A 57,671-nucleotide genomic window follows, 5' to 3' on the forward strand; every position below is an offset into this window, starting at 1 on the left:
AACGGTATTTCCTTTACGCCTTCTTTTTTGTTTATGTAAACAGCTAAAAGAAATAAGACATTTGCTAGTAGGTGTGTGTAATCCATTAATAACGTCGGCACGTCTCTTTCTAAGCGAACAAAGTGAAGTGCCCGAACAGACTTCTTCGCTTCACTTCTTGCAATGTGAAGCGCACTTGCCGCTTGTGATCCTTGCGGTAGTAAAAACTGTTGAATCTCTTCTCGAACCTCTATCTCATATTGATCATATACATCACTTAACCACCGCAACGCTTCTTCCCCAATGGCTTGATCGCCACGAACAGATCCATTTAAATGATACGCATATTCAGTTAATTGAAGTAAGAGCTCTTTTACGTTAGGGTACGAATCGACTAGTCCCGCTGCTTGTCCAATTCGTACAGCCAGCGAATCAGTGCGAATTTCAAAATCAACTAAACTTCCTTTTTCACGCATGTACGGGTAGCATAAAAACCGCATATCTTTTTTGGTCACCGTTTTTCCTCCTCTTCCCCCTGCTAATCATACAAACAAATAGGAGGCTAAAGCAATTAAAAAAAGCCCCCATGAGAAATTGTCATGAGGACTTTACTTTGTTATTCAGCAGGAATAACTGCTCCATTATATGTTTCTTCAATAAATGACTTGATGTCATCTGATCTTAAAACATCAACAAGGGCTTGAATTGCTTCATCGTTCTCATTTCCACTTTGAACAACAATTAAGTTTACATACGGATTATCTTCGCCTTCAATGGCAATAGAATCTTCTGTTGGCGAAATATCAGCGCCTAAAGCATAGTTTGAATTAATTGCCACCACTTCTGCTTCATTTGTTTGGTATGCTTGAGGCAAGAATTCTGCATCTGGACTCATGTCAAACACTAGATTTTTCGGATTTTCCACAATGTCTGCTTCAGTTGCATCAACAGAAACGCCTTCTTCAAGTGTGAGTAACCCATTTTCTTGAAGCAACGAAAGGATTCTCCCTTGATCGGCAACAGAATTACTCATCATCACCGTCGCGCCATCTGGAATGTCATTTAAGTTATCGTAGTCTTGCGAATAAAGCCCGATTGGCTCAACATGGATTGCACCAGCTTCGGCGAAATCAAAATTTTCATTTTCTGCCATTTGATCTTCTAAATAAGGACGGTGTTGAAAGTAATTCGCATCAAATTCGCCATCTGCTAACCCCATATTCGGTAAAATATAATCTTGAGCAACTTGAATATCAAGAATGATACCTTGCTCTTCTAAGATTGGCGCTGCTTCTTCTAAAATTTCTGCATGAGGAATATTTGAAGCACTAATACGAATCGTTGTTTCTTCTTCGTCTCCACCATTCTCTCCTGTGTTCGTGTTCTCTTCATCACCTGATCCACAAGCGACTAAAGCAAACGATACGCTTGCAATCCCTACTGTTTTCAAAAATGTCTTCATTCTAAACCTCTCCTTTTTTGTTTATCTTTTATCTAAACGATTGACCAAGAAATCGCCGATCATTTGAAATATAAATACAATCGCTAAGATGACGATCGTCGCCATAATCATGACATCCGTATTTGTCCGTTGAAAGCCTTGTTGGAACGCTAAGGTACCAAGACCCCCTGCACCAATTGTACCAGCCATTGCGGTATACCCAATTAAAGCCACCGTTGTGACAGTGATACCTGAGATTAAAGCAGGCATGGATTCTGGCAACAACACTTTAAAGATAATATGTCCATTCGAAGAACCCATTGCTTGTGATGCTTCCACAACCCCTTTATCAACTTCACGAAGCGCAATTTCTACCATTCGTGCATAAAAGGGCGCAGCACCAATAATAAGAGCTGGTAAAGCGGCACTTGGACCAAACATGGTTCCCACTACAGCACGAGTAAATGGAATAAGCAGGATAATTAAGATAATGAATGGAATCGAGCGGGAGATATTCACAACAGCACCTACAAAGGTATAAAAGAAACGGTTTTCCCAAGGATTTCCTTTTGCAGTCAAATAAAGAAATAAACCAAGTATAATGCCTAGAAAGAATGTGGCAATAGCTGCAATGACAGTCATATAAACCGTTTCATAGGTGGCTAACCAAAGATTTTCCCAGACAACATTTGGAAAGAGTCGATCAAGCATGCTTCAACACCTCCACTTCCACTTGCTTACTGCGTATCCATTCTAGTGCCTTCACGATTGTTTCCTGTTCTCCTGCAACTCGTAAATATAGCTTTCCGTACGAGCCTTGCTGTAACTTTGATATATTTCCTTGTAATATTGAAATGTCGATCGGAAAAGAGCGAATTAGCTCCGTCACAAGTTGATCTTCTGCTGGATTCCCAATAAACGTTAGTGCAAAGATTTGCTCACCTTCTTGAAGGGTAACATCATCTAGCATTAGCTCATCCGATTGAACATGGGCAACTTGCTTAACGAATTCCTTCGTCATTGCTTCTTTTGGACGACGAAACACATCAATAACTGGTCCTTGCTCGACAATTTTCCCATCACTCATTACAGCCACTTCATGACAGATCTTTTGAATCACGTGCATTTCATGGGTGATGAGCACAATGGTTAAGTTGAGCTTCTTATTTATATCTGTTAACAAATCTAAGATGGATTCCGTTGTTTTTGGGTCAAGGGCAGACGTTGCCTCATCACACAACAACACTTTTGGATTGTTGGCTAAAGCCCGAGCAATTCCAACACGTTGCTTCTGACCACCACTTAGTTGTGCTGGATAATTATCTTCTCGTCCACGTAGCCCAACAAGATCAATTAATTCTTCAATTCGCTTTTTCCGCTCAGCTGCTGGTACTTTCGCAACTTCTAACGGAAACGAAATGTTTTCTTTCACTGTTCGAGACCATAGTAAATTAAAATGTTGAAAGATCATGCCTATCTTTTGACGTTCTTCACGTAACGCTTGTTTTCCAAGGGTAGCTAAATTAACTCCGTCTAACAGAACCTCTCCAGTAGTCGGTCTTTCTAGTAAGTTTAACAATCGTACGAGCGTACTTTTTCCTGCACCACTATAGCCAATAATACCAAACACATTCCCTTTGCTAATATGCAGATCTACTTGATCGACAGCATGGACAGTCGTTGTTTTTGTCGCATATGTTTTACTGATTCCCGTTAACGAAATCAAGTCATTCCCTCCAATTATAAAAAAACCTTCCTGTAAGATGTCAGGAAGGTTTACCTATGATCATCTCATCTTTCAAAGCTTATGGCTTTGCAGGATTTAGCACCTTCAAACGTTACGTTTGCGGTTGCCGGGTTTCAACGGGCCAGTCCCTCCACCACTCTGGATAAGAATTATTCTTTTAATATAATAAGGGCATCATAGCACGATGGGTTCCAGCCGTCAATCCCTTTGTCTATCGTTATAAGTCCAGTTGCTTTTTCGTATCCAGCGTATTCAATTGTTCATATTCTGCTACCTGTTTTTGAAAAACAAGGAAAAAATAAATGGAACCAATCACATAAAGCGCTGCAGTAATACAGAATACAATAGCATAACCTGTGTAAGCACCATATACTGCCACAATTCCCATTGAAACTGGACCCATTAGTGCCCAACCTAGTTGAAACACCATTTGTGTGACTGAGTTCGCAGTCCCCCTCATCTGAGGATGAATTAATCTCATTACAAGTGCCGCTTGAATGGGATTACCTGCATTCATTAACGCTTGCCTAAAGAGGAAACCGATGATGGCGAACCAAATGACATTTGTAAATGCTGTCATGAGTAAAAAAGGAATAGAGCCCATTTGTAGTAAAAATACTGCACGAACTTCCCCTACACGGTCAACGACTTTTGGTCCAATTAACATGGCAATAACTGTCATGGCCTGGCCTAGCGATAACACAAGACCGATTGTCGAGTAGTTTAAATGGAACCGATCGTTAAAATAAAGATTCAAGTATGGAATAACTAGTCCTGAACCAAATCCAATTAACAAACTAGAGAAGGCGAATAAACCAATGAGCTTCCATTCTCTTCTTTTCGGTATGTACGATTTCGCAACAGCTAGTTCTTGTACGCTGTTTACTTTTTGTGATTCTTTTACCTTTAATAAGGGAAAAAATGCGACACACGCTAACACACAAGCACTAAACAGAGTCACTTGAATCGCTTGAAGCATCGTTAATTATGTCCATGCAAACAATCCATCTGTCATCAAGCCGCCAAATAAATGGCCAAAAACATTTGCTGCCATCATTAAGGCAGCATGGAGGGAGAATAACTTTACTCGCTGTTTTTCTTTTGAGTGCTCTGCTAATAAAGGAATAGCAGACACTTGTAAGAAAGCGAAGAAAAATCCAGTTACACCTGCTCCTACTACTAACAACCATTCAGCGGTTCCTACTGATCGAATAAAAAAACTGACCGCTAACATACTTGCGCCAATTAACAACATGTTCTTACGTCCAAAGCGGTCACCAATTATGCCAGCCGGTAATAGCGCTATTGCTGTTGCAGCTGCTTGACAGGCTATAATCGAGCCATTTAGTTGATCATCATAACCTAATTCCCGAACAAAAAATGGGTACATGACGATAAAAATCCCCATAGCTGTATTGAAGCAAAGCGACGAAAGAAAAAAAGAACGAACAGTCTGATTATAAGGATGAAACAACTTAGTTATTACTTTCATATCAACGTCCCCATTTAGCGGTTATTTCGTCTCTCTAAGTAATTATACGAAATCCCCGCTAATAAGGGTAGCGTTTAATGCCAACTATCCTCAATAAACGAAGTTACTTCATTCCAACCTTCATTCTGCGCTTGAAAGATTTGCTCATTATCAAAGATATAGCCAGAATTCATATGATGTTGAAGGCCTTGACTTGTCTCAATGACTTCCCCGATCATTGCACCATCGACATAAAGCTTTAGTCGACCTCCGTCATACTTTGCGACAACTTTTTGAGTGATATTTACGTTTTCCATAAATTCCTCCTTGGGCCTCTCCGCCTACCATTATCGTATGTGCGAGAGCATGCTCCTATCCGAGGGAAGATCAGCCAAATAAAAAAAAGCCTGTTAAACAGGCTTTTACTCTTCTTCATTAATCATGCTACTATATTCACTTGGAGACATGAGCTTGTCCAGTTCACTTGAATCTGTTGGCTCTACAACGATCATCCATGCTTTTTCATACGGTGACTCATTGACAAACTCTGGTGAGTCATCTAAGTCTTCGTTCACTTCAACGACTTTTCCGCTTACTGGCGCATACAATTCTGACACAGTTTTCACTGACTCTACACTACCAAACGGTTCATTTGCTTCAATTTCATCCCCAACTTCAGGTAATTCAACAAAAACAATATCGCCTAATTCAGATTGCGCAAAGTCCGTAATCCCAATTCGTACGTTTCCATCTTCCGTTTTTACCCATTCGTGTTCTTCAGAATACTTTAGCTCTTGTGGTAATTTACTCATGTCGTCCCCTCCATCGTTACGGTCTCACCATCATCATACATGAAAATGACTGTTCCGAAAAGAAGAACTTATTTGAACGTATCCTTAAGCCCAGTTCGTTTCAAATTGTTCTTCTTTAAAGCCCAAGGTAACCTTCGTGCCATCCGTTACAATTGGTCGCTTAATCAACATTCCGTCGGACGCCAACAATTCATATTGCTCTTGCTCTGACATATGTGCTCGCTTATTTTTCAAGTCTAGTTCACGATATTTTTTTCCACTTGTATTAAAAAATGCCTTGAGCTCTAAACCACTTTTTTGATGTAGCTCTTTTAACTCCTCGGCACTAGGTGGGTTTTCCACAATATGAATGGCTTCATATGAAACACTTTGTGCATCCAACCACTTCTTCGCATTACGGCATGTACCACATTTCGGGTATTCATATAGTGTTACACTCATTTTTTGTCCTCCTCCTGTATCGTTTCGTACCTCACGGACATTTTACCATAATTGAAAAGGAAACAGCGAATCGCTGTTTCCTTTCTGAGGAGAACACTCCTTGCGAGAGGAGCATTTATTTTTTTTTGAGGAATTACCCTCAAAAGTGTTACTCTTTTTACACTACGAATTTCTTTTCAGCAATGACTGCTTTGGCAATCTCTCGCTTCTTTCCTACAACGTTAATCGGTGTATGTCTTGTTAATTTCTTTAACATTGACAGCATAGTGCGAAGTGTATCACCCTCTTCAACGTGAACGAGTGCTTTTTTCGCATTTGCTTCAATACGATTAATGGCTTCTTGTGCAAATACTTGTGTCATTAATAATTTTTGATTTTGTGCGTCGACTGAAGACTTCTGAATGGCCTTCTCAGTGCGCAAAATGACAGACTCTAATGAATAAATATCGTTCACAATATCAGCAACAACCGCTAGAATTTCTTGTTCCTTGTCGAGTTCAGGGCCATATTTTTGCGCACCAGTTCCAGCAATCATCAAGAATATTTTCTTTGCCATTCCTAATAAATACTTTTCTTGTTCAAGAGGCTCATCACCTACTTCTTGCGGCATTAACATCATTAATTCTTCTTGAAGCGCTGTTGCCTTTTCAAGAAACGGTAGCTCCCCTTTCATCGCTTTACGCAAGAGAGTACCAGGAACAAGCATACGGTTAATTTCATTTGTACCTTCGAAGATTCGATTAATACGAGAATCACGGTAAATACGCTCTACTTGATATTCAGCCATAAACCCATAACCACCATGAATTTGAACCGCTTCGTCAGCGACGAAATCCAGGGTTTCAGAGCCATCAAATTTATTTAAGGAACATTCAATTGCATATTCCGCTATGGCATTCGCTACCGCACGACCATCTTTTTGTTCTTCTTCAGAAAGACTTGCAAATCGATCTTCAATTAAGCCACCTGTTCGATATATGGCACTCTCTGACGCGAAAATTTCTGTCGCCATCGACGCGAGCTTCTCTTGGATTAAACGGAAGGAAGCAATAGGTGTTTTAAATTGTTTACGCTCGGTTGCATAAGTTGCTGCAAGTTCTAGTGCAACTTTTGCTCCACCAATGCACCCTACACCTAACTTATAACGTCCAATATTTAAAATGTTAAACGCGATAATATGGCCTCGACCAATTTCACCTAGTACATTTTCTACAGGAACGTTTGCATCCTCTAATACTAGTGTACGTGTCGATGATCCTTTAATACCCATTTTCTTTTCTTCAGGGCCAGTAGATACGCCATTAAATTCTTTTTCCACAATAAAAGCTGTAAATTTCTCACCATCAATTTTTGCATAAACAACAAATACATCTGCAAAAGCAGAGTTTGTAATCCACTGCTTTTCTCCATTTAGTACATAATGTGTTCCTTCTTCGTTTAAAACAGCAGTTGTTTTAGCTCCTAAAGCATCTGAGCCTGAGCTTGGCTCCGTTAGGGCATAGGCAGCAAATTTTTCACCTGTCGCAAGAGCCGGTAAATATTTTTTCTTCTGTTCATGCGAACCAAAGAACACAATTGGCAGCGTACCAATTCCCACGTGAGCGCCATGACTTAAACCAAATGCTCCGACTCGACTAAAGCGCTCTGATATAAGAGATGAGCTAATCTTATCTAGCCCAATACCACCATATTCTTCTGGCACATCCGCTCCGAGTAAGCCAAGCTCGCCTGCTTTTTTTAGTAATCGTGTTGTGTGTTGGAATTCATGATTTTCAATTGCGTCTACATACGGTTTCACATCTTTTTCAATGAAATCCTCTGTTGTCCGGGCAATCATCAACTGCTCTTCTGTAAAATCTTCCGGTGCAAAATAGTGTGATGCATCAATATCTTCTAGTAAAAAGCTGCCACCTTTTAATAAATTCCCTGTTGCTTCACTCATCTTTATTTCCTCCTCCAACATTTAAATAAGTTCAAATACCCCTGCAGCACCCATTCCGCCACCAATACACATTGTCACAACACCAAACTGCTGACCGCTTCGCTTCATTTCATGGGCTAACGATAAGGTAAGTTTAGACCCTGTACATCCAAGTGGATGACCAAGTGCAATTGCGCCACCATTTACATTTACTTTGTCATGATCAAGACCAAGTGTGCGAATAATGGCTAGTGACTGGGATGCAAATGCCTCATTTAATTCAAACAAACCAATATCCTCTAACTGTAAACCAGCTTGACGAACGGCTTTCGGAATTGCTTCAATCGGTCCAATACCCATGACTTCCGGAGCTACACCTGCAACAGCGAAGCTTCGAAATGCAAGGAGTGGTGATAGTCCTCGCTCAAGGGCTTCTTCTTTTTCCATTAATAAAACGGCCGCTGCTCCGTCACTCATTTGGGAAGAGTTTCCTGCTGTAACTGTTCCTTTCAATTGAAACGCTGGTTTAAGCTTTGCAAGCCCCTCTATTGTTGTATCTGCTCTTACGCCTTCATCAACAGCCACCATTCGATCAAGGACACTTACTTTTCCATCTTCACCAAGTACGTGCTCTTCCACATGAACGGGTACGATTTCGTCGTCAAAATGTCCATTTTTCATCGCAATCGCAGCTCGACGGTGACTTTCAGTTGCAAATGCGTCTTGATCGGAACGACTAATATCGTATTGCCGAGCGACTTCTTCCGCTGTATACCCCATCGACATATAATATTCAGGCGCTTCATCAATTAGCTTCGGGTTTGGCTTCACAACGTGACCACCAATTGGAATCATACTCATTGATTCAGCTCCGCCAGCTACAATAATTTTACTTTGACCGAGCATAATACGCTCTGCACCGTACGCAATCGTTTGAAGTCCTGATGCGCAGTAACGATTAATGGTGACAGCAGGTACCGACTGCGGAATACCCGCTAACACACTTAAGTTACGCGCCATATTCATTCCTTGTTCTGCTTCAGGCATGGCACAACCAATAATGACATCTTCTATTTCATTCAGTTCTACGTTTCCAGCTCTGCGTATTGTCTCCTTTACTGCGGTGGCTCCTAGATCATCTGAACGTACATGGGCGAATGCACCTCGCTTCGCCTTTCCTACAGGCGTACGCGCACCTGACACAATGACAGCTTCTTTCACGCACGATCCCTCCTAATTACGTAATGGCTTTCCTTTAGCAAGCATATACTGCATACGTTGCTGCGATTTCGGCTCTCCGATCAAGCTAAGAAAAGCTTCTCGTTCTAAATCAAGTAAATACTGCTCATCCACAAGTGTTCCTTCTTTTAAACGACCACCAGAAAGAACGAAAGCAAGCTTCTTTGCAATCTTTAAATCATGTTCCGATGCATAGCCGCCCCACTTCATCATTTCTGCTCCTAGCATTAACGTTGCGTAACCAGCCTCTCCTGTAACAGGAATTTTCTTTTTCACTGGTGCTTTATAGCCACTGTTGTAAAGAGAAATCACTTTTTGCTTCGCTTCTTCATTTACAAAAAGATCATTCATCACAATGCCGTCCCGATAATTCATGAACCCATTTTCCCTTGCTTCGGCAGCAGATGTGGATACTTTTGCTGTTGCAATCGTTTCAAAGGTTTCGCGTACAGCTTTTTGTAGTTGAGCAGGCGTTTCCCCAAAGCGCTCTATGTTTCTCAGATACAACTCTTTGTTACCACCGCCTCCTGGGATAAGACCAACGCCAACTTCTACAAGACCCATATAGGTTTCATGGCTTGCTTGTATACTTGCAGCTGGTAAGCTAATTTCAGCGCCTCCTCCAAGAGTCATTTGAAATGGTGCTGTCACAACAGGTACATTGGCATAACGAATGTTCGCTGTTGCTTGCTGGAATTGTTTCACGACTAAATCCAGTTCAAAGAAGTTATCATCTTGTGCTTCCATAAGCATCATCATTAAATTGGCGCCAACGCAAAAGTTCTTGCTTTCATTTCCAATAACAAGGCCTTTAAAATTCTTTTCCACTTCTACAATCGATTTATTAATCATTTGAATGACATCAAGACCAATGGAATTATTAGGAGAAGTGAATTTCAATAAGGCTACATCGTCTCCAACATCAATTAAAGAAGCGCCTGTATTTTTTAAAACTGTATTCGTTTTCACTAAATGATGAAGCGACAAATATTTTTCGTGCTGACGGATTGGTGTGTGTTGCCCTTCATGAAGAAATTGACCTTCTTCATAAAAGCCTTCTTTGCCATTGTTATAAAGGTCTTCAACCCAACTCGGAATCGAGCGGTTTTCCTCCTTCATTCTTTCAACGGTTTGTCTAAAACCAAGGGCATCCCATAGTTCATATGGCCCCATACTCCAGCCAAAGCCCCAGCGCATGGCTTCATCAACGGCTAGAACGTCATTCGCAATCTCATACGTTTTTTCAGCTGTGTAAAGTAATACAGGACTAATAATATTCCAAAGCAATTCACCTGCTCTGTCATTAGCAAAAACAACGGCTTGGATTTTTTGATTCTTGGATGTTAGCGTTTTCGTTTTCTCAATTGAAGGTGCTTTTAGTTTCTTTCGTTCTTGATACTCCATTGTTTCAGGGTTTAGCTCATAAATCACACCGTCTTTTTTTTGAAAGAACCCTTGCCCTGCCTTTGCACCAATCCAACCTTTATCGGCCATTTCTCGCATAAAACCAGGAGGATCAAACATCCTTTGCTCATCCCCTGTTGCAACATCGTGGACATTTTTCGCTACATGTAAAAATGTATCTAGACCAACTACATCTAACGTCCGGAACGTCGCACTTTTAGGACGACCTATTAGCGTACCCGTAACAGAATCTACCTCACCGACTGAGTAACCACCACGAAGCATTTCATGAACCGTTACAAGTAAACCGTACGTACCGATACGGTTTGCAATAAAATTCGGTGTATCTTTAGCCTCAACTACACCTTTCCCTAAAGACTGTTCAGCGAAGGAACGCACAAACTCTATTACTTCCTGTTTTGTTTCCTCTAGCGGGATCACTTCAAGAAGTTTTAAGTAACGTGGAGGGTTAAAGAAGTGTGTCCCAAGAAAATGTGCTTTGAAGTCCTCACTACGTTCCTCCGCCATTGCTTTAATTGAAATCCCAGATGTATTTGAAGACACAATAGTACCTTCTTTTCTAACACGATCAATTTTCGCAAATAATTCTTTTTTCGCTTCTAGATTTTCAACGATGACTTCAATAATCCAATCGACATCCTTCAAGCGATGCAAATCATCTTCCACATTGCCAGTTTCAATTAAATCAACATTCTTTTTTGAAGCAAGTGGTGCTGGCTTTTGTTTTAATAGCTTTTTAACTGCCGTATCAGCTAAATGATTACGGGCGCGTTTTCTCTCAGCGGTTGCAACACTCGCTGATGCCCCTCCTGCTTCTTTTTCTTTTGGAACAATATCAAGAAGTAAAACAGGAATTCCTGCATTTGTTAAATGAGCGGCGATACTTGCCCCCATAACACCTGATCCAATGACAGCTGTTTTTTTTATGTGACGTGACATCGTTCGTGTCATCCTCCTCTCATACTAAAACGAATGAATACTCATTCATTTTTTGAGCTAAAAAAAACGCTCGTGACATAAGCTTTCTTTCACTATACCGAATAATGATAGCGTTTGCAATACCATTTTTCTACAGATTCCTCATTATTTTTGTATAAAACAAGCTCATTACAAAATACTAACAGTGATTGTTATTTCTTAAGGAGGTACATGATGGACCAACAACAACAACAGCAGTTTCAACAACAACCAACAGCTCAAACAACGATGCAAGAAGCTCCGGCTGTCATTACAGGCAAAGATTTAAATTATATTAACGATATGATGGCCTGGAATTTAACCGCAGCCAAAAAAGCTCATGCATTTGCACAAAGCTGCCAAGATCAAGACATTAAGCAAGCGATTGATCAAGCTGGTCAAATGCACCAACGTCATTATGAGCAGTTTTTACAATTGCTGCAAAGTCAAAATCAACCACCCACTTATCAATAAGGAGGCTATCTCATGAATCAACAGCAACATGTTCAGAATCCAAAGATTCAAATTCCGACTACATCAGCAATGACGGACCAAGATTATATTACGGATATGCTTTCAACAGAGAAGTACATCACTGTCTCATATTCAATTGCAGAGCATGAAGCAAGTCATGAAGCGTATTATCAAACGATTCATCAAGCAAATAATGAGGCTTCGCAAATGCAACGCTCTCTTTACGAGACAATGTTTCGTAAAGGACTTTATGGCTTAACACCAACGCAAGATACACAAATCCAGCAAAGCTATCAACAGCATACAACGGATAAGGCACAGTTACCGTATCAATAATAAATAGACGCTAGGCGCAACATCCAATCAAGGTTCGCCTAGCGCTCTGATTACGAAACACGACCTCTTATGTTCGCGCAAAAAAACGCTGCTTCCCAAGAGCAGTAAGATAATTTTGGAGAAAGTCTTCGTTCTGATTAACCAATACACCTTCTTTTCCTACAATGCCTAGTTTCATCAAAATGGGCTCTATATTTTTTGCAACTCCTATTGGCTTATAATGGACAAATTGTTCTCTTATAAAATATTCCATTTGACCAACAGAATACGCATCAGGATTCTTTCCTCCTGCAACATAAATAGAATCATATAGTAACGGTGAACCAGTGAGAAAGCTTGCATCAGGAATAAATGAGATCTGATTCGTTCCATCCACTTTTGCCTGTTTTTCACTTAAATATTCTACTTGAACCCCTTCACTTTTTAGTCGGTCCACAACACGTTTTGTCTCTGGTCCGTCGAAGCCCTCTGTCAACAATACTCCTACCTTTAACCATTGCACCGATTCTGGTTGGTTTGCCATACTTAGAGCCGGAGAAATTCTTCTCTCTTTTGACTCTGTTGTCGTTGGTGGATTAACACCAATTTGATTGGCGACAACCGTAGCAAGTTCCGTGCTTACGCGACCAATTTGATTAATCATTTGTTTCCGAACCGATTTACTCATCACTTTCCCTAATTCAAAGCTAAACGCGTTTGCAATATGGTCTCTTTCCCAGCTGCTCATACTATTCCAAAACAGTCGGGCTTGTGAATAATGATTTAAAAAGCTTTGCGCTGTCTTGCGAATCTTAACACCTTTCACTTTCTCTGGATACGTCACGAAGCCACCTTTATTTGGATCCACTTCATAAGGTGTATTATTCCACAGTGAATTTTTATGGTAATTCACTTTTCCTTTATCAACAATATAACGCATGGCCCCATCACGTTGATTGTTGTGGAATGGACAAATAGGGCGATTAATTGGCAAGTCTTGATGATTTGTACCAACGCGGTACAACTGTGTGTCTGTATAGGAGAACAGCCTCGTTTGTAGCAGTGGATCATCTGTAAAATCAATTCCTGGAACAATATTTCCTGGATGCAAGGCCACTTGCTCTGTTTCCGCGAATACATTTTCCACATTACGGTTTAAGCGCATTTCACCAATTATGCGAACCGGTATCTCTTCTTCGGGCCATAGCTTCGTTGAATCCAAAATGTCAAAGTCAAATGAAAACTCATCCTTTTCTTCAATCACTTGTATACCTAGCTCCCATATTGCCTCTCCACCAGCTTCAATGACGTTCCATAAGTCCCGTCGATGAAAATCAGGATCAACGCCGCTTAGTTTTTGCGATTCATCCCACACAAGGGAATGAAGGCCAGCTTTTGGTTTCCAATGGAATTTCACAAAATGGGCTTTGCCCGCTTCGTTTACAAGACGAAAGGTATGTACTCCGAATCCTTCCATCGTCCGAAAACTCCTTGGAATTGTTCGATCACTCATGATCCACATCATCATGTGGGCAGACTCTTCGTTATTTGCGATAAAATCCCAAAAATTATCATGTGCGGTTGATGCTTGTGGAATTTCATTATTTGGCTCTGGTTTGACAGCATGAATTAAATCTGGAAATTTAACCCCATCTTGAATAAAAAAAACAGGAATATTATTACCAACTAAATCAAAGTTTCCTTCTTCCGTATAAAATTTCAGTGCAAATCCACGCACATCTCGAACGGTCTCTGCAGCTCCTTTTGAACCAGCCACCTCAGAAAAGCGAAGAAATACAGGCGTCTCCATGCTAGGATCTTGCAAAAAGTGAGCCTTTGTCAGCGCTTTTTGTGATTCATATACGCGAAACGTTCCATACGCTCCATAGCCCCTAGCATGAACAACTCTTTCCGGTATTCGTTCACGATCAAAATGAGATAACTTTTCCCGCATCATAAAGTCTTCAAGTAAACTAGGGCCCCGCTCTCCTGCTTTTAATGTATTCTCATCATTCGCAATGTTGATTCCCTGATTAGTCGTCAATGGTTTATTGTAATTATTGCGAGAATACTGTTCGACTTGCTCCGCTTTGCGATTTGGTCTTTTCGGCCTCCGTTCCACCTACAACACCTCCAATGATTATCGTATTCATCTAGTGCTTCGTATATGTTTGTAAAAATGCTCAAACAAAAACACACTCTCGCTCTTTTAAGTCGAAAGTGTGTTTTTCCATAGATGAAATTGATGAACATATGTGGCATAAGCAAAGCTGTCGAATTCTTCTCCACATTCGTGCATAATCCACGGGTGTGGTTGATGGGCAATACCTACTTCATAACCATGGTGCACAAAGAGCACACTTTGGCTAACATCGTAAAAATGCCAGCCATCAAACTGCTCTTCCCATGGAAGGTCATACTGGGTAGCCATCATCACCCCGTCAATAACTGCTGCGCTTTGAAATGCGTAATCAGCCTCAATAAATGATAAATAACCATACGTTTCACGTTTTTCTAGTATTTTGCCCGCTTTCTGTTCGCTTTCCCACCAGACGCTATTTTCCGGTAACTCCTTCGAGCCAATCACACCAAACATCCCTAAACTTGGGTGATTTTCGAACAGAAACAGTAAATCATGAAGAAACATCCGATTAATAATCATTGTATCTTGGTGAAGATACACTTTGTACTTCGCATTCGACTGCTGAAGCGCCTCATTATAGCCACTGGTCATACTTTTCGCATTTCGAATGGCAATTTTTTCTACGGTATAGCCTCTTGGCAAATACAACATGTCAATGTGACTAACTGAACGTCGGTAAAGCACTTCATCATTGACGCACGTTATAAAGCAAATCTTCGTTTTATTCGTCATAGTAGGCCACTCTCCTAACCACCCTATCAGGAGCAGTATATTCAAGATAGCCAAAGTCGTGCCTATGATTTTGTCATACCGTTTACTTCAAACGTTGAAGTGCTTTTCTTAACTTCACTAACCCTTCATCAATTTGTTCTTTCGTAATGGTGAGCGGCGGAATCATACGAAGAACCTCACCTTCATTTCCACAAAAATAAAACAGTACACCTTCTTCAAGTGCAAGGTCAAGAATCTGAGCAGCTCGATCGCCATCTTTTCGACCTGTCTCAGGATCAACGATTTCAATACCAAACATCATGCCCAAATGACGGATCGAACCAATACAAGGAAATGCCTGTTGAAGTTTAGTCAGTTCCTGAGCGGCGTAACTCCCTACTTCTTTTACATTCGCAAGCAAGTTTTCTTCTTTAATTATCTGAAGTGTCGCTCGAGCAGCGGCACAAGCTATTGGATTACCGCCAAATGTCGTTGCATGACTTCCTAACGGCCACTGCTGCATGAGTGTGTGGTTCGCTACAGTTGCACTAAGAGGTAACCCTGAAGCAATTCCTTTTGCGACCGCCATTATATCAGGGATAACGTCAAAGGATTGTGCTGCGAACCACTCACCAGTTCGTCCAAATCCCGTTTGAACTTCATCGAAAATAAGTAAGATTCCATGCTTATTGCATATCTCCCTTATTTGCTGAAGCCACTTAGCAGGTGGCACGATATAACCGCCTTCACCAAGCACTGGTTCAATGATAAAACAAGCCACTTCTTCTGGTAACGTATAGTGAGCAAACATCGTCTCGCATGCCTTTTCAAGTTTTGCAATTGCTTCGTCTGCGCTTTCTCCCGGCTGATAATAAGGAAGCTGATAGACTTGATTTTGAGCAGGTTGGTAAGCTCTATATTTTGCTTTTGATGTACTGACGCTCATTGCGCCAAGGGTTCGTCCGTGAAAACACCCAGTAAATGAGACCACATTCGGACGATTTGTCACATGTCTCGCAAGCTTTAAAGCACCTTCAATGGCCTCAGTACCACTGTTTCCAAAGAAAAAGCAATCCAGATCACCTGGCATGACATCAGCTAATTCATTCGCCAATTTTAGAATAGATTCATATTGAATAACGCCAATAGGGCCATGCGTGAATGAATCAGCTTCTTGTTTTATTGCTTCAACGACTTTTGGATGACGGTGACCCACATTCGTTACGGCAATACCAGATGTGAAATCTAAATACGTTTTCCCATCGACTCCATAGTAATAGCACCCCTCTTCTTTCACTACAGGTAAATTTGGATGGTCTTTTGCCATACTCGGTGCAAGACGATATGGAATGGTTTCTTGTAGTTCGTTCCAACTTTGTGACATTCTAGATGACTCCTTTTAAAAAATAATAACGTGGGCAATCAATACGACGACTGGAATAGCAATAATTGTACGTTGAATAAAAATAACAAATAGCTGCCAAAATGAAATGGGGATACTAGAGCGCATAAGCATAACACCAATCTCGGACATATAGACGAGTTGGATTAACGATACCGCTCCAATGACAAAGCGAGTAAGCTCACTCTCAATCCCAGCACCTAAAATAGCTGGCAAAAACATGTCTGCAAATCCAACGAGTAGTGCTGGTGCTGCTTGTGCTGCCTCAGGAATATTCATCCATTCTAATATAGGCACAAGCGGATAAGACAAATACGTAAATATTGGCGTGAATTCAGCAATAACAAGGGCAATGGTCCCAATTGCCATAACAAGCGGTAACATGCCAAACCAAATATCAAGAGCATTAAACGCTCCTTTTTTTAACACAGAGGTCGTTTTAGGGGCATGTGCCGCTTTCTCAACACCTCTTTGGAATGCTTGACTCCATAATGACCCCTTAGCTGCAGTCTCATTAATAACTCCAGGCTCGTCTCCAGCATACGTATGCTTCATTTTTGATAATGGTGGAATACGGGGACAAATAAAAGCGGCGATAAACACACCAGCAAGCACTGTTAAATAAAATGGAACAAAGCGATCACTTAAGTCTAAGATTTCCGCAATGATTAAACTAAATCCGATTGATGTAATGGTAAAGTTCGTGACAATAATGGCTGATTCGCGCTTTGTATAGTAGCCATTCTCATATTGATTAATCGTAATCAAAATACTCATCATGTTATTGCCCATCCAAGATGCCAACGAATCTACAGAAGCACGACCCGGTAAATTAAATAACGGTCTCATAATTTTTTTCGCAAGTGTACCCAACCACTCCATTAAACCATATTCAAGCAATAGTGGCATTAATAAACCCATCACTACTGACCACACCGCAAGCACCGGAAGCAATTCAGTGAAAATGGTTCCACCTGTTGCAGGGCTATAGACAATAGAGAAACCAGATTGTGTCATCACCATTAACGCGAAGAGTGCACCGAGCACACGTATCATCGTCCATGGAAGACTTGTGTAGAATAGCGCTTTTAATGCTTGTCTTTCCATGATAAAAGCAGGCTTTACTACCCAAGCAAGTAATGTGAGTACACCAGATAATAGAATAATAGCTAGTAAAAACATCGGTAACATTGCTGAAAGAGACCGTTCAATCGTTCCAGCTGCATAACCAATAAGTACAGTCCAAGTATCGTTTATTTTAAAGGGAACAAGAAACAGAAGTGCTCCTAATAGAGAGGGTATAAGAAACGTAAGAATAGACTTTTTAGTTGGTACTTTTTCAGAATAAGTGTTTGTACCTTGTTGTTGTTCGTTTAATTGCTCCATGTTGTTCTCCTTCTAATGCATAATAAAACTAATTTATTTATAATTATACATATAGAAAGACTTGTTGACTAGCTTTATTTTTTCTTCCAAACGTTTGTACATGAGAGCATTGTGTGTTTCTCTATTAGCATTTGATACACATCTGGCATCTCAAGCTGTTGCCAAAACATATAATCATAACGAGAATGGAAGTAACCTAACAACAGTGCTAGTATATTCCCATGTGTAGAGATGACAATGGATGCAAAGTCATTCTCTTGATCTAGAATCTTCCAAAGTCCATTAACAGCTCTTTTTCTTGCGGTTTTATTTGACTCTCCCCCTGGATGAGTAAACGTCTCATCTTTCCAAACCGCGTTGATTGCTGATTCAAAATGAGGCATAGACGTTGCCGCCAGCACCCTCTCCTTAAATGCATCTTCGGTCTTAATGGGTAGCTTTTTTCGCCTCGCTGCCTCCTCTATTGTCTGTATAGCGCGCTTATAAGGGCTCGAGATAAACCGATCAACGTGCACAGTATCTAAAAAATCGGCCACACGCTTTGCATCCTCAAAACCGTTCTCTGAGAGCGGACGACCCCACTCATCTGGCGTGTAAGGAGAATGAGCGTGCCGTACGAGATATATAGTATGCATGGAAGATGAACTCCTTTTTTAAAAATACTCTGACTAAAAAGGGTATAAAAAAACTCGAAGCAATATAGTGCTACTTCGAGTTCTTGTCCCAATATGGAGACGGTGGGAATTGAACCCACGTCCAGAGATAACGACACTTACGCTTCTACGAGCGTAGTCTTTGTATTAGCATTTCGCTAACACATCGGCCCAAAGACAGGCTTCCGTGTAGCTAGCCTGATTAATCTCTTCCAACTCCCTCAGGCGGAGGGAGTAAGGCGTATCCCACTATAAGTGAGTCTCAACCACTCCACATGGGCGATGGAGAGGAGAGACCGCTTAGCTTATGCAGCTAAAGCGAAGTTATTGTTTTCTTTGCCAGTTATAGGCTAATGCGTTTTAACGAGGCCGCACCTCGACTCGCAACGTAAGCTCGACCTATCCCTGTCGAATCCAGAACGTCCCCGTATAAAAAAATATACAAGGCTTAACGCCTAGATTTATTATTATACTAAATCTGTGTTAAAAAGCAAGTGAAGCGAATTAGCCCTTCATTCGCTCTCTTATCGCTCGATCCATTTCTCGCTTAGCATCTTTTTGCTTCAAGGTTTCTCGTTTGTCGTAATTCTTTTTCCCTTTTGCTAATCCAATTAATACTTTGGCAAACCCGTTTTTAATATACACTTTTAACGGGACAACTGAATATCCTTGTTGCTGCGTCTCACCGATGAGCTTATCAATTTGCTTTTTATGCAACAACAATTTTCTCGCTCTAGTTGGCTCATGATTATACCGGTTTCCCTGTTCATATTCACTAATGTGTGCATTATGCAAATAAGCTTCACCGTTTTTTATCCGAGCGAATGAATCCTTTAAATTCATTCTTCCTGCGCGAATCGATTTAATTTCTGTACCGGTAAGAACGATTCCTGCTTCATAGGTTTCTTCAATAAAATAATCATGACGGGCTTTTTTATTTTGTGCCATCACTTTACTTTCTGTTTCAGCCACACATACACCTACTTCCTCACATGTAACGGATGATTATCTTCTCCCAAATCGCTGACGCTTCTTCTTCTTTGCTACTAACCCATCAACTGCCATAAAGTGGGACCCATTGATAACAAATAAAAGTAGTACAGCAAACAATAATAGATCGAATTCAAAACCTCCAATAAAGCCTTGATCGAACTTCACCATATAAACAGCACCAATCATCACAATCATTAGAATAGCACTCATCAAGCGTGTCAGCAAACCTAAAACAAGTGCAAGACCTGCAATGATCTCAACTAAAGCTACCACAACTGCCATTATATCAGGTGATGGAATTGATATGCTCTCAAAAAACGCTACTGTCCCTTCAATACCACCATTAAATTTATCTAAGCCGTGGGCGATAAAGATCACCCCTACAACAAGTCTTACGAATGCAATACCAACTTCTGTTTTCATCATTTTTGTTCCTCCTTCACCTTATTAGTGTAAAGAGGAACAAAATAAGACTCAAGCAGGCACCTTTAGGAAACCGACGGATGTCTTCAGCCAAAAGGGCTACAAAACGGTCATTATGAACGCTTTTTTCTGCGACCTTTTTTGCGCTTTACACTCGGTGCATTTTCGTAAAACGGCTTCTTTTTGCGCTTCCCGCTTTTAGGTTGTCCATCTTTTTTAGGGTCACCTGTTAAACGTGGACGATCTTTTTTCTGCTGTTTATTGACACGTTTACCACCATCAATGACTTTTGGACGATCTTTGCCTCTTTGAGGTTTTCTTTTCTTCATCCCGACAATTTCAAAATCAACGGACGCTTCCTCTGTATTAACTGATACCACTCGAATTTCGAGCTCATCCCCAATACGAAAGACATTCCCACTTCGTTCTCCGATCATGGCATAATGTTTTTGATCGTACCGGTAATAATCATCGGTTAAATAGCTTACATGCACGAGACCTTCAACTGTATTTTCCAACTCAACAAATAAGCCAAAGTTGGTAACACCACTAATCATGCCCGTATAGACTTCACCAATTTTATCTTCCATATACTGTGCTTTTTTCACATTATCGGTATCACGTTCAGCATCAACTGCACGTCGTTCCATATCCGAGGCATGCGCTGTTAAGCCTGGTAGCTTTTCTTGCCAATGACCAGTCGTTTTCGCATCTGTTTTTCCTTGAATGAGGTACGTTCGAATTAATCGATGGACAAGTAAATCTGGGTACCGACGAATAGGCGATGTGAAATGTGTATAAAATTCTGCGGATAAGCCAAAGTGTCCAACTGAATTCACATCATATTTCGCCTGCTTCATGGAACGTAGCATGATTCGGCTAATAATGGTTTCCTCAGGCTCACCATGGATCTCTTTTAATAACGATTGCAATGCCCGTGGATGAATGGTGTTCGCTGTTCCTCTGACAACGTAACCAAAGCCGGTAATGAACTCAAGAAATGAGTTTAATTTCTCTGCATCTGGATCTTCGTGGATTCTGTATACAAACGGTAACTTCATCCAATGGAAGTGTTCTGCTACTGTTTCATTTGCTGCTAACATAAATTCCTCAATCAACTTCTCTGCAACGGATCGTTCTCGTAACACAACATCTTCAGGAGTACCTTCACTGTTTACTAACACTTTTGCTTCTTTAAAATCAAAATCAATGGCACCACGACCAAAACGCTTGTCTCTTAAAATTTGCGCAAGCTTTTCCATTTCTTCAAACATCGGTACAAGTGCACTGTATTGTTCACGCAATGCCTCGTCTTTGTTTACTAAAATGTCATTGACATCGCTATACGTCATTCGTTCCGTTGTATTGATCACACTTTGGAAAATGTCATGCTTCACAACGCCGCCATTTTGATCAATTTCCATTTCACAAGAAAGCGTTAAACGGTCAACTTGTGGATTTAAACTACAAATGCCGTTTGATAATCGATGCGGAATCATTGGTATGACACGATCAACTAAGTAAACACTCGTCGCTCGTTCAGATGCCTCTTTATCGATTGGGCTTCCTTCTTTCACATAGTGAGAGACATCAGCAATATGCACTCCTAGAAGATAATGTCCATTTTGCAACTTTTTCACTTGAACCGCATCATCTAAGTCTTTCGCGTCGGCTCCATCAATGGTTACAATTTGCTCGTCACGTAAGTCTCGACGTCCATTTAAATCATTTGGATCAATGACATCTGGAACATTTTCCGCTTGTTCCAATGTGTCGTCTGAAAAACTTTGTGGGATGCTGTATTTATAAATAATTGACAAAATGTCCATACCAGGGTCATTTTTATGACCGAGAACTTCTTTAATTTCAACTTCTCCACCGAAGCGCCCTTCTGGATACTGAGTAATAGTGGCAATCACCTTATGACCGTCAACTGCACCCTTTTCTTTCCCTTTTATAACAAGGAAATCGGCGCTGATCCGCTTATCGTCTGCTACAACGAGGGCGTACGATTTAAACTCTTTGTATTCACCAACAATTTCAGTCACTTTGCGCTCAATAATTCGAATGACCTTTCCTTCCGCTCTTGAACCGTTAGCCCGTTCATCAATTCGTACAAACACAATATCACCGTTCATAGCGCCAGATAGTGACCCTTGAGGTACATATACATCTTCATCACCATCGTCTGGAATAATGAAAGCAAACCCTTTAGAGTGACCTTGCACTCGGCCACGAATTAAATTTAGTTTTTCAGGGATTCCATAGCGATTCGTTCGAGTACGAATCACTTCCCCTTCTCCTTCAAGTTCATTAAGCATCGTAATTAACTGTTTGAATGCCTCACTTGATGTTATTTGGAAACGTTCCTCTAGATCTTCTACAGAAACAGGTTTCGTTGCTTCTTCTTTAAAGTACTGTATGAGTTCTTCTTTATTTATTTGGTCAGACATTGTTTCACTCCTTTTCGTTCTATTTTAGTTTGACCATTCTAGTTCATTTAAAAACGACAGAATATCTTGGTGAAGTGTTTCTTTTTCATCTCCTAATGTGATGACATGAGTAGACTTTTCATACCATTTTATTTCTTTGTCGTCTGTTTCAATTTCTTTGTAAATCATGTTTGCACTTTCAATATCAATCATCTCATCATGCCTTGCTTGTACAATAAGAGCTGGAGCATAAATAAGATCTAACTCTTTTCGAACGTCGTCCATTAAACCACGTAATTGATACAACGTATTCATTGACGTCTCCTTTAAAGCACGGACGTCCTTATCGATTTCTTCTTCCGTCTTTTTCTCTAATTGTTTATATTCTTTGGCGTATTTTAGAAACCCTTCTTTAATCGCTTCTTCTGTTCTCGGTCGAACAGGTGCACACATTGAAACGATCCCTTTTACAGGTTTAGAAAAACCAAGTTTTAATGTGAATACGCCGCCTAAGGATAACCCACAAACTGCAATCTCGTCATAGCCTTCACTTTGAAGATGCTCATATGCAGCTTCAACATCCTCCCACCAATCTTCCGGGCTATATTGAACAAGCTCTTCTGGAGGAACGCCGTGGCCACGGTAGAGTGGCGCATGGCACGTATAGCCTTCATTTTGCAAAAAACGGCCAAGCATCCGCACATCTGCTGTTGTACCTGTAAAGCCATGCAGCAGCAGGACAGCTCGCTTTCCCCCTTTAAATGTAAATGGTTTCGGTGCAACGATCTTCATGTTGTTTTCTTCCTCTCTTGGCTAGTTTCCAATAGAAAGTCTTTAATTTGATTAATGACTTCTTCTGCTTCATAACCATGAAAGATCATATGTCTTGACCGCTTCATGGCAATTAATTCTTTTTCATCCGATTCTATAATATCATAAAGGTGGTAAGCCGATTTCATGGGAACAAGCCCATCCATTTCTCCTTGGATAATTAACGTGGGCACACGAATTTTACTTGCGTAAGGCTTTGTTTTTTGCACAAGTTGTAAAAACTGGGCTAAAGCTGCAAAAGGAGTTTCTCTAAACTTTTTCTCGTAAAGATCAATAAGCTGATCGTCCTCTTGAGTCCCAGTCAGGTGATAGCGAACCGCCGCAATCATATCTTTTAGAAACTGTTTCGGGTTAAAGTAGTAGGCTGCGGCATTTAACAGCACTAATTTTTTAACTGAATACCGTGCCGCAATGTAAGTCGCAAGCATTCCGCCCATTGAAAAACCAATGACATAGACATCGGTACAGCGCTTTTGTAATTCCTCAAAAGCTACTTCCACTGTATAAACCCACTCTTCATAGGTTGCACCCTTCAGAGCACTTAATTCTTTGCCGTGACCAGGAAGTACAGGACTATAAACAAGCCAGCCGTCCAGCTTTTGTAATTCTTGACAAATTGGCTCTACTTCCCAAGGATCGCCAGTGAAACCATGAATACATAGACAGCCAATCAAATCCATCGCCTCTTTCATTAGGATGACATTATCGTAGCTAAGCGTTCAAAGGATTTTATTTTTTCTTGATTATCATAGATATTCGTTAACACAAGAAATTGATCCGTTTGTGTTCGTTCAGCTAATTGTTCTAATTTAGAATGAACGGTTTCTTTCGATCCAATGATCATACGCGAACGGTTTTGCTGAATCACTTCCGTTTCACGAACGGTTAAATCCCTTTTTAAGTGAATAGGAACACGACTGTCGATCCCCTTCTCCGTTTGCAGCAACCACAGATCTTGTTGCTCTGCAAGGAGATGCGCATGCTCATTATCCTCGCCACAAATAACAAAGACCGCTGTTAAAGCATTCTGGCTGTCTTTCGTTACACGTTGATATGCTTGATGGGCTTCTTTTACACGATTAGGCTGAATGAAATAGCCATGAACAAACCCTAGATGCTTCTCTCCAGCAATACGTGCGCTTCTTTCTCCTAATCCCAATATATAAAGAGAAGGACTTGTAAGAGGTAACGGCGATGCTGTCATACCTCGAAAGCTCCGTTTCGTTGTCCACTCTATCACTTCATCTACTTTTTCCCAAAAGCGATGCACTTCACTCTCTTTTCCATTCGCAAGTGCCTCTCGAATCCGCTCATTTCCACCTGGAGAGCGCCCTATTCCTCCATCAATTCGATTAGGAAACATCACTTCGAGTTGATTAAAAAGGCTTGCCACTTTATAGGAGCTATATTGAGGGAGTAACACACCACCCGATCCTATTCGAATGTGAGACGTTCGCGCAGCAGCTGCTGCCATCCAGATTTCTGGTGAGCTTGAGAGCATCCCCTTCGTACCATGATGCTCTGCAAACCAATAACGTTCATAGCCTAATGCCTCTGCTTTCTCTACAAGGTTTATCGTTTGACTTGCCGTTTTTTCTGCTGTATGACCAATGGAGACAGGGACTTGATCTAAAATACTAAGCCGCACGGAACGATCACCTCTTCATGCCCAGTTTTCCTCTTTTTGTCCTTTTTCAAACACAAAAAACGCCTGGAGTGAATCATGTCCAGACGTTTCGTTCTACTTATAGGAAATACGCATTTGCTGCTGTTAATATGAAAAACAATACAGCCAACACAATAGTCGCTCGATGCAAAACCGCCTCAAGACCTCGCGCTTTCTGTTTTCCAAGTAACTGCTCTGCTCCACCAGATATTGCGCCGGCTAAACCAGAACTACGACCTGGTTGTAATAAAACGACCGTTACAAGTAAAACAGATACAATAATTAACGCAATCATTAAAAACAGTTGCATCCCTACACCTCCGTAAACACATTCAGTGCTTCTATCTTAACATAGTGGATAGGTGTAGACAAGGGGTCATTTTTTCAATAGCTTATGCTTCATAGACCACTGTTGTACGGTTTGGTATTCCTCTTTAAGTCGACATTGTACACTTGATACAATCGTTGCATAAGGCGCTAAATCGACTTTCACCTGTTTAAGCGCCCCTTCAAATATCACCTGTCCTGCTTCGGTTCTAACGTACGTTACCGTCAACTGAAGGTCATACGCAGTTGGCGGTAAAACAAGAAAGAGTGCTGCTTTCTTTGATTGTTTTGTAAACGATGCCGATTTAGAATGCTCCCAAAGCGCAATGCGAAGAGTTGTCTCATCTAAAGCTACTACTTCACCAACACTTATCATTGCTTTATAAGGAAAGCCTTCATTATCTAACGTCACAAAGTACATCGCCATTTCTTTTTTTTGATCGAGATCCGATCCATCCAAGAACGCCTGCACTTGTTCAGGCAAAGAACTACTCACCTTTCAAGCCCTCCCAGCGCTTGTTCCATTGATGATCAATTCCAAATTGATCGAGAGCACGGTAAACAAGATGGTCAATTAGGTCATCTATGGATTGGGGTTGGTTATAAAAAGCAGGCATCGGTGGAAAAATGGTTACCCCCATCCTTGAAAGTTCCGTCATATTTTCTAAGTGAATCGTATTGAATGGCGTTTCTCTCGTCATTAGTAGTAACGGTTTACGTTCTTTTAACATCACATCTGCCGCTCTGGCCACAAGATTGTCTGCTAATCCTACTCGTATAGCTGCCAAGGTTTTCATGGAACAGGGTACAATCATCATTCCATCCATTCGCTTAGAGCCACTTGATATGGCTGCTGCTTGATCTTCACTACTATAGGAATAATCAGCTAACGCTTTCACATCCTGCACACTATAGGACGTCTCCTGAGAAATTGTCACTGCTGCCCATTTGGATAGCACAAGATGCGTTTCGATTTTTAATTCTTTTAATGTCTCGAGTAATCTAATTGCGATTGGTGCTCCTGTCGCCCCTGTTACGCCAATAATTAATTTCATTCTTATTCTCCTATATAATTCAGCTTCTTCTTTCTATTATAACGTGAGCTAGAAGGAAGAAAAAGCGAGACACATTACGAACTAAAAGTGAAATTCCAGACAATTTTACCTAAGTAGGGATTGAGCAGTTACGATCTGTATGAAACAGTTGGTCTTGTATTATTAAAGATCGCATTGACTAACTTAGTTAATTTCATTTAAATTCCATTTCCCGCCATGCAGATGGGTTACCTGTACTTGGAACAACCCGACTATACACCTCTGCATGAACAACAGAATTCCTAACGAGCAATTGATGACATCCATAGTTTATTCCTGAGCCACTGTCTCCACCAGAGACATATAACCACCAGCCTGCAACATTTTTCTTTGGATGGTCAGATAGGGTATTGCCTTCAACAGTAGTCATATAATATGAACCTGGTTCTCTTATTTGGGAGATTGAAGTAACACGATTCATATCAAAACGTTTCGCTTTATTATCGTTTCTAGTTAAAGGTACTCTTTGTACACTTTCTCCAGCAAGTCCAAGAAACTTCTGTACACCGATATTACTCGAAAGTGCAAATAAACGTTGTCTTCTTCGACCAGCTAAATCACCAACAATAACCGTTAATAGTGTTTTATATTTAGTAAATGGATCCGTATACAGATAAAGGCCCTCAGGCTCTCCAAATCCTCTTACATATTCCCCATCTGGTGAGTGGCCAATCGCGTGCTCGAATTCTTCCATGATTGTACCGTTACTTAAGTTAATACGATACAAATGAAAATCATGTGCGCTTTGTCCAAAAGTAACATAAAAGTGATTATTATCAATTGCTAGACCTTGTAAAACTTGGCTGTTCATTTCAGGTGTAAAAGAAAAAGAATTTATTAGATTCCCCCATCGTTGATTCTTTGCATCATTCACTTTGTAAACTTCAATTCTCGTAGCTAACTTACCTGAAATTCGCTCAGAAATACGTAACGCCAACAAATTATTTTTTGAATCAGAAAACGGCGTTTGATAAATATTCGGGTTAGGGAACTCTTTTATTCTCTGTACACTTGAATGATGAATGTCTATCGTCGTATTAGCAACATATGGTACTCTACAAAGCCACTGTGTCCGTATTTGATCATTACGATCAACTTCTATCATATTCGTCCATAAATAGGTCCTTCCACTTTCTTTGTCTATACCAATTGAGGTACCGTGCCCACCGTTACGAAAAATCATCTGATCTTTAAATTTCCCGCCTAAAGAAGTTCTACTTACGATAAAACTTTCCTGTTTCCCATTGAACCCATTATAAACTTGAGTAGCAAACATAACCCCAAATTCCTCATCAATTGTTAACCCTTGATTTACTGTTACATTAGCTAACTCCAGATCAAATAAATATAGCTCCTGTGCTTCCTCTACTGTAAATTTTTTTTGAACTAAACTATTCGTCTCATCCATTACATGCACCTCACCTTATTGTATTAAGCTAAAGAGCTTAATTTAATAATAACGGTTCTTTTAAGAAACCAACCTGCCAATACATTGCCAAGGTTCCACCATTCAAGTGTGTTCCTAATTTTACATATACAAAAAAACCTCTTAACTCCATTTAGGGAGCTAAGAGGTTCATAAGAACAAAACTCTTACTTGCTTAAGTTATAGAAAGACTTAAGACCATTGTACTGTGCTAAATCAGCAAGCTCGTCTTCGATACGAAGAAGTTGATTGTACTTCGCAACACGGTCTGTACGTGAAGGTGCACCTGTTTTGATTTGACCAGCGTTTGTTGCAACAGCGATGTCCGCAATTGTCGCATCTTCTGTTTCACCAGAACGGTGAGAGATAACAGCAGTGTAACCAGCACGCTTCGCCATTTCAATCGCGTCAAATGTTTCGGTCAGTGTACCAATTTGGTTTACTTTGATAAGAATTGAATTACTAATTCCTTTTTCAATTCCTTCAGCAAGTTTCTTTGTGTTTGTTACAAACAAGTCGTCACCAACAAGTTGTACTTTATCACCAAGACGCTCAGTAAGAAGCTTGTGACCATCCCAGTCGTTTTCATCTAAGCCATCTTCAATCGAGATGATTGGGTATTTTTCACAAAGCTCAGCGTAGAAATCAACCATTTCTGCTGAAGAAAGAACTTTTCCTTCACCAGACAAGTGGTATTTGCCATCTTCTTTGTTGAACAGCTCAGAAGAAGCAACGTCCATTGCTAATTGTACTTGCTCTCCAGGCTTATAACCTGCTTTTTCGATTGCTTCAATAATTGTTGATAAGGCTTCTTCGTTTGAAGAAAGGTTTGGTGCAAATCCGCCTTCGTCACCTACAGCAGTGTTGTAGCCTTTAGACTTAAGAACAGATTTTAAGTTATGGAAAATTTCTGCGCCCATACGTAGTGCTTCTTTGAAGCTTTCAGCACCTACTGGCATAACCATAAATTCTTGAATATCTACGTTATTATCAGCGTGCTCACCACCGTTGATGATGTTCATCATTGGTACTGGAAGTTGCTTCGCATTGAATCCACCAAGATAAACATATAGTGGAAGGTCAAGAGCTTCAGCCGCAGCATGCGCACAAGCCATAGATACCCCAAGAATTGCGTTCGCGCCTAAATTACCTTTGTTTTCAGTTCCGTCAAGCTCAATCATCAAGCGGTCAATTCCAATTTGGTCAAGAACGTTTTCACCAATTAATTCTGGTGCAATGGTTTCGTTTACGTTCGCTACAGCTTTCTCTACACCTTTACCCATGTAGCGCTCGCCGCCGTCACGTAATTCAACTGCTTCATATTCACCAGTTGATGCGCCACTTGGAACTAGCGCGCGCCCCATAACGCCTGATTCAAGATGAACTTCTACTTCTACCGTTGGGTTACCGCGAGAATCTAGTACTTCGCGTGCATAAATATCAGAGATAATTGTCATTTGGAAAGTCACTCCTATTTAAAATAGTTTATTTTCTTAATGTTGTTCCTGTCATTTCTTTTGGCTTTGTTGCCCCTAATAAGTCAAGAACCGTTGGTGCTAGATCAGCTAAAATCCCATCTTCTCGTAACGTTGCATGCTTGTCCGTCACGATAACCGGAACTTTGTTTGTTGTATGAGCTGTCATTGGATTGCCTTCAAGCGTAATCACTTCATCAGCATTACCGTGATCAGCAGTAATGATAGCTTTTCCGCCTTTTTGATGAAGGGCTTCAATGACTCGTCCTAGACACTCATCAACCGCTTCGATTGCCTTTACCGTTGGCTCTAATTTACCAGAGTGACCGACCATATCGGGATTAGCAAAGTTTAAAATAATCGCGTCATGCTTATCCGCTTCAATATCTGCCACCAATGCCTCTGTTACTTCATAAGCACTCATTTCTGGTTTTAAATCGTATGTGGCCACTTTAGGAGAATCAATGAGAATCCGGTCTTCTCCTTCAAACGGCTGTTCTCTTCCTCCACTAAAGAAGAACGTAACATGTGGGTACTTTTCTGTCTCTGCAATACGGAGCTGTTTATACTGTTGCTGAGCCAAAACTTCACCTAGAGTATTGTCTAAGTTAGTTGGCTTGAACGCAACAAAACCATCAACCGTTTCACTAAATTTTGTTAAGCAAACAAAATGCAATTGATGTGGGTGTTCTGATCCACGATCAAATCCGCGGAAATCTTCGTTTGTGAACACTTGTGATAATTGAATTGCACGGTCAGGACGGAAGTTACAGAAGATAACTGCATCATTGTCCTTCACAGTTGCAACAGGTGAACCATCTTCGTTCGTGATGACAGAAGGAATAACAAACTCATCAAGAATGTCATTTTTGTAGCTATCTTCAACCACTTCAATCCCTGATTTGTATGTTGGGCCTTCTCCATATACCATTGCTCGGTACGATTTTTCTACACGATCCCAACGCTTATCTCGGTCCATTGCATAGTAACGTCCGTGCACAGACGCCAATTGACCAGTTCCAAGTTCGTCAAGTTTCGTTTGTAACCCTTGCAAATACACTTCGGCTGATGTCGGACCTACGTCTCTTCCATCAAGGAAGCCATGTACATAGACTCGCTTCACGCCTTTTTGCTTTGCTAGATCAAGTACTGCATAAATGTGCTCAATATGACTGTGTATCCCACCATCAGATAGTAGTCCATAAATGTGTAGCGCAGAATCTTTTTCATTTACATGATCCATTGCCTGTTGGAATGTCTCATTTTCAAAGAACTCTCCTGTGCGAATCGACAGGTTTACGCGCGTTAGACTTTGATAAACGACTCGACCTGCACCGATATTTAGGTGACCAACTTCCGAATTGCCCATCTGACCTTCGGGTAAACCAACATATTCTCCATCGGCACGTAATGTAGCATGAGGATATTCGTTCCAATAGCGATCAAAGTTAGGTTTGTTTGCATGCGCAACGGCATTGCCTTTTGCCTCATCTCGAAGACCAAAGCCATCGAGAATAATTAGCGCAACTGGCTGTTTACTCATTTTGCAGCACCAGCTAATTCTTTAAATGAATCCGCTTCAAGGCTCGCTCCACCAACAAGGGCACCATCAATATCGCTTTGCGCCATATAGTCTTTAATGTTTGCTGGTTTTACGCTTCCACCGTACTGAATACGAACCGCATCAGCAGCTTCTTGAGAAAACGCCTCTGCCACAACTTTTCGTACGAATGCACATGCTGCATTTGCATCTTTTTCCGTTGCAGACTTGCCAGTACCAATCGCCCAAATAGGCTCGTATGCGATAACAGTTTGCTTCACTTGCTCTTCGCTTAATCCTGCAAGACCTTTTTCTACTTGCTCTTTAACGACAGCTTCCATTTTTCCAGATTCGCGCTCTTCATCTGTTTCCCCACAACACATAATTGGTACTAAATTGTGAGCAAATGCAGCGTGAACTTTTTTATTTACCGTTTCATCCGTTTCTGCAAACATCTCGCGACGCTCTGAATGACCGATAATGACATAAGAAACGTTTAAATCTTGAAGAGCAACAGGGCTAATTTCGCCAGTAAATGCGCCATTCTCTTCAAAGTGCATCGTTTGTGCACCAATTCGTAAGTCTGTACCTTTTGCAGCATCAACAAGACGCTCTAAGAAAAGTGCAGGTGCACAAACAACAGTATCCACACCTGATTGAATTGGGATATCGTTTTTAACCGCTTCTGCGAAAGATGTTGCTTCGCTTAATGTTTTATTCATTTTCCAGTTACCTGCAATAATAGGCTTACGCATACGTTCTTTCACCTCTTCTTTATATTACTTATCTGTTAAAGCAATGACGCCTGGAAGATCTTTACCTTCCATAAACTCTAGGCTTGCTCCTCCACCAGTAGAAATATGGCTCATTTTTTCAGCTAAACCAAATTTCTCAACTGCAGCAGCAGAGTCTCCACCACCAATAACAGAATAAGTTCCTTCTGCTTCAGCTAAAGCATGTGCAATTGCTTTTGTTCCATTTGCGAATGAATCAAGCTCAAATACTCCCATTGGTCCGTTCCAAATCACAAGCTTTGATTCTTTTAACACGTTTGCATATGTGTTGGCTGTTTTTGATCCAATATCGAGCGCTTCCCAATCTGCTGGAATCTCAGAAATGGCAACTTCTTTCTTGTTTGCGTCATCTGAGAAATCATCGGCAACAATAACATCTTCCGGCATGTAGAAGTGAACACCTTTGTCTTTTGCTTTTTGCATAAATTGCTTCGCCAAGTCAATTTTGTCTTCTTCTAACAAGGATTTCCCAACCTCATGACCTTGTGCTTTAACAAAGGTATACGCAAGACCGCCACCAATAATAAGGTTGTCAACTTTGTCTAATAAGTGATCAATCACACCAATTTTGTCTTTAACTTTCGCTCCACCAATAACGGCTGTGAAAGGGCGTTCTGGTGTTTCAAGAGCTTTCCCTAAAACATCAAGCTCTTTCTCCATTAAAAAGCCAGCCGCCGATGGTAAGTATTGTGCAATGCCTTCAGTAGACGCATGCGCACGGTGAGCCGCACCGAATGCATCATTTACATAAAGGTCTGCTAGACTTGCAAATGCTTTCGCTAGTTCTGCATCATTCTTTTCTTCGCCTGGATAAAAACGGACATTTTCAAGCACTGTAATATCGCCATCGTTCATCGATGCCACCGCATGCTCTACTTCTGAGCCGTAAGCTTCTTTCACTGCTTTTACGTCTTGTCCTAATAAATCACCTAAGCGTTTTGCCACTGGCGCTAAACGTAATTCTTCAACCACTTCACCTTTAGGACGACCGAGATGACTCGCAAGAAGAACTTTTGCCCCTTGTTCTTTTAAATATTGAATCGTCGGAATAGCTGCTTTAATTCTTGTTTCATCTGTAATTGCTCCGTCTTTCATTGGCACGTTAAAATCTACGCGACAAAAAACGACTTTTCCCTGTAATTCATAATCATGAAGGGTTTTTTTATTCATGAGATAAACCTCCTAGTAAGTCTTACAGACAGCGCAAAGGAGGGAGGCAACGAGCCTTCCTCCTCTCACTTGTCTATTTTAAACTTAAAGCCCTTTGCTTGCAATGTAGTCTACTAAGTCAACGACACGGTTAGAGTAGCCAGACTCGTTATCGTACCAAGAAATCACTTTAACCATGTTTCCTTCCATTACCATTGTTGATAATGCATCAATAGTAGAAGAATGTGGGTTACCGTTATAGTCTTGAGAAACTAGTGGGTCTTCTGAATAAGCAAGAATGCCTTTAAGATCGCCTTCAGCTGCTTCTTTAAGCGCAGCGTTTACTTCTTCAGCTGTTACTTCTGTATCAAGTTCAGCAACAAGGTCAACTAGTGATACGTTTGGTGTAGGAACACGCATAGCCGCACCATTTAATTTCCCTTTAAGTTCAGGAAGTACAAGTGCTACTGCTTTTGCTGCACCAGTAGATGTCGGAATAATGTTCTCAGCTGCTGCACGAGCACGACGGTAGTCTTTGTGCGGCAAGTCTAGAATTTGCTGGTCATTTGTATAAGAGTGAACGGTGTTCATTAAACCACGGCGGATACCGAATTTGTCATTCAATACTTTTGCGAATGGAGACAGACAGTTTGTCGTACAAGATGCATTTGAAATAACGTGGTGGTTTGCTGCATCGTATTTATCTTCGTTTACACCCATTACAACAGTGATATCTTCATCAGAAGCTGGTGCAGAAATGATTACTTTTTTCGCTCCTGCTTCAATGTGTTTAGCCGCATCTGCGCGTTTTGTAAAGAAACCAGTTGACTCAACAACAACTTCTACGCCACGCTCGCCCCAACCGATTTCAGCAGGGTTACGTTCAGCAGATACATAAATTTCTTTTCCATCAACAACAAGTGTGTTGTCTTTTGCTTCTACTTGCACGTCAAGTACACCGTGTACAGTGTCATATTTAAGTAGGTGTGCAAGCATGTTTGCATCTGTTAAATCGTTGATTGCAACAACCTCTACATTCGGGTTGTTTAAAGCTGCGCGAAATACGTTACGTCCAATACGTCCAAATCCATTAATACCAATTTTAGTTGCCATTATTCATTTCCTCCTAGTCATTTATGAAAAAGGGAATCCCTTTTTTTCAAGCTTTGTGTTGCAAAAGTTCCTTAGCAGCTGCTTCATCAGTAACAAGAACATCACTCGGTCGATGCTTCATAAATGCAAGAATCGCATTCGCCTTTGACTTGCCACCAGCAACGGATATGACATGTTTCCCTTCTAACTCGTTCAGCTGAAGACCGATTGTTCGCTGTTTATAGATGATTTTCCCAGCAGCATCAAAGTAGTAGCCAAATGCTTCTGCTACCGCTTCTTCCCGCTCAAGCGTTTCAATAAACAGGTCTTTTGAATGACGTCTTGTAGCCATTCGTTGTGCATCACCAATACCGTGTATAACAACCGCTGAAGATTTAATCACTTCTAGAATATCCTTTACGGTTGGTTCTAATACAAGAGAATGGTACGCATCTTCACTTAGCTGATCTGGAACATGTAACAATCGATAGGCTGCACCAGTTCTTCTGGCAAATTCAGCGCTAATCGTGTTTGCTTGTATTTCCACTTTCTCACCAAGCCCACCTCTAGCAGGAACAAAGATCGTAGAAGCAAGGGTTTCATTTCGCTCTGCCATGTTCGCTACCGCAGCAAGAGTTGTGCCGCCCATAACAGCAAGTACATCATTTGCCTTTGCAATAGCTTGTATTTCTTTCATACAGGCTCTACCAAGCTCTTGTTTCACCCATTCTTCTTCATCACTATTTCCAGCTACAACAATGACAGTTGCAACGCCAAGATGAGCGGATAACCGATCTCCCAACTGACTTAAACCAAGTAATTCAGAAACGACTTCCTCTAATTCAAGAAAAACCGCTTCTCCGTGAGTGGTTAGTGTCATACCAGCTGTACTAAGGTCAATCAGCCCTTGGTCTTTCAAGAAAGTGACCTCACCTCTTACAATTCGCTCTGACAGCTGCATGTTTGTCGCTAATCCACGTCTCCCGATCGGCTGCATTAACCGAATGGATTGCAAGAATCGATATCGTTTTAACATCGTCTGCATGAGATCAGGTACTAGATGTTGCTGTAATTTTAGTAACGAACGAATGAAATCACCTCCAACACCGGGACGCATTCAGTCCACCTGTGACATATTATGTCCCGACAAGGGTAAAAAAATATCACTTACGCTTGTATTTTAACAAGGAAGTGATAATTAAACAAGTTAAAGCACTTATTTTTCTTTTTCTATTTGTTTAAAACTCTCTTCTAGTTCATCTGCACTTAGTTGACCAAACCCGAGCTCATGGCTTTCATAATAGACAACCGGAATCATTAGATGAAACTTTTCCAATAACGTGTCATCTGAATAAATATCGACCTTTCTAATGGAAAGCTCATATTCCTTAGCAAAAGTTTCTACTTCTCGGTACCCTTTGTCACATAGGGGACAATGTTCTTTTGTGTAAAACGTTACTATCATTAGCCAATCCTTTCGTGATCGTCGTATCGCTTTCGTTTCACAGACGATAAAATGCCAAGTTCATCCCGATATTTTGCTATTACCCTTCTCGAAAGCGAAATCCCTTCATTGGTTTTTAGCAATTCAACAATTTGTTGATCAGACAATGGCTTTTCTTTGTTCTCTATTTCAATCATTTGTTTGAGCAAAGACTTTACAGATGAATTCGAAATGCTTTCATTTATCGCTGAAGCACGTGCAGAAAATAATGATTTTAATTCAATTAAACCACGTGGAGTCTGTGCATATTTATTTGCCGTTGCTCGACTTACAGTTGATTCATGAATATCAAGCTCAGTAGCAATCATTTGTAAGGTCATTGGCTGTAGCTGGCCTTGCTTCGACATAAAATAAGGCGCTTGAATGTAACTAATGACTTCGGCTACTTGCAAGATTGTCTTCTCTCGTTGTTTCAAACTCGTTAATAACCATTCGATTTGTTGTTCTTTCTCATTACAATAACGTCGTGTTTGTTGATCAAGCTGGAGAAGCTCTTTGTATTCGTTATTTACTTCAATAGTTGGCACAATCGTTGAACTTGTTGACACAAGAATTTCACCATTAAATAGTGTAAAGTGAACGTCAGGTTCTATATAAACAGTCGGTTCAGTATAAAACGATATTCCTGGCCGAGGTTGGAGCGTTCGGATCACATCATAAATTTCCTGAATATCAAGCATTGCAACTCGATACGTTTTAGACAGCTCTTTCCACTTTCTCGCTGCTAGTTTCTCTAAGTCGTTCAGTATAATGGCTTTAGTGACTGGATGATCTAGCCCCTGTCTTATCACTTGCAAATATAAGCACTCCGCTAATGAAAAGGCTCCTACCCCAGCGGGCTCTAATGATTGTAGTATTTGAATTCCCTCTTGCAGTTCTTCTTCTGAACACTCTAACCAGTCACAATAAAAAGCGAGCGATTCCGGGAAATAACCATCTTCATTCAAGCTTTCAATCAAAAAAGCAAGTCGCTTTTTTTGTCTGGTTGTTAGCGACAGATCAACAAGCTGTTGTCTCACATACTCTTTTAACGTACCGTTTACATTCGATGTATTTTCTAATGCTTTATGTTTTTCATCACTTTTCCTGCTAATTAGTTTAGGATGATTGTCTTTCTGATTCGTTTTCTTCAACTCTAATAATGGATTTTCTAATGCTAATTCCTCTAAATAAGAGCGAACATCTAACGTTGAATATTGTAATAAGTGGATGGCTTGCCGCAGTTCATGGGTCATGATTAAGCTTATTGTTTGTTTTTGAAAAAGACCTAGCTCCATATCTGATCTCCTCCTCCAATTATCATATCATAAAATCATTGCTTTTTTGTTGTAAACGCTTACTTTTTTACTTCTTTTTTCTTTAGGTTTATAACCGCTTTAATTAGGCTATGATGAAAGCAGACTAAATACTTTGTTTCCACCACTCTTTACATACGTCAAACAATTAATTTGACCTTAATTGACCATTAGGTTAGAATGGACTTAGAGTAGTGAAGTACTACTATACTATGACGAAAACGAGGAGGAATCACACGTGAACTTAATTCCTACTGTAATTGAACAAACAAACCGCGGTGAACGAGCATACGATATTTATTCTCGCCTTTTGAAAGACAGAATTATTATGCTTGGTAGCGCTATTGATGACAACGTAGCAAATTCAATTGTTGCACAATTACTCTTCCTACAAGCGGAAGACCCTGAGAAAGATATTTCGATTTACATTAACTCTCCTGGTGGCTCCATTACTGCTGGAATGGCGATTTATGATACGATGCAGTTTATCAAACCTGACGTATCCACAATCTGTACAGGAATGGCAGCATCTATGGGTGCATTCCTTCTAACAGCAGGTGCAAAAGGTAAACGAATGGCTCTTCCTAATAGTGAAGTGATGATTCACCAACCACTAGGCGGTATGCAAGGTCAAGCTTCCGATATGGAAATCCATGCAAGAAGAATTATTGAAATGCGCCAGAAGCTTAATGAAATCATGGCTGAACGCACTGGTCAACCGTATGAGCAAATTGCAAAAGATACAGATCGTGATAACTTTATGACGGCTGATCAAGCAAAAGAATACGGTTTGATTGATAAAGTATTCGAAACGAACAAAAAATAACAACAAAAAAACTCAATTATTGCTTAGCAATAATTGAGTTTTTTATGGTTTGAAGAATTGAATGCTTAGCGGTATGACATAGTATTCACCATAGTAACTCTTAACTGCAGCAACGATGGTAAATATAATTCCCAATAACCAAACGATTGGTACAATGATAAAGCCAATTACTACGAAAATGAGAATACTACCGATAAGTGAATAGATCGTGTACGAAAGAAAGAAGTTAAAATATTGTTTGCCGTGAAAGTCAACAAAGTCCGATTCTCTTTTTAACAAGAGCCATATAAGTAATGGCGCAAGTATCGGTGCAAAAAAACTCAAGACATAAAGTAACGTAACCGCCACTTTTCCATCCGGCTCTTTCTCTTCTCGATAATCAATAATATCGTTATCACGCATATGCTCAACCCCTTTTGATTGTATACGAACCACCACTTTCTTCGGTTTCAAAAAGAACATAGTCTAAAAAGGATGTTCGATCAATCTTCGTTCTGAACATACTCAACAAGAGCATCTAACGCTTCGTCTTCATCATGCCCTTCCGTTACAATGGTAATAACGGTTCCCTTTCCAAGAGCAAGACTCATTAACCCCATAATGCTTTTTGCATTCACTTTAGAATGATCTTTGACAATATAAACATCTGCTGCAAAGCGATTTGCCTCTTGTACAAAAAGTGCTGCTGGACGTGCTTGCAAGCCCGTTTTCAACTCAATTGTTACTTCTTTTTGCGCCATAATTCTTCTCCTTTATACTTAATAGTTACCTTTATTTCTGATTATACGTACCGTTTCTAAGCTTGTCTGCAAATTCATCAATTTTTCGCAAACGATGATTGACTCCAGACTTGCTCACCTTACCACCCTCAACCATTTCACCAAGTTCCTTTAATGTTACATCTTGGTGGGTCACTCGTAGCTTTGCAATTTCTTGTAATTTGGGTGGAAGCTGATCCAAACCAATTTCTTTTTCAATGAAGCGAATATTTTCGACCTGGCGAAGGGCAGCACCAACCGTTTTATTCAAGTTTGCTGTTTCGCAATTTACAAGTCGATTCACTGAGTTTCGCATATCTTTTAAGATGCGTACGTCTTCAAAATAAAGCAAAGCTTGATGTGCACCAATGATGTTCAGGAATTCCGTAATTTTCTCGCTTTCCTTTAGATACGTAATAAACCCTTTTTTCCTCTCAAGTGTCTTGGCTGATAAGGAAAATTCGTTCATTAATTCACATACTGCTTGATTGTGCTCTTCATAGAGAGAGAATATCTCAAGATGATAAGAAGAGGTTTCAGGATGGTTAATGGACCCCCCTGCCAAAAACGCCCCTCTTAAATAGGCTCGTTTACAACACGCATTTTGCACAATAGAGGGGGAAATTGTACGTATAAATTCAAATGGTTCTTTTAAAATGTGTAAGTCCCCTAAAAGTTCTCGCGCTTCTTTTGTAATACGTACAAGATAAACATTGTTTTTCTTTAGCCTCATTTTTTTTCTGACAAGTAATTCAATGTGTATATGAGGATACAATCGTTTGATTAATGTATACATCCTTCTTGCGATTGCTGCATTTTCCGTTGTAACATCTAGGCTGATCTGCTGATTTGCTAACGATAACGAGCCATTCATGCGAATCAACGCAGAAAGTTCAGCTCTAGCACAGCAGGACTGCACGTCAAGCTGTGTTAACTCCTTTTTGGCGCTTGCTGCAAAAGACACGCCCGACCACCCTTTCTAACTGAACAGATCCAACACGCGTTCTTACTCTTTATTTTTCTATATCCAATAAACTCAATAATGCTTCAGACACTCTCTTTGCATCGTGCCTAAGCTTATAATCTGATTCTACCACAAACTGATCTTTTATAACCGAAACTCCTAATTCTTTTAACTTCGTCTCGTCAATGACGACTTGCTCAGCTTTCTCCATGCGATAACGGGAAAGTGCCGTTTCTGTCAACTGCTGATGATTGACTAACACATGTTGCACAATTTGGCTTTGACAATGGGTAAGAATGGCTTGAACATGATCCGAGACCGCATAATGATCCGTTTCTCCAGCTTGCGTCATGACATTACAAATATAAGCTCTTTTTGCCTTCGAAGTCATAATGGCTTCAACAATACCAGGTACTAACAAATTCGGCAAAATACTCGTATAAAGAGAACCAGGTCCTAAAACAATTAAGTCTGCTGTTTTTAATGCATGTAACGTCTCTGATAATGGAGAGATGTCCTTTGGTGTTAAATAAACACGCTTAATTTTCTTTTCTGCAAGGGGAATTTTTGATTCACCACTCACATGAGTACCGTCTTCCATTTCAGCATGTAAAATAATGCTTTTATTCGCCGCAGGTAATACACTTCCCCGAACATTTAAGACTCGACTCAATGTAGCGATCCCTTTCTGAAAGTCACCAGTGATAGAGGTCATTCCTGCCAACAATAAGTTTCCAAGGGAGTGGCCATTTAATCCGTCGCCACTCGCGAATCGATGTTGAAATAACTCTTCCACTAACGGTTCCACTTCTGCCAGTGCGACCAAAACATTTCGAACATCTCCCGGAGGTGGAATATCTAATTCTTTTCTTAAAATACCAGAACTTCCACCGTCATCGGCAACAGTTACAATGGCTGTAATATCGACTGGGTATGTCTTTAATCCTTTTAAGATGACAGATAGTCCTGTTCCGCCACCAATTACGACAACTTTTTTTCTCATAAGGAGTTAGCCTTCCTCTTATCGATGTCTCGATGAGATGCATAGACATTATAGTGTGGGTTGTAATAGTCTGCTAAATATTCTGCAAGTGTCACCGAACGATGCTGACCCCCTGTGCATCCTATCCCTATAACAACCTGACTTTTCCCTTCTCGTTTGTAGTGCGGTAGCGTAAAGTCGAACAAATCCGTTAATTTATCTAAAAATTGCTTCGTTTCTTTCCACTTTAATACGTAAGATGAAACTTCTGATTGAAGACCGGTTTTTGGCCGAAGCTCATCTAAATAGTGAGGGTTAGGTAAAAACCGAACATCAAACACGACATCTGCATCAATCGGAATCCCATATTTGAAACCAAACGAGACAAAGTGAACCGTAAATGCCTCACTGACATTAGAAGAAAAGCGCTCCATTATTTTCGAACGTAGTTGAACAGGCTTTAATTCTGTCGTATCGATAATTTGCTGCGCTCTTCCTTTCATTTCTTCAAGAAGTTCGCGCTCTTTCTTAATCCCTTCTAACGGCAATCCACTCTTAGCTAGCGGGTGAGTCCGCCTTGTCTCTTTATAACGCTGTACAAGCTTTGCATCTTTGGCATCTAAGTACAAAATTTGAATATGAATTCGTTCTGCCGGTTCCTCGCGAAGGGAATCAATCGCTCGAAAGAATTCATCAAAGAACGATTGTCCTCTTAAATCCATCACTAAAGCGACTTTTGTCACTTTATCAACGCCGCCTTCAATCAGCTCAATAAACTTAGGCAACAGTGCCGGAGGAAGGTTATCAACGCAATAATAGCCTAAATCTTCAAAGCTTTGCACAGCTACCGTTTTCCCAGCACCAGACATTCCTGTTATAACGACAACTTCTACATCTGCACTTTTCAACGTCGAGCCCTCCTTACATAAAAGCCGAACTTCTTCTTTCTTTTAATAGGTTATGTGATGTATCATAATAAAACGTGCTATATAACATTCCTTTGCCATGAAAGACGTGATCGAATATAAGCCGGTCGCCTTCAGCCATCGGCAAGGTTTGATATGCTTGATTAGGTTGCCACTGCAACTTCCCTTCAGGAGAATGTTTAAACAGTTGACCTGAAGCTTCGACAGCCTTAAATGTAAACATCATCCACTCATTCTGAATGCTCTCGTCTTCATTAACAATCACCATTGTTGTTACCGCTTGAAGTTCTGGCTGCTTCACAAGAAGACCTGTTTCTTCTTTCAATTCTCTAATTGCTGCTTCTTGAATCGTCTCTGTTGGTTCCATTTTTCCACCTGGAGCGACCCACCAGCCTTTACTTGGCTTTTGCAACAAAAGGCATTGTTCCTCAGAAGTTAAAATACAATTGGTTATCCGTTGCAACTTCATCACCCCACGTTCCTAATTCTATAGTATACAGTTAAATGAGAAAAGCGACAATGATTCTCCCTTCTTCAAAAACGACAAAAAAAGGAGCACGGATTCCATCCGCGCTCATCAAGAAAACTCTATAATAAAAAAGGGGGTCAATTACAATTCTTATTTTAGCACCCCTCTGTTTCAAATAGGTTACAGATACTTTAAAAGAAAATATCTTTATTCTGAGATGACTTTTTTCTGGTCGTCTAAATGCTCAAGGTAATGTTGAACATTTTGCGCGGCTATAGACCCATCACCTGTAGCTGTTACAATTTGGCGAAGTGATTTTTCTCGAACGTCTCCAGCAGCGAATACGCCTGGGATTTTTGTTTCCATTTCTTCGTTCGTTTCAATATAGCCTTCTTCGTTGGTAATAGAAAGGTTTTTAACACTTTCGTTAAGTGGCAACATCCCAATATAGACGAACACACCGTCTGCACTCATAGTAGATGTCTCACCTGTCTCTGTATCTTCCAAGGTAACGCCGCCAACTTTTCCGTCTTTCTCATTAATCTCGGTTACGACTTTATTCCAAACAAATTCGACTTTATCATTGGCAAAAGCGCGATCTTGTAATATCTTTTGGGCACGAAGTTGATCACGTCGATGCACAATCGTTACTTTTGATGCAAAGCGAGTTAAATAAACAGCTTCTTCTACTGCTGAATCTCCGCCGCCAACAACGATTAACTCTCGCTCTTTAAAGAAAGCCCCATCACAAACAGCACAATACGAGACACCACGACCGCCTAATTCTTGCTCTCCTGGAATACCTAACTTCTTGTATTCTGCACCTGTCGACACAATCACTGCTCGGGCTCTGTACTCTTTTGAACCAGCGATAATTTTTTTCGTATCGCCTTCATCAATAATTTCTTTTATATCTCCATATCCGTACTCTGCACCGAATTTTTTTGCGTGCTCAAACATTTTATTGGATAAATCCGGTCCAAGAATATGGTCAAATCCTGGATAGTTCTCTACTTCCTCTGTATTAGCCATTTGACCACCTGGCATACCTCTTTCAAGCATTAAGGTTTTTAAATTTGCTCTTGATGTATATACAGCAGCTGTCATTCCAGCTGGACCTGCACCTGCTATTATGACATCATAAATTGTTTCAGTTGACATGTTTAACACTCCTTACGCGCCAATTCTCTCTCTTATTCATGCGCCTCATCTAAAGAAGATCTACTCTTCTAATAGTCTTTTCTAATTCCGATATCTTATCCGTTTCACTCTTATCCTAGCGGAGTTTCCGACTGATTGTCTACTAACATGCTCAAGCCTGCCTCACGTTCCATTATGGAGAACAAAACGGAGTCGCGTTCTCCACGTTCCATTTTCTCCATACAGGATTTGACTCTTGCATCGCCGACAACAATCGCTGCTTTCATCATATCCATTGCTGACTCAACATTTCCAACATGATAGTCTGCTACAGCAAAGCAATGAAAGAGCGATTGCTCTTTTAGCAATGTATGATCTTTTTTGCGTAAAGCTACTTCTTCATAAGCACCAATGTGGCAAAGAACATGAATAAGACGAATTTTGGAGTCATAGTGGATTGGTTTGATTTTTTTTAGGATCTCTCCATACTCGTTCGCTTTCTCTTTATAACCTAGTTGATGATGAAAAACGGCTACATTACAAAGTGCCAGTAAATTGCCTTGATCAGCTTCGAGTATCTCTTCACACTTATCAAAAGCCAATTGCTCCTGTCCCGTCCGAAACAGAGCCTCTGCTAAATGATTTTGGGCTGCCCAATTTTCAGGCTGTATATCAAGAACCTTTTTAAGCAATGGGATAGCCTCTCTTACATTTCCTTCAGTTAAGAGAATCCATGCATTTTCATGGTTATTTAATGACTCTTCTTCCTTCTCTTCTTCATCAAGAGGATCTTCTTCAAACAGCTCAGCTAATTCTTTTGCATCGTCAACAAATGCCCCTTTTGGTTCTAATGCTAAATAACGTGTAACGTGCTTTTCGGCTTGAAAAAAATGGCCAAGAAACACTTCATTATTCGCAATGAAAAAATGACATACTGGATGCTCATCATTGTACGTTTCTAAAATTTGGTACAGCAACTCATTGGAACGTTCATATTCGCCAAGTTCGGTTAATACTGCTGCTAATTGAATTTTAAAAATCGGTTCTGTTTCCGTTAATTTCACAGCTCGCTCAAATAACTTCGCTGCACGGGATAAACGCTTATCGTGAAATGCAGCCAATCCTTTATGAAAGAAATAATCGCCACTTCGATAAAATGGGATGACGACATTTGAATGAATCTTATTACTTGCTTGCTTTTTTCGCATCATCCGTTGTTACCTCCAAGCAAATCTAATCAATGCTCAAGTATACATTATAGCTTAATCCAGCTCTCGTTCCGACTACATTTTTGCTAAAAAAAAGAAAAAAGTCAACGGATCGTTTGACTTTTTTCGAAAATCTAGTCTTTATGACGCTGTTCTAGCGTGTTCATAATAGCTGCTAACGGAATATTTTTTTCTTCTAATAGTACAAGGAGGTGATAGAATAAGTCAGCAACTTCCCAATGCATCTCTGTTTGATCCTCATTCTTCGCTGCAATAATGACTTCGCTTGCCTCTTCGCCAACCTTTTTAAGGATTTTATCAATGCCTTCCGTAAAGAGGTATGTTGTATACGCACCTTCTGGCATTTCTTTTTTCCGATTAGATATCGTTTTTTCAAGAGATTCGAGTATAGCGAATGGATTACTTGTATTCCTATCGTTCTCACTGTCGCCTTTAAAACAACTTACGGCTCCTGTATGGCAAGCAGGGCCTTTCGGGTTAACGAAAAGCAAGACAGCATCTTGGTCACAATCGTAACGGATTTCAATTACTTCCTGCTTGTTGCCAGACGTTGCGCCTTTATTCCATAGTTCTTTTCTAGAACGACTATAAAACCACGATTCTTTCGTCTCTATCGTCAAGTCCAGTGCTTCTTGATTCATGTACGCTAATGTCAACACTTCCTTCGTTTGCGCATCTTGAACAATGGCTGGTACAAGCCCATTTTCGTTGAATTGAACGTTCGTCATCGTACATGCACTCCTTTTTCTTTTAATACCTTTTTCACTGCATCAATCGTTGTTTCTTTATAGTGAAAGATTGATGCTGCCAAAGCCGCATCAACTGTGGCTTTTTGGAAGACATCAACAAAATGCGTAGCTTCTCCTGCTCCTCCTGAAGCAATAATAGGTACATTGACACAATCCGTTAGCTTTTGCAGGAGAGGTACATCAAAGCCCGATTTCTCCCCATCTTTATCCATACTTGTCACAAGCAATTCCCCTGCTCCTAATTGAACTGCTTGCTTGGCCCAAGCGTCAGCTGTCCAATCGGTCTCTTTACGACCACCATGAGTATAGACTTTCCAGGTATCCGATATTGAATCAAACTTAGCGTCAATGGCAACAACAATACATTGTGAGCCAAAGAAGCGCGACGCTTCTTCAATAAATTCGGGTCTTATGAGTGCTGCCGTATTTAACGAAACTTTATCTGCACCTGCTTGTAAAATGTTCCGAATGTTTTCGTTTGTATTAATACCGCCACCAACTGTAAATGGAATAGAAATAGACGCTGCTACTTTTTCCACAACATCTAACATGGTTTTTCTACCTTCATGAGATGCCGAGATATCTAAGAAAACAAGTTCGTCCGCACCTTGCTCATCATAATAGTGAGCAAGCTCCACCGGGTCGCCAGCATCTCGTAACGATAGAAATTGTGTTCCTTTAACGACTCGCCCTTCTTTCACATCTAAACATGGGATAATTCGTTTAGTTAGCATTGGTTTCCTCGCCTACTTTCACCGCTTCTTCCAAAGTAAAACGATTGGCGTAAAGTGCTTTACCAACAATGACTCCGGAAACCGTGGTCTGACAAAGTGCTTCTATGTCTTGAAGCTGACTAACGCCACCTGAAGCAATAATTTGTGCGCTCTTCCCAGCTATATTCGCCAGTTTTTCGCAAGCGGCAATGTTCGGTCCTTCTAGCATACCGTCCTTTGAAATGTCTGTATAAATAATCGTTTTCACGCCTGAATCAAGTAGAATTCTTGCTAACTCTTCAGCTTGAACGTTTGATGTTTCAATCCAGCCCTCTGTCGCCACTAACCCATCACGTGCATCTAAGCCAATGACGATTGACTCGCCATATTTTTTTACCATCTCTTTTGTAAAAGCCAAATTATTAACCGCCACGCTACCTAAAATCACTCGTTTTACACCAAGATTTAAATAGTAATCAATATCTTCCTCTGTTCGAATGCCACCACCAACTTGTACAGGAATAGTCAACTGCGACGCCATTTCCGCTATAAGCGGATTGTTAACAGGCTTTTTCTCTTTTGCTCCATCTAAATCAACAATGTGAACCCATTTGGCACCAGCGTCTTGAAACGATTGAGCTGTTTGTAGCGGTGAGTGGCTATACACCGTGTTTTTTTCATAATCACCTTGCTCTAAGCGAACACACTGTCCATTTAAAATATCGATTGCTGGATAAATCGTCATTCCCATTCAGTCCACTCCCTTTTCTGCCAGTTCCCCAAATCGTTTTAGTAATGCCGTACCAACTTGTCCACTTTTTTCGGGATGAAATTGCATTCCGAAAACGAGGTCTTTCTCTACAATTGCAGGCACATCGCACCCGTAATCTGCTTTTGCTGCCATGAGCTCATCAGGCGCTTCTACCACATATGAATGAACGAAATAAACATAGCCCTCTTCAATGCCTCCTGTGCTTGTTTTTTCATTTAAAAAAGCGAGACGGTTCCACCCCATATGAGGAATTTTTAAAGATGAATGGTCATGGTGTTGTTTTTCAGAAAAATGGATCACATTTCCATTTAAGTAAGCGAGACCTGCTGTTTCTCCATATTCTGTGCTTTTTTCAAATAAGAGCTGCATCCCTAAACAAATACCCAATAGTGGTTTTTGTTGATAAACATGCTGGTCGAGAAACGTGCGTAAACCGGTTGTGTCCAAGTTTTTCATAGCATCAGGAAAGGCACCAACTCCTGGCAAGATAAAAGCATCGCATTCCATTAATTCATCTGGATTACCGCTAATAAGATATGGAAATTGAAGTCGTTCTAATGCTTTTGATACAGAATGAAGGTTGCCCATACCATAATCAATAATGCCAATCATTAGAGCATCCCCTTCGTCGATAAAAGCCCTCTCTGATTTGGATCAATGCTTGCCGCTTCACGGAGGGCTCTCGCACACGCTTTAAAGATGGCTTCAATAATATGGTGGGTATTGTGTCCATAATGAACGATAATGTGTACATTCATTCTTGCTTCTAACGCCAGCTTCCAAAAAAATTCTCGTACTAGCTCTGTATCAAACGTTCCAACTGTTTCACTCGGAAGGTCCACACGATATTCTAAATGAGGGCGATTGCTTAAATCAACTACGACTTGAGCAAGTGCATCATCCATTGGAACAGTTGCTGATCCGTAGCGTCGAATTCCCTCTTTTGAACCGAGTGCATCTTTAAACGCTTCTCCTAAACAGATAGCTATATCTTCGGTTGTATGATGCGCATCTACTTCTATATCCCCCTCAGCTTGGACGTTTAAGTCAAATTGTCCGTGCTTTGCAAATAAATGCAGCATGTGTTCAAGAAACGGAACACCTGTATTTAACTCGATCTGTCCTTCACCATCTAATTGTACGGTTAATTGTATATCTGTTTCACCTGTTTTTCGCTGAATAGATGCTTCTCGACTCATTTCGTCTCCCCCTTTAATCGAACTTCTATCGCTCTTGCATGCGCCTCTAGCCCTTCCATTCGAGCCAACGTCATGATCGCCTGAGCATCCCCTTCAAACGCTGCTTTACTGTATGAAATGACGCTTGTTTTTTTTATAAAATCATCTACGGATAATGGACTTGAAAATCTAGCTGTCCCATTGGTGGGCAAGACGTGGCTTGGCCCTGCCATATAATCCCCAACAACCTCGGCACTATAGGGACCAATAAAAATAGCACCTGCATGCTTTATTTTCCCTAGCATTTCCATCGGGGCGTCTGTCATAATTTCAACGTGTTCACATGCCAAGTCGTTGACTACACCAATGGTCTGTTCAACGGAAGAACAGATGTAAATTTGACCATAGTCCGAAATCGCTTGCCTCGCAATCTCAGAATTCGGGAGTACATTTAGCTGGTTTGCTACTTCTTCCTTAACAGCTTCAGCTAATGAATGTGATGTTGTGACAAGGATCGCTGATGCCATTTCATCGTGTTCAGCTTGGGACAGTAAGTCGGCTGCAATGTATGATGGGTTTGCACCTTCATCAGCTAAGACACAAATTTCACTAGGACCAGCAATCATATCAATATCAACTTCTCCAAAAACTGCTCGCTTTGCTAACGCCACATACTGGTTTCCAGGTCCTGTAATCTTGTCGACTTTGGCAATTGATTCTGTACCATAAGCAAAAGCAGCAATTGCTTGAGCACCACCAACTTTATAGATGGATTGGATACCTAATTCATTTGCAGCAACGAGAACACCTGCGGGAAGATGGCCGAATTGATCTGGTGGGGATGCGACCGCTATCTGTTCAACGCCCGCTACAAGTGCAGGGACTGCATTCATAATGACAGAAGAAGGATACGCAGCTTTACCACCTGGAACATAAAGCCCTACTGCGTCCAGTGGCGTTACCTTTTGACCTAGCAAGGTCCCATCATCTTTTGTTTGCATCCAAGATGTGTTAATTTGCTCTTCATGATAAGTTGTAACGTTTTTAATCGCCTGTTTAATCGCATCGAGCTCTTCATTACGAATTGTTCTATAGGCAGTTTCAATCTCTTCTTTTGTAACGAGGAACGAGGAAACCGTAGCCCCGTCAAATTGCTTCGTTAATTCAACTAACGCTTTGTCTCCGCCTACTTTTACTTGTTCAATAATATCCGCAACGCTTTGAACGACCCGTTCATTCTCTTGTAAGCGAAGATTTTTTTGCACCACAGTTTTTTCTTTTTCTAGACGTATAACCTGCATCCTTTATCCTCCTAAACTACAGCTTGTAACTGTTTAATCATTCGCTGAATCTCTTCGCCTTTTAAGCGATAGCTCGAAGCGTTAACAATAAATCGCGAGGTAATTTCTTGGATCTTCTCTAACTCAACTAATCCATTTTCTTTTAGCGTTTGACCAGTTGACACAATATCAACAATGCGATTTGCTAGACCCATTATAGGCGCGAGCTCAATCGATCCATTAAGTTTAATGACTTCCACTTGCTCCCCTTGTTCTTTAAAATATTGAATGGCTAAATTCGGATACTTAGAAGCTACTTTAGGATGCAATTCACCTTTTTGATAATTTGGTAAACTTGCCACTGCTAAATAGCAAGCACTAATGTTTAAATCAAGCATTTCATAAACATCACGCTTTTCTTCAAGCATGACATCCTTCCCGGCAACACCTACATCGGCAACGCCTTGTTCTACATAGGTAGGAACATCCATTGGCTTCGCTAGGACAAAGCGTAAGTTTTCTTCGGGTACATCTATAATTAATTTTCGCGATTCTTCAAAAGTCTCTGGAAGCTGATAGCCTGCAGCACGCAACAATTTTACAGCTTCATCAAAGATCCGACCTTTTGGCATCGCAATCGTTAACGGTCTCATGTGCCTACTCCTCTTCAAAATGAATATACGCCAGCTCTACTTGTTCGTTCACCCAATTTTCTGATAGACCAGCTTGATCTTGTACAATAACAGCTTTACCGCGTTGGCGTAATTCAGCGGCTTTTTTATACGCTTCTTTCCGTCTAGAATGATGATACAACACACACCACTTTTTGTCCGGCTCGTTTTCACTTGAGTACACTTCACTGAGTAAATCAATTCTTAAACCAAATCCCGTTGCCGGAGCCGTACGTCCAAACTTTTTCAATAGTTCATCGTACCGTCCCCCGCCCCCTAAGGCTTGGGCAACATCTTCATGATAGGCTTCAAATACAAAACCAGTATAATAGCTCATATGAAGAACCGTGCTTAAATCAAATTGAACAAACGATTCAAATCCTTCTTCTTGTAATACATCCAAAATGCCTCGCAGTTCGTGAATAGCCTTTTTTCCCTCTTCTGAAGCTACCAACTGTTCTGCTTCGTCCAACACATACGCATTACCTCGCAACTCAAGCAATTGAATTAAGCGATTTTCAATGTCCGAGGGAAGTTCATACGTATAAACCGCTTCGCGAAAACCAACATCATTTTTTTCAAATAAATAACGTTGAAGTTGTTCTGCTTGATCGGCAGGCACCGACTCGTTTAATAACGCTCGGATAAAACCGATGTGACCTAAAACAAGCTGATACCGCTCTAGGCCAATTGTTTGCATCGCTTCTTGAAAAAGAACAAAGACCTCACTGTCACCGCTTGTTGTAGCATCACCAATTAGTTCAACACCAACTTGTTCAAATTCTGCTGGTCTACCTCCCTCTAATTGTTGAGCCCTGTATAAATTGGAATGGTAAGATAAGCGCAGTGGGAACGATTCTCTTTTCATTGTCGAGGAAACAAGACGAGCAATTGGCGCAGTCATATCGGGACGTAATACAAGTGTGTTCCCTGACAAGTCAAAGCATTTAAACAACTGCTGATCTGGGATAGCCGATAGTTTTCCCACTGTTTCAAAATACTCTAATGCAGGAGTCTGAACTTTTTCATATCCCCATTCTCCAATTGTTTGCATTAACTGTGTAGAAATTTTATTTTGTAAATGGTGTTGATGAGGCAATCGATCTCTCATCCCCAAAGGTTTCTCAAATAAAAATAGCTGTGACAAGGAAAACACCTCAAATGCTTTAGTTTGGTAAATCACTAATGAATTAAAGTTTTTTAATAGTTTACATTTGTTCGCTTAGAAAGTCAACTAGTTCAAGGTTAACAAAAAAGACTTGGATTGATTTCCAAGCCTTTAGTTCTGCTCATTCTGTCTTTTTATCACACGCATCGGACTCCCAGCGACAAATGTATCACTTTCCACATCCTTATGTACAACGGTGCCTGCACCAATTACGGCTCGATCGCCAATAATGACTCCAGGTAGAATGGTACAATTTGCTCCAATCATCACATCGTCACCAATGATGACGTCGCCTAAGCGATATTCTTGGATGAGGTATTCATGCGCAAGGATGGTCGTATTGTATCCAATGATGGTATTTGTGCCAACCTTAATACGCTCTGGAAACATGGCATCTACCATAACCATTAACGCAAAGGCTGTGTAGTCGCCAATCTTCATGTTTAAAAACGTACGATAAAGCCAGTTTTTCACGCGAAATGATGGTGTAATTCGTGCGGTTTGACTAATAATAAAAATTTTTATTACTTTCCCGAAAGATACGGTCTTATAAAGCTGCCAAAGCGAATTCGTTCCAGAAACCGGGTAGCGCTCCGTTCGTCTACTCATCTTTCTTTTACAATCGCAAGAAGATCATCCATGGATCGTATAATATAATCAGGTTCGAATGACTTCAAAAATGCCTCTCCTTTAAGTGCCCAGCCAACACCTACACTTACTGTTCCTGCATTTTTTCCTGCCAAAATGTCATGAGAATTATCCCCAACCATAATCGCTTCTTCCGCTTTAGCATTTAATTGTTCAAGCGCTTTATAGATAGGCTCAGGATTAGGCTTTTCTTTCGTTACATCATCTAGACCTATAATAACATCAAAATACGCATCCAAGCCTGTCAGCTTTAGGCCCATCATCGCAGTTTCTTTTATTTTCGTTGTTACAATGGCAAGCTTGTAGCCTTCATCATGTAATCGTTTAACGCCTTCTTTTACACCAGGGTAGATGGTCACAAGCGAGTCATGATGGTGATGATTATGTGTTCGATAGGTCTCTATATACGTCGCTGCTTTCTCTTTATTTATGGACGAAAACGTTTCTTGAAGAGAAGGACCAATAAATGGGAGGACTGTTTCTCTTGAATACTGACCTGGATAATCTGGCTCAAGTGTATGCAAAAATGATTGGATAATGAGCTCATTTGTATCAATAAGGGTTCCGTCTAAATCAAACAAAATGGTATTAATGGTCATATGCGGTTTCCTTTCTATACGATGATTCTTTTCTTTTTTCTAATCGGGTCCACACTCTTGAAATGACAATAGTTAATAACAAAGCCGTAATAACACGAATGACAAGAAGCGGCCAAACCGGAATACCTAGAACAACAAAAACAAGAGTATCCTCCACAACAGCATGACAAGCGACAAGGAAAATAAACACGATATAAAGATCTTTCTTCTTCACTTTGTCTTCTTTAACGGCATCAATCATGACCCCTGCTCCATAAGCAAGACCGATTGTTAAACCAGAAGCCAAGGTCACCGATGTATTTCGATCGACACCAATTAAGCGCGTTAGAGGAGAAAGCCATTGAGAGATTACTTTTAACCAGCCACGTTCACGCATAATTTGCACGATCAGCATAAGTGGAATGACAACTAACGCTAATTGTGCAACACCCCAAAAAGCAGTCTGTAACCCTACAGCAATCATACCTAGTAGTGTTGTTGGTTCAGCTGTTTGTGTAGCAGAAGCAAGACCGTAAACAGCCTGTTCACTTCCACCATCCCACACTAGATTAATTACAAATGCTGAAAATAGGGCGAGAAAGATTCGAACAGCTACAATCGGAAACACTTTTATTCCAACCTTTGTAGCGACTGCTGATTCCACAATGAGATTGTGCGAAAAAGATAACATAATAGCGAGAATGAATACTTCTTTGATCGTCAAGTCAAGGGAGAGAATGGCGCCAATTCCCGCAAATAAATTCAACACATTTCCGATAACTAACGGAATAGCAGCTTCGCCTGGTAAGCCAATTACATTCATAATAGGCGCAATGCCTGAAGCGATCCAACCGAGCACCGGCGTGTAGCCGAGCAGCGTGACAAACAATGTAATGGGAAAAATAATTTTGCCTAACGTCCATGTTGTCTGTAAACCTGATAACAGTCCTCGTTTCACCACTCCCATGGTATCCCTTCTTTCTATTTTTTCTTTTTCTGTTTACTATCGCTATCTGTATCTAAATATCTTGGTGGCTTTACGACGATGCGTCGATACGCCCAAAGAATAATGGATAAACCAATGAGAATAAGTGATAATAACTGTGCTGTTCTAAGGCTCTCTCCAATCAGTAAATAATCTAAACGGATCCCCTCAATGAAGAACCGTCCGACTGAATACCAGATGACGTAAGAGAAGAAAAGTTCCCCTTGGCGTAAATTCACTTTGCGTAGCAAAATAAGGATGACGACACCAAGAATACTCCATAAAGATTCGTATAAAAATGTCGGGTGATAGTAAGCCCCATTAATATACATTTGATTAATGATCCAATCAGGCAAAAACAAACTTTCTAAAAACGTCCGTGATACTTCGCCGCCGTACACTTCTTGGTTAACAAAATTCCCCCAGCGACCGATCGCTTGACCAATTAAAATAGCTGGTGCTGCAACATCAGCTATTTTCCAGAACGATAGCTTCTTCACACGCGCAAAAATAATAGCTGTAACAACTGCACCGATTAAGGCACCATGAATGGCAATTCCACCTTCACGAATGTTAAACACACTCATCGGACTATCTGCGAACTGGTCCCACCTGAAAATGACATAATAGGCTCTTGCGCAAATAATGGAAATTGGTAACGCCCACACAAGTAAGTCTGCATAAGTTTCTTTTGGTAACCCTCGTTTTTCCCCTTCAGAGCGAGCCCATAAATAACCGACTCCAACACCTAAAAGAATCAAAACAGCATACCAATAAATATCAATTGGACCAAGAGAAATAAACACTCGATCCATCGGTTCGATTTGTGTATTCACTTTAGTTCACCTCACAAACGTTCATTTTAAAAATCTTCATTGTCACCCTGTTCAATTACTTGCGTTAACCGTTCAGAAAATTCTTGGGCCGCATTAAAGCCTAAACGCTTTAAACGAAAATTCATAGCAGCGACTTCAATAATAACAGCTAAATTTCGCCCTGGTCTCACAGGCACCGTTAATTTCGTAATCTCTGTATCGAAAATTTTCATTTTATCTTCTTCGAGACCTAGTCGATCATAAGCTTTCTTTTGATCCCATGTTTCTAAATTCATACATAAACTAATTCGTTTAAATGGGCGAACCGCTCCGGCTCCAAAGAGTGTCATAACATTGATAATGCCTAATCCACGAATCTCCAATAAATGCTGGAGTAATGGAGGAGGATGCCCAACCAATGTATCCTCATTTTGTTGACGAATTTCTACAGAATCATCAGCCACAAGTCTGTGCCCTCTTCGAACAAGATCGAGCGCCGTTTCACTCTTACCTACACCACTACCACCTGTAATTAATACGCCAATACCATAAATATCAACAAGTACTCCATGAACCGCAGTCACAGGCGCTAGCTCACTCTCTAAGTAGTTTGTTACGCGGCTACTTAACTGTGTTGTTGTTAAAGTCGATCGTAAAACCGGAACATTTTTTTTATTGGCTGCCGCGATCAATTGAGAAGGCGCCTCAAGTCCACGAGATAAAATAATTCCAGGTGTATCATATGTACATAATTTGGTTAATCGTTCTTCTTTTTCCTCATCTGATAGTGATTTAATGAACGATAGCTCCGTTCTACCAATCAGCTGTAATCTTCGAGCTGGATAATAGGTAAAAAAACCAGCCATCTCTATGCCTGGACGAGAAATATCGCTTGTTGTAATCGGACGATAAATTCCTTCTTCTCCAGCTAGCAATTCAAAGTGAAACTTCTCTAATATATCGTTTGCTGTCACTTTTATCATTTGTGCACCTCTTTTACATTGCTTTTCACTAGCCATATTGTAGCACGATTTTCTCTAGAGTCATAAAACTTATAAAAGATCCACTCAATGAACAAAAAGAAAGACGTGGAAATAAGCATCCACGCCTGTTCTCCTTAATCGTATGGTACGTTAGCTTCTTTTAACTGGATTAATAAGCAAAGTCTGAAACAGTGCAATGATGACAGCTGCGAGCAGCGCAATACCAAATCCATCGATCACAAAGTAGCTTCCCATTAACCAAGCTGTTAGCATTAACGTTAACGCACTAATGACGAATAAAAACAGTCCTAGTGTCAAAATGGTAATCGGTAACGTTAAAATGGTTAGCACTGGTTTCACTGTCCAATTTAAAACAGATAAAATAAGCGCTGCAATCAACGCTGCTCCAAAGCCACTTAACGTAAACCCAGAGAATAACGCTGATAGAAGTAATAACACGAGTGCATTAAGCACAAGACCAAGTAACCATCTCATAAAAAGCCCTCCTTACTACTCTGCCGGCATAATAAATGTAGCGATAATATAGGCAAGTACGACGGGCCAAACCGTTGTGACCAATGCCAAAATCACAGCAATTAAACGAATGATAGTCGGATCAATTGAAAAGTGCTCTCCTATTCCGCCACATACGCCTGTTATAAAACGCTTCGTTGTCGATCTCTTTAATTGTTTCATTGTTGTAACGTCCTTTCAAAACAAACTGTTTACTGATTTCTTAGCGTAATGCTTCCTGTGTTCGCAACTGCACGAACTTTCATCTTTCCTGGAAGTGAATCGTTGGCCGTCACATGCATATAGCGTTGTGCCAATTCTTTCTTCTCATCATGAATCTCTGATGATTCAAGATGATTGTGAATGGAGCCGACATTTGATCGTAGCTTCCCTTCAAATCGAACATCGTCAGCTACAAAGAGCTTTACGCTTCCTGTTGTTGTTTTTACGTCCAAATAACCAGCGGATTCATTGTTTTTATTCAAATAATACGTAATAGATCCATTAACAGTTTCTACGTCGGCATCTTCAATTTTTCCTGTTACTTTAATTGTTCCATTAAAGGTTTTAGCAAATAATGATCCTAACGTATTTTCATCAACGGTAATGGACCCGTTCATCGTCTCTATTGTTGCTTTAGAGGCTTGAAGATGACTCGTTTTAATGGAGCCGTTTGTTGTGTTTGCTTCAAATTCTTTCGTATTCAACGATTCACCAGTTAAAGAACCATTGAATGTGTAAAGCTTGACGCTATCATATGTTGAAGCAGGAACATAAAGCGTTCCGTTTACTTTCATTGTTTTTGATTTCGTCTCGAATAGCAAGACATCATCTTCTACAGAAAAGGACGATTCTTTCAAGAGAAAATCATGCGCTTGTTCTGCATTGTTTGTACGGTAGACTTTCGCATCTAACTCCAGTCGTACTCCATCCTTCTCCCAAGGAACAATCGTAAAGGAGCCATTTTCTAAAGACACCTTTACATTTTTTATATCAACGTGATCCTCTTCAAACGTGTGTTGAATGTCCATTCCATTACCAAAATTAAAGTCAAAGTCGCCATCTCTTACTTTTTGGAATGCTGATTCAAAAAAACTTGTAAACTTTGTGAAAGGAGACTCTTCACGTTCTGTACCTTCTTCACGCGTCTTACTTGCTGCTGATTGAGAAGTAGGCACTTCTTGCTCATCTTTCCCAACTGCTTCAAGCAATTTTAGCCCTTCTTCAGCAGAAACTTTACCGTCTTCAATCATTTTTAGAATCATTTTACGTTCTTCCATCACGATCGCTCCTTTTTACTTAATAGCCTTTATAATCTTATTACGAAGAAGCAAGGTCACATGTTTCATTTTCCCTAAAATTTATGATGAAAACTCGAATTTTTCTGCGTACCGCGCTTTATCTCTTTCCAATATTGGTTTTAAATACCGGCCAGTATAGGAACCTTCTACTTCAGCCACCGCTTCAGGAGTACCTTGCGCAACGAGCTGTCCGCCACCAGTTCCACCTTCTGGTCCAAGATCAATAATATGATCCACAGTTTTAATGACATCGAGATTATGTTCAATAACAAGTACCGAATCGCCATTATCAACAAGTCGTTGAAGAACACGCAATAACCGATCAATATCATCTACATGTAAGCCTGTTGTTGGTTCATCCAATATATAAAGGGTTCTTCCAGTCGGGCGTTTATGAAGTTGCGATGCTAGCTTGACTCGCTGAGCTTCTCCACCTGATAACGTTGTTGCTGGTTGACCAAGACGAACATAGCCTAAGCCGACATCAATAAGCGTTTGGATTTTACGCTTAATTTTTGGAATGCTACCAAAAAACTCAACGCCTTCTTCTACTGTCATTTCAAGCACATCAGCAATCGTTTTATTTTTATAGGTCACTTCTAGCGTTTCTCGGTTATAGCGTTTCCCGTGGCACACTTCACATGGGACATACACGTCAGGTAAAAAGTGCATTTCAATCTTAATAATCCCATCACCTTTACAAGCTTCACATCTTCCACCTTTTACGTTAAAGCTGAACCGGCCCTTTTTATATCCTCTGACTTTTGCTTCGTTTGTTAATGCAAATACATCACGAATATCGTCAAACACACTCGTATACGTTGCTGGATTTGACCTAGGCGTTCGTCCAATTGGTGATTGATCAATATCAATGACCTTGTCCATTTCTTCAATACCGACAATTTCTTTGTGCTTTCCTGGCTTCTCTTTAGCACGATGAATTTTTTGCGCTAATGATTTATGAACAATTTCATTAACCAGCGTACTTTTACCGGATCCCGAAACACCGGTAATAGCAGTAAACACACCTAAAGGAAACGTAACATTGATATTCTTTAAGTTGTTTTCTGTTGCACTTTTGACCACGAACTGCCTACCCGTAAGTGGTCTCCGTTCGGTTGGCACATGAATAAATTTTTCCCCAGCCAAATATTGACCTGTTAATGAGTTCGGATCGTCAATAAGCTCTTGGGGTGTACCTTGTGCCGTTACATAGCCACCATGTACACCTGCACCTGGCCCGATATCAATAATGTGATCAGCCGCTAGCATTGTGTCTTCATCGTGTTCAACGACAATCAAAGTATTTCCTAAATCACGCATCCGCTTTAACGTTTCAATTAAACGATCATTATCTCTTTGATGTAATCCAATAGAAGGCTCATCGAGAATGTACAGCACCCCCATGAGAGAAGAGCCGATTTGAGTTGCTAAACGAATTCGCTGTGCTTCTCCGCCTGATAAC

General features: G+C 40.5%; 60 protein-coding genes, 1 other RNA gene, 2 pseudogenes and 1 riboswitch (2 of these 64 only partly in view). Of the genes and pseudogenes, 3 read left to right on the forward strand and 60 right to left on the reverse strand.

Annotated features, from left to right (window positions below):
• The 11 genes and pseudogenes from FPV17_RS15785 to FPV17_RS15835 all read right to left on the reverse strand — a co-directional run.
• Positions 1-479, reverse strand: the 5' portion of a protein-coding gene (locus FPV17_RS15785) for a cobalamin adenosyltransferase family protein (protein ID WP_144560509.1). It extends 43 nt beyond the left edge of the window; only the first 479 of its 522 coding nucleotides appear in the window; its start codon is at positions 477-479; the stop codon falls past the left edge of the window.
• A 116-nt stretch (positions 480-595) separates the two neighbouring features.
• Positions 596-1,441 carry a MetQ/NlpA family ABC transporter substrate-binding protein gene (locus tag FPV17_RS15790; protein ID WP_144559427.1) on the reverse strand — a complete coding sequence of 282 codons (846 nt, stop codon included), beginning with the start codon at positions 1,439-1,441 and terminating at the stop codon, positions 596-598.
• Positions 1,442-1,462: 21 nt separating this feature from the next.
• Positions 1,463-2,131 carry a methionine ABC transporter permease gene (locus FPV17_RS15795; protein WP_035394568.1) on the reverse strand — a complete coding sequence of 223 codons (669 nt, stop codon included), beginning with the start codon at positions 2,129-2,131 and terminating at the stop codon, positions 1,463-1,465.
• Entirely contained in the window at positions 2,124-3,146 is a 1,023-nt protein-coding gene (locus FPV17_RS15800) for a methionine ABC transporter ATP-binding protein (RefSeq protein ID WP_035394569.1), read from the reverse strand. Before FPV17_RS15800 ends, FPV17_RS15795 begins: the two co-directional genes overlap by 8 nt.
• A gap of 62 nt (positions 3,147-3,208) precedes the next feature.
• Positions 3,209-3,316: riboswitch (SAM riboswitch) on the reverse strand.
• Between the two features lie 68 nt (positions 3,317-3,384).
• A pseudogene (locus tag FPV17_RS15805) lies at positions 3,385-4,659 on the reverse strand (MFS transporter).
• Positions 4,660-4,733: 74 nt separating this feature from the next.
• Positions 4,734-4,955, reverse strand: coding sequence for a DUF2553 family protein (locus tag FPV17_RS15810; protein WP_035394571.1), 222 nt, complete (start codon positions 4,953-4,955; stop codon positions 4,734-4,736).
• A 105-nt stretch (positions 4,956-5,060) separates the two neighbouring features.
• The gene (gcvH, locus tag FPV17_RS15815) at positions 5,061-5,450 is read right to left on the reverse strand and encodes a glycine cleavage system protein GcvH (protein WP_035394572.1); all 390 of its coding nucleotides are present in this window, start codon (positions 5,448-5,450) and stop codon (positions 5,061-5,063) included.
• 84 nt (positions 5,451-5,534) lie between these two features.
• Positions 5,535-5,891 (reverse strand): arsenate reductase family protein, encoded by a 357-nt coding sequence (locus FPV17_RS15820; RefSeq protein ID WP_035394573.1) that lies wholly within the window; start codon positions 5,889-5,891, stop codon positions 5,535-5,537.
• Between the two features lie 157 nt (positions 5,892-6,048).
• On the reverse strand, positions 6,049-7,833 hold the full coding sequence (locus tag FPV17_RS15825; protein WP_144559428.1) for an acyl-CoA dehydrogenase FadE: 1,785 nt from the start codon (positions 7,831-7,833) through the stop codon (positions 6,049-6,051).
• A 21-nt stretch (positions 7,834-7,854) separates the two neighbouring features.
• Positions 7,855-9,033 carry an acetyl-CoA C-acetyltransferase gene (locus tag FPV17_RS15830; RefSeq protein ID WP_144559429.1) on the reverse strand — a complete coding sequence of 393 codons (1,179 nt, stop codon included), beginning with the start codon at positions 9,031-9,033 and terminating at the stop codon, positions 7,855-7,857.
• A 12-nt stretch (positions 9,034-9,045) separates the two neighbouring features.
• Positions 9,046-11,415 (reverse strand): 3-hydroxyacyl-CoA dehydrogenase/enoyl-CoA hydratase family protein, encoded by a 2,370-nt coding sequence (locus FPV17_RS15835; RefSeq protein ID WP_144559430.1) that lies wholly within the window; start codon positions 11,413-11,415, stop codon positions 9,046-9,048.
• A gap of 213 nt (positions 11,416-11,628) precedes the next feature.
• Here FPV17_RS15835 and FPV17_RS15840 point away from each other — a divergent pair, with 213 nt between their 5' ends.
• Both FPV17_RS15840 and FPV17_RS15845 read left to right on the forward strand, forming a co-directional pair.
• Complete coding sequence (locus FPV17_RS15840) at positions 11,629-11,907, forward strand: YvdQ family spore coat protein (RefSeq protein ID WP_144560510.1); 279 nt, start codon at positions 11,629-11,631, stop codon at positions 11,905-11,907.
• Between the two features lie 12 nt (positions 11,908-11,919).
• The gene (locus FPV17_RS15845) at positions 11,920-12,243 is read left to right on the forward strand and encodes a spore coat protein (protein WP_035394578.1); all 324 of its coding nucleotides are present in this window, start codon (positions 11,920-11,922) and stop codon (positions 12,241-12,243) included.
• Positions 12,244-12,310: 67 nt separating this feature from the next.
• Here the strand turns inward: FPV17_RS15845 and FPV17_RS15850 are convergent, their stop codons facing one another.
• The 24 genes from FPV17_RS15850 to rpoN form a co-directional block, all read right to left on the reverse strand.
• On the reverse strand, positions 12,311-14,344 hold the full coding sequence (locus FPV17_RS15850) for a catalase (RefSeq protein ID WP_144559431.1): 2,034 nt from the start codon (positions 14,342-14,344) through the stop codon (positions 12,311-12,313).
• 87 nt (positions 14,345-14,431) lie between these two features.
• Positions 14,432-15,097 (reverse strand): glycosyltransferase family protein, encoded by a 666-nt coding sequence (locus FPV17_RS15855; protein ID WP_035394579.1) that lies wholly within the window; start codon positions 15,095-15,097, stop codon positions 14,432-14,434.
• An 82-nt stretch (positions 15,098-15,179) separates the two neighbouring features.
• Entirely contained in the window at positions 15,180-16,460 is a 1,281-nt protein-coding gene (locus tag FPV17_RS15860; RefSeq protein ID WP_035394581.1) for an aspartate aminotransferase family protein, read from the reverse strand.
• Positions 16,461-16,475: 15 nt separating this feature from the next.
• A complete protein-coding gene (locus FPV17_RS15865) occupies positions 16,476-17,864 on the reverse strand; it encodes a YjiH family protein (protein ID WP_035394582.1) in 1,389 nt (462 codons plus the stop codon).
• A 74-nt stretch (positions 17,865-17,938) separates the two neighbouring features.
• Entirely contained in the window at positions 17,939-18,499 is a 561-nt protein-coding gene (locus FPV17_RS15870; RefSeq protein ID WP_144559432.1) for a histidine phosphatase family protein, read from the reverse strand.
• Positions 18,500-18,590: 91 nt separating this feature from the next.
• Positions 18,591-18,944: a transfer-messenger RNA gene (ssrA, locus tag FPV17_RS15875) on the reverse strand.
• 77 nt (positions 18,945-19,021) lie between these two features.
• A complete protein-coding gene (gene smpB / locus FPV17_RS15880; RefSeq protein WP_035394583.1) occupies positions 19,022-19,489 on the reverse strand; it encodes an SsrA-binding protein SmpB in 468 nt (155 codons plus the stop codon).
• 33 nt (positions 19,490-19,522) lie between these two features.
• Positions 19,523-19,936, reverse strand: coding sequence for a DoxX family protein (locus FPV17_RS15885; RefSeq protein ID WP_144559433.1), 414 nt, complete (start codon positions 19,934-19,936; stop codon positions 19,523-19,525).
• A gap of 110 nt (positions 19,937-20,046) precedes the next feature.
• Entirely contained in the window at positions 20,047-22,386 is a 2,340-nt protein-coding gene (gene rnr / locus FPV17_RS15890) for a ribonuclease R (RefSeq protein ID WP_144559434.1), read from the reverse strand.
• Between the two features lie 24 nt (positions 22,387-22,410).
• Complete coding sequence (locus FPV17_RS15895; RefSeq protein ID WP_035394586.1) at positions 22,411-23,157, reverse strand: alpha/beta hydrolase; 747 nt, start codon at positions 23,155-23,157, stop codon at positions 22,411-22,413.
• Positions 23,154-23,870, reverse strand: a complete 717-nt coding sequence (locus tag FPV17_RS15900; protein WP_144559435.1) for an alpha/beta hydrolase — start codon at positions 23,868-23,870, stop codon at positions 23,154-23,156. The genes FPV17_RS15895 and FPV17_RS15900 overlap by 4 nt, the downstream gene beginning before the upstream one ends.
• A gap of 17 nt (positions 23,871-23,887) precedes the next feature.
• On the reverse strand, positions 23,888-24,844 hold the full coding sequence (locus FPV17_RS15905; RefSeq protein ID WP_035394587.1) for an LLM class flavin-dependent oxidoreductase: 957 nt from the start codon (positions 24,842-24,844) through the stop codon (positions 23,888-23,890).
• Positions 24,845-24,941: 97 nt separating this feature from the next.
• Complete coding sequence (gene secG, locus FPV17_RS15910) at positions 24,942-25,172, reverse strand: preprotein translocase subunit SecG (protein ID WP_035394589.1); 231 nt, start codon at positions 25,170-25,172, stop codon at positions 24,942-24,944.
• Between the two features lie 66 nt (positions 25,173-25,238).
• Positions 25,239-25,685, reverse strand: a complete 447-nt coding sequence (locus tag FPV17_RS15915) for a hypothetical protein (RefSeq protein WP_144559436.1) — start codon at positions 25,683-25,685, stop codon at positions 25,239-25,241.
• Positions 25,678-26,244, reverse strand: a complete 567-nt coding sequence (locus FPV17_RS15920) for a UbiX family flavin prenyltransferase (RefSeq protein ID WP_060703712.1) — start codon at positions 26,242-26,244, stop codon at positions 25,678-25,680. Before FPV17_RS15920 ends, FPV17_RS15915 begins: the two co-directional genes overlap by 8 nt.
• A gap of 193 nt (positions 26,245-26,437) precedes the next feature.
• Positions 26,438-27,691 (reverse strand): phage baseplate protein, encoded by a 1,254-nt coding sequence (locus FPV17_RS15925; protein WP_144559437.1) that lies wholly within the window; start codon positions 27,689-27,691, stop codon positions 26,438-26,440.
• Positions 27,692-27,876: 185 nt separating this feature from the next.
• Positions 27,877-29,166 (reverse strand): phosphopyruvate hydratase, encoded by a 1,290-nt coding sequence (eno, locus tag FPV17_RS15930; protein WP_038482562.1) that lies wholly within the window; start codon positions 29,164-29,166, stop codon positions 27,877-27,879.
• Positions 29,167-29,194: 28 nt separating this feature from the next.
• Positions 29,195-30,727 (reverse strand): 2,3-bisphosphoglycerate-independent phosphoglycerate mutase, encoded by a 1,533-nt coding sequence (gpmI, locus tag FPV17_RS15935; protein ID WP_060703707.1) that lies wholly within the window; start codon positions 30,725-30,727, stop codon positions 29,195-29,197.
• The gene (gene tpiA / locus FPV17_RS15940) at positions 30,724-31,479 is read right to left on the reverse strand and encodes a triose-phosphate isomerase (protein ID WP_144559438.1); all 756 of its coding nucleotides are present in this window, start codon (positions 31,477-31,479) and stop codon (positions 30,724-30,726) included. The genes gpmI and tpiA overlap by 4 nt, the downstream gene beginning before the upstream one ends.
• 24 nt (positions 31,480-31,503) lie before the next feature.
• Complete coding sequence (locus FPV17_RS15945) at positions 31,504-32,688, reverse strand: phosphoglycerate kinase (RefSeq protein WP_038482571.1); 1,185 nt, start codon at positions 32,686-32,688, stop codon at positions 31,504-31,506.
• 84 nt (positions 32,689-32,772) lie between these two features.
• Positions 32,773-33,780, reverse strand: coding sequence for a type I glyceraldehyde-3-phosphate dehydrogenase (gene gap, locus FPV17_RS15950; RefSeq protein ID WP_035394596.1), 1,008 nt, complete (start codon positions 33,778-33,780; stop codon positions 32,773-32,775).
• Between the two features lie 46 nt (positions 33,781-33,826).
• On the reverse strand, positions 33,827-34,876 hold the full coding sequence (locus FPV17_RS15955) for a sugar-binding transcriptional regulator (protein WP_367614611.1): 1,050 nt from the start codon (positions 34,874-34,876) through the stop codon (positions 33,827-33,829).
• A gap of 99 nt (positions 34,877-34,975) precedes the next feature.
• Positions 34,976-35,224, reverse strand: coding sequence for a glutaredoxin family protein (locus tag FPV17_RS15960; RefSeq protein ID WP_035394600.1), 249 nt, complete (start codon positions 35,222-35,224; stop codon positions 34,976-34,978).
• Positions 35,224-36,540: an RNA polymerase factor sigma-54 gene (rpoN, locus tag FPV17_RS15965; protein ID WP_144559439.1), complete on the reverse strand. Its 1,317-nt coding sequence runs from the start codon at positions 36,538-36,540 to the stop codon at positions 35,224-35,226. Before rpoN ends, FPV17_RS15960 begins: the two co-directional genes overlap by 1 nt.
• A 250-nt stretch (positions 36,541-36,790) precedes the next feature.
• Between rpoN and clpP the strand changes: the two are divergent.
• A pseudogene (gene clpP, locus FPV17_RS15970) lies at positions 36,791-37,384 on the forward strand (ATP-dependent Clp endopeptidase proteolytic subunit ClpP); the annotation flags it as partial.
• 42 nt (positions 37,385-37,426) lie between these two features.
• On the opposite strand, the gene FPV17_RS15975 reads toward clpP, so the two are convergent.
• From FPV17_RS15975 to uvrA, 25 genes are all read right to left on the reverse strand, one after another.
• Positions 37,427-37,786 carry a DUF4870 domain-containing protein gene (locus tag FPV17_RS15975; RefSeq protein WP_035394603.1) on the reverse strand — a complete coding sequence of 120 codons (360 nt, stop codon included), beginning with the start codon at positions 37,784-37,786 and terminating at the stop codon, positions 37,427-37,429.
• An 80-nt stretch (positions 37,787-37,866) separates the two neighbouring features.
• Entirely contained in the window at positions 37,867-38,124 is a 258-nt protein-coding gene (locus tag FPV17_RS15980) for an HPr family phosphocarrier protein (protein ID WP_035394605.1), read from the reverse strand.
• A gap of 31 nt (positions 38,125-38,155) precedes the next feature.
• On the reverse strand, positions 38,156-39,106 hold the full coding sequence (gene whiA, locus FPV17_RS15985) for a DNA-binding protein WhiA (protein WP_035394608.1): 951 nt from the start codon (positions 39,104-39,106) through the stop codon (positions 38,156-38,158).
• A 49-nt stretch (positions 39,107-39,155) separates the two neighbouring features.
• Entirely contained in the window at positions 39,156-40,109 is a 954-nt protein-coding gene (gene mgfK, locus FPV17_RS15990; RefSeq protein ID WP_144559440.1) for a gluconeogenesis morphogenetic factor MgfK, read from the reverse strand.
• The gene (gene rapZ, locus FPV17_RS15995; RefSeq protein WP_144559441.1) at positions 40,106-40,996 is read right to left on the reverse strand and encodes an RNase adapter RapZ; all 891 of its coding nucleotides are present in this window, start codon (positions 40,994-40,996) and stop codon (positions 40,106-40,108) included. Before rapZ ends, mgfK begins: the two co-directional genes overlap by 4 nt.
• Before the next feature lie 13 nt (positions 40,997-41,009).
• On the reverse strand, positions 41,010-41,483 hold the full coding sequence (locus FPV17_RS16000; protein WP_081762100.1) for an NUDIX hydrolase: 474 nt from the start codon (positions 41,481-41,483) through the stop codon (positions 41,010-41,012).
• A 207-nt stretch (positions 41,484-41,690) separates the two neighbouring features.
• Complete coding sequence (gene trxB, locus FPV17_RS16005; RefSeq protein WP_035394612.1) at positions 41,691-42,644, reverse strand: thioredoxin-disulfide reductase; 954 nt, start codon at positions 42,642-42,644, stop codon at positions 41,691-41,693.
• Between the two features lie 110 nt (positions 42,645-42,754).
• Entirely contained in the window at positions 42,755-43,834 is a 1,080-nt protein-coding gene (locus FPV17_RS16010; protein ID WP_144559442.1) for a tetratricopeptide repeat protein, read from the reverse strand.
• Positions 43,835-43,965: 131 nt separating this feature from the next.
• Complete coding sequence (gene hisIE, locus FPV17_RS16015) at positions 43,966-44,580, reverse strand: bifunctional phosphoribosyl-AMP cyclohydrolase/phosphoribosyl-ATP diphosphatase HisIE (protein WP_144559443.1); 615 nt, start codon at positions 44,578-44,580, stop codon at positions 43,966-43,968.
• Positions 44,577-45,335, reverse strand: coding sequence for an imidazole glycerol phosphate synthase subunit HisF (hisF, locus tag FPV17_RS16020; RefSeq protein WP_035394614.1), 759 nt, complete (start codon positions 45,333-45,335; stop codon positions 44,577-44,579). The genes hisIE and hisF overlap by 4 nt, the downstream gene beginning before the upstream one ends.
• Positions 45,325-46,065, reverse strand: coding sequence for a 1-(5-phosphoribosyl)-5-[(5-phosphoribosylamino)methylideneamino]imidazole-4-carboxamide isomerase (hisA, locus tag FPV17_RS16025; RefSeq protein ID WP_144559444.1), 741 nt, complete (start codon positions 46,063-46,065; stop codon positions 45,325-45,327). Before hisA ends, hisF begins: the two co-directional genes overlap by 11 nt.
• Complete coding sequence (gene hisH, locus FPV17_RS16030; protein ID WP_144559445.1) at positions 46,066-46,698, reverse strand: imidazole glycerol phosphate synthase subunit HisH; 633 nt, start codon at positions 46,696-46,698, stop codon at positions 46,066-46,068.
• A complete protein-coding gene (gene hisB, locus FPV17_RS16035; RefSeq protein WP_144559446.1) occupies positions 46,698-47,285 on the reverse strand; it encodes an imidazoleglycerol-phosphate dehydratase HisB in 588 nt (195 codons plus the stop codon). Before hisB ends, hisH begins: the two co-directional genes overlap by 1 nt.
• Positions 47,282-48,565, reverse strand: coding sequence for a histidinol dehydrogenase (gene hisD / locus FPV17_RS16040; protein ID WP_144559447.1), 1,284 nt, complete (start codon positions 48,563-48,565; stop codon positions 47,282-47,284). The genes hisB and hisD overlap by 4 nt, the downstream gene beginning before the upstream one ends.
• An 11-nt stretch (positions 48,566-48,576) precedes the next feature.
• Positions 48,577-49,197 (reverse strand): ATP phosphoribosyltransferase, encoded by a 621-nt coding sequence (gene hisG, locus FPV17_RS16045; protein ID WP_035394618.1) that lies wholly within the window; start codon positions 49,195-49,197, stop codon positions 48,577-48,579.
• A gap of 4 nt (positions 49,198-49,201) precedes the next feature.
• On the reverse strand, positions 49,202-50,362 hold the full coding sequence (locus tag FPV17_RS16050; protein ID WP_035394620.1) for an ATP phosphoribosyltransferase regulatory subunit: 1,161 nt from the start codon (positions 50,360-50,362) through the stop codon (positions 49,202-49,204).
• Between the two features lie 132 nt (positions 50,363-50,494).
• Positions 50,495-50,992 carry an acyltransferase gene (locus FPV17_RS16055; protein ID WP_144559448.1) on the reverse strand — a complete coding sequence of 166 codons (498 nt, stop codon included), beginning with the start codon at positions 50,990-50,992 and terminating at the stop codon, positions 50,495-50,497.
• Positions 50,989-51,630, reverse strand: a complete 642-nt coding sequence (ppaX, locus tag FPV17_RS16060; protein WP_035394622.1) for a pyrophosphatase PpaX — start codon at positions 51,628-51,630, stop codon at positions 50,989-50,991. The genes FPV17_RS16055 and ppaX overlap by 4 nt, the downstream gene beginning before the upstream one ends.
• A complete protein-coding gene (locus FPV17_RS16065; RefSeq protein WP_035394623.1) occupies positions 51,620-52,576 on the reverse strand; it encodes a nucleoside recognition domain-containing protein in 957 nt (318 codons plus the stop codon). Before FPV17_RS16065 ends, ppaX begins: the two co-directional genes overlap by 11 nt.
• A gap of 14 nt (positions 52,577-52,590) precedes the next feature.
• Positions 52,591-53,430, reverse strand: coding sequence for a prolipoprotein diacylglyceryl transferase (lgt, locus tag FPV17_RS16070; RefSeq protein WP_246117048.1), 840 nt, complete (start codon positions 53,428-53,430; stop codon positions 52,591-52,593).
• Positions 53,431-53,456: 26 nt separating this feature from the next.
• Positions 53,457-54,392 (reverse strand): HPr(Ser) kinase/phosphatase, encoded by a 936-nt coding sequence (gene hprK / locus FPV17_RS16075; RefSeq protein WP_035394625.1) that lies wholly within the window; start codon positions 54,390-54,392, stop codon positions 53,457-53,459.
• Positions 54,393-54,542: 150 nt separating this feature from the next.
• Positions 54,543-54,887: a phage holin family protein gene (locus FPV17_RS16080; RefSeq protein WP_035394626.1), complete on the reverse strand. Its 345-nt coding sequence runs from the start codon at positions 54,885-54,887 to the stop codon at positions 54,543-54,545.
• 15 nt (positions 54,888-54,902) lie between these two features.
• Positions 54,903-55,088 (reverse strand): PspC domain-containing protein, encoded by a 186-nt coding sequence (locus FPV17_RS16085; RefSeq protein WP_060703688.1) that lies wholly within the window; start codon positions 55,086-55,088, stop codon positions 54,903-54,905.
• A 29-nt stretch (positions 55,089-55,117) separates the two neighbouring features.
• Complete coding sequence (locus FPV17_RS16090; RefSeq protein WP_035394631.1) at positions 55,118-56,185, reverse strand: DUF4097 family beta strand repeat-containing protein; 1,068 nt, start codon at positions 56,183-56,185, stop codon at positions 55,118-55,120.
• A gap of 81 nt (positions 56,186-56,266) precedes the next feature.
• On the reverse strand, positions 56,267-57,671 hold the 3' portion of the coding sequence (uvrA, locus tag FPV17_RS16095; RefSeq protein ID WP_144559449.1) for an excinuclease ABC subunit UvrA. 1,457 nt of this gene lie beyond the right edge of the window; 1,405 of the gene's 2,862 nt are visible here — the last part of the coding sequence; its start codon lies beyond the right edge, outside the window; it ends in the stop codon at positions 56,267-56,269.

The organism is Shouchella miscanthi, assembly GCF_007725405.1.
Lineage (GTDB): Bacteria > Bacillota > Bacilli > Bacillales > Bacillaceae_D > Shouchella > Shouchella hunanensis.

Coding starts and splice junctions, on each gene's coding strand:
- FPV17_RS15790 (WP_144559427.1), bottom strand. CDS start 1,441: ATGAAGACATTTTTGAAAACAGTAGGGATTGCAAGCGTATCGTTTGCT.
- FPV17_RS15795 (WP_035394568.1), bottom strand. CDS start 2,131: ATGCTTGATCGACTCTTTCCAAATGTTGTCTGGGAAAATCTTTGGTTA.
- FPV17_RS15810 (WP_035394571.1), bottom strand. CDS start 4,955: ATGGAAAACGTAAATATCACTCAAAAAGTTGTCGCAAAGTATGACGGA.
- gcvH (WP_035394572.1), bottom strand. CDS start 5,450: ATGAGTAAATTACCACAAGAGCTAAAGTATTCTGAAGAACACGAATGG.
- FPV17_RS15820 (WP_035394573.1), bottom strand. CDS start 5,891: ATGAGTGTAACACTATATGAATACCCGAAATGTGGTACATGCCGTAAT.
- FPV17_RS15825 (WP_144559428.1), bottom strand. CDS start 7,833: ATGAGTGAAGCAACAGGGAATTTATTAAAAGGTGGCAGCTTTTTACTA.
- FPV17_RS15835 (WP_144559430.1), bottom strand. CDS start 11,415: ATGTCACGTCACATAAAAAAAACAGCTGTCATTGGATCAGGTGTTATG.
- FPV17_RS15840 (WP_144560510.1), top strand. CDS start 11,629: ATGGACCAACAACAACAACAGCAGTTTCAACAACAACCAACAGCTCAA.
- FPV17_RS15845 (WP_035394578.1), top strand. CDS start 11,920: ATGAATCAACAGCAACATGTTCAGAATCCAAAGATTCAAATTCCGACT.
- FPV17_RS15855 (WP_035394579.1), bottom strand. CDS start 15,097: ATGACGAATAAAACGAAGATTTGCTTTATAACGTGCGTCAATGATGAA.
- FPV17_RS15860 (WP_035394581.1), bottom strand. CDS start 16,460: ATGTCACAAAGTTGGAACGAACTACAAGAAACCATTCCATATCGTCTT.
- FPV17_RS15865 (WP_035394582.1), bottom strand. CDS start 17,864: ATGGAGCAATTAAACGAACAACAACAAGGTACAAACACTTATTCTGAA.
- FPV17_RS15870 (WP_144559432.1), bottom strand. CDS start 18,499: ATGCATACTATATATCTCGTACGGCACGCTCATTCTCCTTACACGCCA.
- FPV17_RS15885 (WP_144559433.1), bottom strand. CDS start 19,936: ATGATGAAAACAGAAGTTGGTATTGCATTCGTAAGACTTGTTGTAGGG.
- rnr (WP_144559434.1), bottom strand. CDS start 22,386: ATGTCTGACCAAATAAATAAAGAAGAACTCATACAGTACTTTAAAGAA.
- FPV17_RS15895 (WP_035394586.1), bottom strand. CDS start 23,157: ATGAAGATCGTTGCACCGAAACCATTTACATTTAAAGGGGGAAAGCGA.
- secG (WP_035394589.1), bottom strand. CDS start 25,172: ATGCAACTGTTTTTAATGATTGCGTTAATTATTGTATCTGTTTTACTT.
- FPV17_RS15920 (WP_060703712.1), bottom strand. CDS start 26,244: ATGAAATTAATTATTGGCGTAACAGGGGCGACAGGAGCACCAATCGCA.
- FPV17_RS15925 (WP_144559437.1), bottom strand. CDS start 27,691: ATGGATGAGACGAATAGTTTAGTTCAAAAAAAATTTACAGTAGAGGAA.
- eno (WP_038482562.1), bottom strand. CDS start 29,166: ATGACAATTATCTCTGATATTTATGCACGCGAAGTACTAGATTCTCGC.
- gpmI (WP_060703707.1), bottom strand. CDS start 30,727: ATGAGTAAACAGCCAGTTGCGCTAATTATTCTCGATGGCTTTGGTCTT.
- tpiA (WP_144559438.1), bottom strand. CDS start 31,479: ATGCGTAAGCCTATTATTGCAGGTAACTGGAAAATGAATAAAACATTA.
- FPV17_RS15945 (WP_038482571.1), bottom strand. CDS start 32,688: ATGAATAAAAAAACCCTTCATGATTATGAATTACAGGGAAAAGTCGTT.
- gap (WP_035394596.1), bottom strand. CDS start 33,780: ATGGCAACTAAAATTGGTATTAATGGATTTGGACGTATTGGACGTAAC.
- FPV17_RS15955 (WP_367614611.1), bottom strand. CDS start 34,876: ATGCGTCCCGGTGTTGGAGGTGATTTCATTCGTTCGTTACTAAAATTA.
- FPV17_RS15960 (WP_035394600.1), bottom strand. CDS start 35,224: ATGATAGTAACGTTTTACACAAAAGAACATTGTCCCCTATGTGACAAA.
- rpoN (WP_144559439.1), bottom strand. CDS start 36,540: ATGGAGCTAGGTCTTTTTCAAAAACAAACAATAAGCTTAATCATGACC.
- FPV17_RS15975 (WP_035394603.1), bottom strand. CDS start 37,786: ATGCGTGATAACGATATTATTGATTATCGAGAAGAGAAAGAGCCGGAT.
- FPV17_RS15980 (WP_035394605.1), bottom strand. CDS start 38,124: ATGGCGCAAAAAGAAGTAACAATTGAGTTGAAAACGGGCTTGCAAGCA.
- mgfK (WP_144559440.1), bottom strand. CDS start 40,109: ATGAGAAAAAAAGTTGTCGTAATTGGTGGCGGAACAGGACTATCTGTC.
- FPV17_RS16000 (WP_081762100.1), bottom strand. CDS start 41,483: ATGAAGTTGCAACGGATAACCAATTGTATTTTAACTTCTGAGGAACAA.
- trxB (WP_035394612.1), bottom strand. CDS start 42,644: ATGTCAACTGAAACAATTTATGATGTCATAATAGCAGGTGCAGGTCCA.
- FPV17_RS16010 (WP_144559442.1), bottom strand. CDS start 43,834: ATGATGCGAAAAAAGCAAGCAAGTAATAAGATTCATTCAAATGTCGTC.
- hisIE (WP_144559443.1), bottom strand. CDS start 44,580: ATGACGAACGTTCAATTCAACGAAAATGGGCTTGTACCAGCCATTGTT.
- hisF (WP_035394614.1), bottom strand. CDS start 45,335: ATGCTAACTAAACGAATTATCCCATGTTTAGATGTGAAAGAAGGGCGA.
- hisA (WP_144559444.1), bottom strand. CDS start 46,065: ATGGGAATGACGATTTATCCAGCAATCGATATTTTAAATGGACAGTGT.
- hisH (WP_144559445.1), bottom strand. CDS start 46,698: ATGATTGGCATTATTGATTATGGTATGGGCAACCTTCATTCTGTATCA.
- hisB (WP_144559446.1), bottom strand. CDS start 47,285: ATGAGTCGAGAAGCATCTATTCAGCGAAAAACAGGTGAAACAGATATA.
- hisD (WP_144559447.1), bottom strand. CDS start 48,565: ATGCAGGTTATACGTCTAGAAAAAGAAAAAACTGTGGTGCAAAAAAAT.
- hisG (WP_035394618.1), bottom strand. CDS start 49,197: ATGAGACCGTTAACGATTGCGATGCCAAAAGGTCGGATCTTTGATGAA.
- FPV17_RS16055 (WP_144559448.1), bottom strand. CDS start 50,992: ATGAGTAGACGAACGGAGCGCTACCCGGTTTCTGGAACGAATTCGCTT.
- ppaX (WP_035394622.1), bottom strand. CDS start 51,630: ATGACCATTAATACCATTTTGTTTGATTTAGACGGAACCCTTATTGAT.
- FPV17_RS16065 (WP_035394623.1), bottom strand. CDS start 52,576: ATGGGAGTGGTGAAACGAGGACTGTTATCAGGTTTACAGACAACATGG.
- hprK (WP_035394625.1), bottom strand. CDS start 54,392: ATGATAAAAGTGACAGCAAACGATATATTAGAGAAGTTTCACTTTGAA.
- FPV17_RS16080 (WP_035394626.1), bottom strand. CDS start 54,887: ATGAGATGGTTACTTGGTCTTGTGCTTAATGCACTCGTGTTATTACTT.
- FPV17_RS16085 (WP_060703688.1), bottom strand. CDS start 55,088: ATGAAACAATTAAAGAGATCGACAACGAAGCGTTTTATAACAGGCGTA.
- FPV17_RS16090 (WP_035394631.1), bottom strand. CDS start 56,185: ATGGAAGAACGTAAAATGATTCTAAAAATGATTGAAGACGGTAAAGTT.